Source organism: Brevibacterium antiquum (assembly GCF_016107655.1).
Classification (GTDB): Bacteria; Actinomycetota; Actinomycetes; order Actinomycetales; family Brevibacteriaceae; genus Brevibacterium; species Brevibacterium antiquum.
In genome coordinates this window covers 1-56,064 of the sequence record NZ_JABASX010000007.1, presented here as the reverse complement: position 1 = coordinate 56,064, position 56,064 = coordinate 1, and the positions used below count along the sequence as shown (strand labels likewise).

The 56,064-nt window shown below is 63.1% G+C and carries 56 protein-coding genes, 1 pseudogene and 1 riboswitch (1 of these 58 only partly in view); of the genes and pseudogenes, 39 read left to right on the top strand and 18 right to left on the bottom strand.

All coding sequences use genetic code 11. From position 1 onward, the window contains the following. The 3 genes from JFC13_RS12760 to JFC13_RS12755 all read right to left on the bottom strand — a co-directional run. Positions 1-185, bottom strand: the start of a protein-coding gene (locus JFC13_RS12760) for a hypothetical protein (RefSeq protein WP_332839417.1). 430 nt of this gene lie to the left of the window's left edge; only the first 185 of its 615 coding nucleotides appear in the window; it begins with the start codon at positions 183-185; its stop codon lies beyond the left edge, outside the window. After that, positions 143-394, bottom strand: coding sequence for a hypothetical protein (locus JFC13_RS19905; protein WP_332839418.1), 252 nt, complete (start codon positions 392-394; stop codon positions 143-145). Before JFC13_RS19905 ends, JFC13_RS12760 begins: the two co-directional genes overlap by 43 nt. 216 nt (positions 395-610) lie before the next feature. Continuing rightward, the gene (locus tag JFC13_RS12755; protein ID WP_198397465.1) at positions 611-1,216 is read right to left on the bottom strand and encodes an NADPH-dependent FMN reductase; all 606 of its coding nucleotides are present in this window, start codon (positions 1,214-1,216) and stop codon (positions 611-613) included. Between the two features lie 325 nt (positions 1,217-1,541). Between JFC13_RS12755 and JFC13_RS12750 the strand changes: the two genes are divergently transcribed. The 6 genes from JFC13_RS12750 to JFC13_RS12725 all read left to right on the top strand — a co-directional run bounded on the left by JFC13_RS12750 (position 1,542) and on the right by JFC13_RS12725 (position 7,218). After that, positions 1,542-1,784, top strand: a complete 243-nt coding sequence (locus tag JFC13_RS12750; protein ID WP_198397464.1) for a hypothetical protein — start codon at positions 1,542-1,544, stop codon at positions 1,782-1,784. Positions 1,785-1,793: 9 nt separating this feature from the next. Beyond that, positions 1,794-2,258 (top strand): GNAT family N-acetyltransferase, encoded by a 465-nt coding sequence (locus JFC13_RS12745; RefSeq protein ID WP_198397463.1) that lies wholly within the window; start codon positions 1,794-1,796, stop codon positions 2,256-2,258. 257 nt (positions 2,259-2,515) lie between these two features. After that, entirely contained in the window at positions 2,516-3,952 is a 1,437-nt protein-coding gene (locus tag JFC13_RS12740; protein WP_198397462.1) for an MFS transporter, read from the top strand. A 1,268-nt stretch (positions 3,953-5,220) separates the two neighbouring features. Further along, on the top strand, positions 5,221-6,009 hold the full coding sequence (locus tag JFC13_RS12735) for an N-acetyltransferase (protein ID WP_198397461.1): 789 nt from the start codon (positions 5,221-5,223) through the stop codon (positions 6,007-6,009). Next, positions 6,006-6,632 (top strand): SGNH/GDSL hydrolase family protein, encoded by a 627-nt coding sequence (locus JFC13_RS12730; RefSeq protein WP_198397460.1) that lies wholly within the window; start codon positions 6,006-6,008, stop codon positions 6,630-6,632. The genes JFC13_RS12735 and JFC13_RS12730 overlap by 4 nt, the downstream gene beginning before the upstream one ends. Positions 6,633-6,717: 85 nt before the next feature. Further along, positions 6,718-7,218 (top strand): DUF6653 family protein, encoded by a 501-nt coding sequence (locus JFC13_RS12725; RefSeq protein ID WP_198397459.1) that lies wholly within the window; start codon positions 6,718-6,720, stop codon positions 7,216-7,218. A gap of 2 nt (positions 7,219-7,220) precedes the next feature. On the opposite strand, the gene JFC13_RS12720 is transcribed toward JFC13_RS12725, so the two are convergent. The 3 genes from JFC13_RS12720 to wrbA are packed head-to-tail and all read right to left on the bottom strand — an operon-like array spanning position 7,221 to position 10,314. Continuing rightward, a complete protein-coding gene (locus JFC13_RS12720) occupies positions 7,221-8,240 on the bottom strand; it encodes a GNAT family N-acetyltransferase (RefSeq protein ID WP_198397458.1) in 1,020 nt (339 codons plus the stop codon). Positions 8,241-8,257: 17 nt separating this feature from the next. After that, on the bottom strand, positions 8,258-9,703 hold the full coding sequence (locus tag JFC13_RS12715) for an MFS transporter (RefSeq protein WP_269770047.1): 1,446 nt from the start codon (positions 9,701-9,703) through the stop codon (positions 8,258-8,260). Then, positions 9,700-10,314: an NAD(P)H:quinone oxidoreductase gene (wrbA, locus tag JFC13_RS12710; RefSeq protein WP_198397456.1), complete on the bottom strand. Its 615-nt coding sequence runs from the start codon at positions 10,312-10,314 to the stop codon at positions 9,700-9,702. The genes JFC13_RS12715 and wrbA overlap by 4 nt, the downstream gene beginning before the upstream one ends. Positions 10,315-10,472: 158 nt before the next feature. Between wrbA and JFC13_RS12705 the strand changes: the two genes are divergently transcribed. Beyond that, positions 10,473-11,243: an alpha/beta fold hydrolase gene (locus JFC13_RS12705; protein WP_198397455.1), complete on the top strand. Its 771-nt coding sequence runs from the start codon at positions 10,473-10,475 to the stop codon at positions 11,241-11,243. Beyond that, positions 11,240-11,851, top strand: coding sequence for a TetR/AcrR family transcriptional regulator (locus JFC13_RS12700; protein ID WP_198397454.1), 612 nt, complete (start codon positions 11,240-11,242; stop codon positions 11,849-11,851). The genes JFC13_RS12705 and JFC13_RS12700 overlap by 4 nt, the downstream gene beginning before the upstream one ends. Positions 11,852-11,854: 3 nt before the next feature. Here the strand turns inward: JFC13_RS12700 and JFC13_RS12695 are convergent, their stop codons facing one another. Continuing rightward, positions 11,855-12,301 (bottom strand): MarR family winged helix-turn-helix transcriptional regulator, encoded by a 447-nt coding sequence (locus JFC13_RS12695; protein WP_198397453.1) that lies wholly within the window; start codon positions 12,299-12,301, stop codon positions 11,855-11,857. Between the two features lie 731 nt (positions 12,302-13,032). Continuing rightward, the gene (locus JFC13_RS12690) at positions 13,033-14,253 is read right to left on the bottom strand and encodes a glycine cleavage T C-terminal barrel domain-containing protein (protein ID WP_198397452.1); all 1,221 of its coding nucleotides are present in this window, start codon (positions 14,251-14,253) and stop codon (positions 13,033-13,035) included. A gap of 240 nt (positions 14,254-14,493) precedes the next feature. On the opposite strand from JFC13_RS12690, the gene JFC13_RS12685 reads away from it, so the two are divergent. The 3 genes from JFC13_RS12685 to JFC13_RS12675 all read left to right on the top strand — a co-directional run bounded on the left by JFC13_RS12685 (position 14,494) and on the right by JFC13_RS12675 (position 16,920). Then, positions 14,494-15,354 carry a methylenetetrahydrofolate reductase gene (locus JFC13_RS12685; RefSeq protein ID WP_198397451.1) on the top strand — a complete coding sequence of 287 codons (861 nt, stop codon included), beginning with the start codon at positions 14,494-14,496 and terminating at the stop codon, positions 15,352-15,354. Between the two features lie 145 nt (positions 15,355-15,499). After that, on the top strand, positions 15,500-16,000 hold the full coding sequence (locus JFC13_RS12680; protein WP_198397450.1) for a carboxymuconolactone decarboxylase family protein: 501 nt from the start codon (positions 15,500-15,502) through the stop codon (positions 15,998-16,000). A 14-nt stretch (positions 16,001-16,014) separates the two neighbouring features. Then, complete coding sequence (locus JFC13_RS12675) at positions 16,015-16,920, top strand: sigma-70 family RNA polymerase sigma factor (protein WP_332839407.1); 906 nt, start codon at positions 16,015-16,017, stop codon at positions 16,918-16,920. Between the two features lie 106 nt (positions 16,921-17,026). On the opposite strand, the gene JFC13_RS12670 is transcribed toward JFC13_RS12675, so the two are convergent. Beyond that, positions 17,027-17,776, bottom strand: coding sequence for an IclR family transcriptional regulator (locus JFC13_RS12670; RefSeq protein ID WP_198397449.1), 750 nt, complete (start codon positions 17,774-17,776; stop codon positions 17,027-17,029). A gap of 121 nt (positions 17,777-17,897) precedes the next feature. Between JFC13_RS12670 and JFC13_RS12665 the strand changes: the two genes are divergently transcribed. The 4 genes from JFC13_RS12665 (at position 17,898) to JFC13_RS12650 (ending at position 23,164) form a co-directional block, all read left to right on the top strand. Next, positions 17,898-18,674: an IclR family transcriptional regulator gene (locus tag JFC13_RS12665; protein WP_198397448.1), complete on the top strand. Its 777-nt coding sequence runs from the start codon at positions 17,898-17,900 to the stop codon at positions 18,672-18,674. A gap of 165 nt (positions 18,675-18,839) precedes the next feature. Beyond that, positions 18,840-21,353 carry a GcvT family protein gene (locus JFC13_RS12660; RefSeq protein ID WP_198397447.1) on the top strand — a complete coding sequence of 838 codons (2,514 nt, stop codon included), beginning with the start codon at positions 18,840-18,842 and terminating at the stop codon, positions 21,351-21,353. Positions 21,354-21,356: 3 nt separating this feature from the next. Beyond that, positions 21,357-22,145: an electron transfer flavoprotein subunit beta/FixA family protein gene (locus JFC13_RS12655; protein WP_198397446.1), complete on the top strand. Its 789-nt coding sequence runs from the start codon at positions 21,357-21,359 to the stop codon at positions 22,143-22,145. Continuing rightward, on the top strand, positions 22,142-23,164 hold the full coding sequence (locus tag JFC13_RS12650; RefSeq protein WP_198397445.1) for an electron transfer flavoprotein subunit alpha/FixB family protein: 1,023 nt from the start codon (positions 22,142-22,144) through the stop codon (positions 23,162-23,164). Before JFC13_RS12655 ends, JFC13_RS12650 begins: the two co-directional genes overlap by 4 nt. A gap of 19 nt (positions 23,165-23,183) precedes the next feature. Here the strand turns inward: JFC13_RS12650 and JFC13_RS12645 are convergent, their stop codons facing one another. Beyond that, entirely contained in the window at positions 23,184-24,350 is a 1,167-nt protein-coding gene (locus JFC13_RS12645; RefSeq protein WP_198397444.1) for a CaiB/BaiF CoA transferase family protein, read from the bottom strand. Positions 24,351-24,528: 178 nt separating this feature from the next. Here JFC13_RS12645 and JFC13_RS12640 point away from each other — a divergent pair, with 178 nt between their 5' ends. Then, entirely contained in the window at positions 24,529-24,930 is a 402-nt protein-coding gene (locus JFC13_RS12640) for an acyl-CoA thioesterase (protein WP_198397443.1), read from the top strand. A 4-nt stretch (positions 24,931-24,934) separates the two neighbouring features. Here the strand turns inward: JFC13_RS12640 and JFC13_RS12635 are convergent, their stop codons facing one another. Then, a complete protein-coding gene (locus JFC13_RS12635) occupies positions 24,935-25,714 on the bottom strand; it encodes a 4a-hydroxytetrahydrobiopterin dehydratase (RefSeq protein WP_198397442.1) in 780 nt (259 codons plus the stop codon). Between the two features lie 34 nt (positions 25,715-25,748). On the opposite strand from JFC13_RS12635, the gene JFC13_RS12630 reads away from it, so the two are divergent. Next, positions 25,749-26,165 (top strand): VOC family protein, encoded by a 417-nt coding sequence (locus JFC13_RS12630; RefSeq protein WP_198397441.1) that lies wholly within the window; start codon positions 25,749-25,751, stop codon positions 26,163-26,165. Here the strand turns inward: JFC13_RS12630 and JFC13_RS12625 are convergent. After that, complete coding sequence (locus JFC13_RS12625) at positions 26,148-26,870, bottom strand: helix-turn-helix domain-containing protein (RefSeq protein WP_198397440.1); 723 nt, start codon at positions 26,868-26,870, stop codon at positions 26,148-26,150. The two genes, JFC13_RS12630 and JFC13_RS12625, sit on opposite strands and share 18 nt — an antisense overlap. A 115-nt stretch (positions 26,871-26,985) precedes the next feature. On the opposite strand from JFC13_RS12625, the gene JFC13_RS12620 reads away from it, so the two are divergent. The 4 genes from JFC13_RS12620 to JFC13_RS12605 all read left to right on the top strand — a co-directional run bounded on the left by JFC13_RS12620 (position 26,986) and on the right by JFC13_RS12605 (position 30,084). Further along, entirely contained in the window at positions 26,986-27,558 is a 573-nt protein-coding gene (locus JFC13_RS12620; protein WP_198397439.1) for an HAD domain-containing protein, read from the top strand. Next, a complete protein-coding gene (locus JFC13_RS12615; protein WP_198397438.1) occupies positions 27,555-28,355 on the top strand; it encodes a glutamate racemase in 801 nt (266 codons plus the stop codon). The genes JFC13_RS12620 and JFC13_RS12615 overlap by 4 nt, the downstream gene beginning before the upstream one ends. A 120-nt stretch (positions 28,356-28,475) precedes the next feature. Next, the gene (locus JFC13_RS12610) at positions 28,476-29,474 is read left to right on the top strand and encodes a slipin family protein (RefSeq protein WP_198397437.1); all 999 of its coding nucleotides are present in this window, start codon (positions 28,476-28,478) and stop codon (positions 29,472-29,474) included. Positions 29,475-29,487: 13 nt separating this feature from the next. Then, positions 29,488-30,084, top strand: a complete 597-nt coding sequence (locus JFC13_RS12605) for an HdeD family acid-resistance protein (RefSeq protein ID WP_198397436.1) — start codon at positions 29,488-29,490, stop codon at positions 30,082-30,084. A gap of 202 nt (positions 30,085-30,286) precedes the next feature. Here the strand turns inward: JFC13_RS12605 and JFC13_RS19380 are convergent, their stop codons facing one another. After that, the gene (locus tag JFC13_RS19380; RefSeq protein WP_193078630.1) at positions 30,287-30,433 is read right to left on the bottom strand and encodes a hypothetical protein; all 147 of its coding nucleotides are present in this window, start codon (positions 30,431-30,433) and stop codon (positions 30,287-30,289) included. A 44-nt stretch (positions 30,434-30,477) separates the two neighbouring features. Between JFC13_RS19380 and erm the strand changes: the two are divergent. The 3 genes and pseudogenes from erm to JFC13_RS12590 all read left to right on the top strand — a co-directional run. Further along, positions 30,478-31,236, top strand: a pseudogene (gene erm / locus JFC13_RS12600) (23S ribosomal RNA methyltransferase Erm); the annotation flags it as partial. Positions 31,237-31,910: 674 nt separating this feature from the next. Continuing rightward, a complete protein-coding gene (locus JFC13_RS12595) occupies positions 31,911-33,419 on the top strand; it encodes an inorganic phosphate transporter (RefSeq protein ID WP_198397434.1) in 1,509 nt (502 codons plus the stop codon). Between the two features lie 140 nt (positions 33,420-33,559). Then, positions 33,560-33,671, top strand: a riboswitch (SAM riboswitch). Positions 33,672-33,704: 33 nt separating this feature from the next. After that, a complete protein-coding gene (locus tag JFC13_RS12590; RefSeq protein ID WP_198397433.1) occupies positions 33,705-34,127 on the top strand; it encodes a hypothetical protein in 423 nt (140 codons plus the stop codon). On the opposite strand, the gene JFC13_RS12585 is transcribed toward JFC13_RS12590, so the two are convergent. Beyond that, positions 34,119-34,832 (bottom strand): metal-dependent transcriptional regulator, encoded by a 714-nt coding sequence (locus JFC13_RS12585; protein ID WP_198397432.1) that lies wholly within the window; start codon positions 34,830-34,832, stop codon positions 34,119-34,121. The two genes, JFC13_RS12590 and JFC13_RS12585, sit on opposite strands and share 9 nt — an antisense overlap. 86 nt (positions 34,833-34,918) lie before the next feature. On the opposite strand from JFC13_RS12585, the gene JFC13_RS12580 reads away from it, so the two are divergent. The 7 genes from JFC13_RS12580 (at position 34,919) to JFC13_RS12550 (ending at position 43,789) form a co-directional block, all read left to right on the top strand. Next, on the top strand, positions 34,919-35,599 hold the full coding sequence (locus JFC13_RS12580) for a hypothetical protein (protein ID WP_198397431.1): 681 nt from the start codon (positions 34,919-34,921) through the stop codon (positions 35,597-35,599). Between the two features lie 121 nt (positions 35,600-35,720). After that, positions 35,721-36,818 (top strand): hypothetical protein, encoded by a 1,098-nt coding sequence (locus JFC13_RS12575; protein WP_198397430.1) that lies wholly within the window; start codon positions 35,721-35,723, stop codon positions 36,816-36,818. 219 nt (positions 36,819-37,037) lie between these two features. Then, positions 37,038-39,284 carry a choline BCCT transporter BetT gene (gene betT, locus JFC13_RS12570; protein WP_198397429.1) on the top strand — a complete coding sequence of 749 codons (2,247 nt, stop codon included), beginning with the start codon at positions 37,038-37,040 and terminating at the stop codon, positions 39,282-39,284. Positions 39,285-39,493: 209 nt separating this feature from the next. After that, positions 39,494-41,038, top strand: a complete 1,545-nt coding sequence (locus tag JFC13_RS12565; RefSeq protein WP_198397631.1) for a lipase maturation factor family protein — start codon at positions 39,494-39,496, stop codon at positions 41,036-41,038. A 173-nt stretch (positions 41,039-41,211) separates the two neighbouring features. Then, positions 41,212-42,162 carry a metal ABC transporter substrate-binding protein gene (locus JFC13_RS12560; RefSeq protein WP_232488578.1) on the top strand — a complete coding sequence of 317 codons (951 nt, stop codon included), beginning with the start codon at positions 41,212-41,214 and terminating at the stop codon, positions 42,160-42,162. Next, on the top strand, positions 42,159-42,902 hold the full coding sequence (locus JFC13_RS12555) for a metal ABC transporter ATP-binding protein (protein ID WP_198397427.1): 744 nt from the start codon (positions 42,159-42,161) through the stop codon (positions 42,900-42,902). Before JFC13_RS12560 ends, JFC13_RS12555 begins: the two co-directional genes overlap by 4 nt. Further along, on the top strand, positions 42,899-43,789 hold the full coding sequence (locus tag JFC13_RS12550; RefSeq protein WP_198397426.1) for a metal ABC transporter permease: 891 nt from the start codon (positions 42,899-42,901) through the stop codon (positions 43,787-43,789). Before JFC13_RS12555 ends, JFC13_RS12550 begins: the two co-directional genes overlap by 4 nt. A 63-nt stretch (positions 43,790-43,852) precedes the next feature. On the opposite strand, the gene JFC13_RS12545 is transcribed toward JFC13_RS12550, so the two are convergent. Further along, the gene (locus tag JFC13_RS12545) at positions 43,853-45,112 is read right to left on the bottom strand and encodes an Nramp family divalent metal transporter (protein WP_198397425.1); all 1,260 of its coding nucleotides are present in this window, start codon (positions 45,110-45,112) and stop codon (positions 43,853-43,855) included. A gap of 128 nt (positions 45,113-45,240) precedes the next feature. Between JFC13_RS12545 and JFC13_RS12540 the strand changes: the two genes are divergently transcribed. The 5 genes from JFC13_RS12540 to JFC13_RS12520 all read left to right on the top strand — a co-directional run bounded on the left by JFC13_RS12540 (position 45,241) and on the right by JFC13_RS12520 (position 49,506). Beyond that, the gene (locus JFC13_RS12540; RefSeq protein WP_198397424.1) at positions 45,241-45,891 is read left to right on the top strand and encodes a TetR/AcrR family transcriptional regulator; all 651 of its coding nucleotides are present in this window, start codon (positions 45,241-45,243) and stop codon (positions 45,889-45,891) included. A gap of 28 nt (positions 45,892-45,919) precedes the next feature. Then, positions 45,920-46,279 carry a DoxX family protein gene (locus JFC13_RS12535; RefSeq protein ID WP_198397423.1) on the top strand — a complete coding sequence of 120 codons (360 nt, stop codon included), beginning with the start codon at positions 45,920-45,922 and terminating at the stop codon, positions 46,277-46,279. A 251-nt stretch (positions 46,280-46,530) separates the two neighbouring features. After that, positions 46,531-47,313 carry a methyltransferase type 11 gene (locus JFC13_RS12530; protein WP_198397422.1) on the top strand — a complete coding sequence of 261 codons (783 nt, stop codon included), beginning with the start codon at positions 46,531-46,533 and terminating at the stop codon, positions 47,311-47,313. 93 nt (positions 47,314-47,406) lie between these two features. Further along, positions 47,407-47,973, top strand: a complete 567-nt coding sequence (locus JFC13_RS12525) for a hypothetical protein (RefSeq protein ID WP_198397421.1) — start codon at positions 47,407-47,409, stop codon at positions 47,971-47,973. Positions 47,974-48,117: 144 nt separating this feature from the next. After that, complete coding sequence (locus JFC13_RS12520; RefSeq protein WP_198397420.1) at positions 48,118-49,506, top strand: uracil-xanthine permease family protein; 1,389 nt, start codon at positions 48,118-48,120, stop codon at positions 49,504-49,506. Positions 49,507-49,618: 112 nt separating this feature from the next. Here JFC13_RS12520 and JFC13_RS12515 read toward each other — a convergent pair whose 3' ends face one another. The 3 genes from JFC13_RS12515 to JFC13_RS12505 are packed head-to-tail and all read right to left on the bottom strand — an operon-like array spanning position 49,619 to position 52,806. Next, on the bottom strand, positions 49,619-50,635 hold the full coding sequence (locus JFC13_RS12515; protein WP_198397419.1) for a LacI family DNA-binding transcriptional regulator: 1,017 nt from the start codon (positions 50,633-50,635) through the stop codon (positions 49,619-49,621). A 24-nt stretch (positions 50,636-50,659) separates the two neighbouring features. Continuing rightward, the gene (locus JFC13_RS12510) at positions 50,660-51,385 is read right to left on the bottom strand and encodes a sulfite exporter TauE/SafE family protein (RefSeq protein ID WP_198397418.1); all 726 of its coding nucleotides are present in this window, start codon (positions 51,383-51,385) and stop codon (positions 50,660-50,662) included. Next, positions 51,382-52,806: an amidohydrolase family protein gene (locus JFC13_RS12505; protein ID WP_332839406.1), complete on the bottom strand. Its 1,425-nt coding sequence runs from the start codon at positions 52,804-52,806 to the stop codon at positions 51,382-51,384. Before JFC13_RS12505 ends, JFC13_RS12510 begins: the two co-directional genes overlap by 4 nt. 218 nt (positions 52,807-53,024) lie before the next feature. Here JFC13_RS12505 and JFC13_RS12500 point away from each other — a divergent pair, with 218 nt between their 5' ends. From JFC13_RS12500 to JFC13_RS12490, 3 genes are all read left to right on the top strand, one after another. Further along, positions 53,025-54,230: a methyltransferase domain-containing protein gene (locus JFC13_RS12500; protein ID WP_198397417.1), complete on the top strand. Its 1,206-nt coding sequence runs from the start codon at positions 53,025-53,027 to the stop codon at positions 54,228-54,230. Between the two features lie 361 nt (positions 54,231-54,591). Further along, positions 54,592-54,972 (top strand): VOC family protein, encoded by a 381-nt coding sequence (locus JFC13_RS12495; protein ID WP_198397416.1) that lies wholly within the window; start codon positions 54,592-54,594, stop codon positions 54,970-54,972. A 136-nt stretch (positions 54,973-55,108) separates the two neighbouring features. Next, positions 55,109-55,921 (top strand): endo alpha-1,4 polygalactosaminidase, encoded by an 813-nt coding sequence (locus JFC13_RS12490; protein ID WP_198397415.1) that lies wholly within the window; start codon positions 55,109-55,111, stop codon positions 55,919-55,921. Positions 55,922-56,064 lie beyond the last annotated feature (143 nt).

The window sequence follows — 56,064 nt, the reverse complement described above, 5'->3', positions numbered from 1 at the left end:
TGAAGAATCCCGGGGCCTGCGCCGATCCAGTCGATGGGAACCGGCTCATCTGTGCGCGACTCGGGTAGTACCGTGGAACCGATGAACAACACCAGGCCGCCTGCGGCGAAGACCGCAAAGGCTCCTCGCCACCCGAGAGCTTCTACGAGGCCGCCCGATGAGACAGGGCAGGCTGCGAGCCCAATGGCCGCAGCAGTTCCGAACGCTGCCGGACTGCGCCGTGGAATGCTGTAGTAGCAGTTGCGACACCCGGGGCAAGGATCGCGGCCGCACCAGCTCCGGCGACTACTCTTCCCACGAGGAGCAGCGCCACGGTCGGCGCCAAAGCCGCAGCGACTACTCCGCCCCGAGTAGACAGCCGCCCCGATGCGGTACATACAACGGCGTCCGACATTGTCTCTCCGCGCTCCACTGACCAACATGAGCGACGACGACGCCAGAAAGCACCCCGTCACCACCCATGAAGCGGCATGCCCGTTGACTTGAAGATCAGCACCGATGGCGGGTACGGCCACGCTGGTGCCGGACATCGCAAGGGGCAGCAGGACACCATCGAACAGAATGACCGGCGCCGTCAGGACACTGCACCGTTCGCTGCTCATGGTGATGCTCACGCTGGGACCGAGACACGAACCGCAGCCAGGGCTTCGGCCCATACGACGACCGAATGCAGGGTTGCCGAGAGGTCGTCCGCATGCCGAGCCGCTGGGGCGAATGCGCCCGTCGCTGCAGGATGAGTCACATCTGACTCTGCGTAATCGAAGTCCGTGAAGGTTGAAAGGACAACCTGCTCGCGAACATCTGCCAGACCAAGCTCAGCAGCGATCGTGCGCATCTGCTCGACGGCTCGGACGCCCCCGTCTGCGCCGTAGCTAACGAATCCTGCGGACTTGTTGCTCCATTCGTCGTACAGGTAGTCGATCGCATTCTTGAGCGGCCCAGGCACGCCGTGGTTGTACTCGGCGATGACGAAGACGTAGCCGTCGTATGCGTCAATCGCCTCCGCCCAGCGCTGACTGTGGTCATGCTGATAGATCCCCCATCCAGCTGGGTAGGGCTCATCGAGAACCGGCAGCGAGAAATCCGATAGGTCGATCAGATCGAAGTCGACACCCGCCGGCGAGTGAGTTCGACCGTGTTCGTAGACCCAGTCGGCGACGAGGCGCCCCCGACGATGCTTGCGGGTACTGCCAACGATGATAGCAATGCGTGCCACGATAAACCTCCAATTATCGGTAAAGTAACTTTATTACTTTACACAGTAAGTGCTGTCATTCCCGTGCGCAAGAGCTCAGCAGAATTCACACGCTGGCCCCACGCTGTTTTCACTCGCAGGTCAATTACGCACGGCAGGGAGTACTCCGACCATTACAGTGCGATTGAAGTTACGCCGTAACTATGACACCTTAGTTGTCATGTATATTGCAAATTCTTCCCCTAGCCACCATCAGCCCAACGCATCCAAGATGCGCACGCCTGCGACGACGGCGTCCCATGCAATAGCTGCCGGGACCGCCCGCAGTTGGATACAGTGACGCCGAATGGATGACCACTGCAGCGACCGCCGTCGTCGGCGCCCCGCTCCCCTGAAACCCACACCCTGGCTGCACCTCGTTCTCGCCGGACTCGCAGGAGGAACGATTCTCGGCTGGGCCCTCGAGGACATGAGCCTGGGAACGGCGTACGGCCTCATGGGAGCACTCACAGGCGGTGCGCTCTGGTGCTACCTGTGGCCATTCATCCAGAACGCGCTCACCGGACGCCGAGATCGCAGAAAGCGGTGAGCCTCATACATGAATAGCGCTCGCGCCGAGGTGGAGATCATCCGCCTGCGACCCCGAGAAGTCCTCCAGGCCTCCGGTCGCCTGGTCAAGGTACAGCGACGGGCTTACCGCGTTGAAGCCGCATTCATCGATGACCACCGAATTCCACAGCTGACCGAGTCCGCAGAGAAGCTCTCGGCAGCGGAACTCAACTGGCACGTCGCGCTGACGGGCTCCGCGATCATTGCAGCGATCGCCTACACCGATACTGGACCCTCACTCGAAGTCGACCGTCTATTTGTCGAACCCTCCTGGCACCGTCTTGGATTGGCCCGCCGGCTCATCCTCTCCTTGGACTCAAAGCCAATTGACGTGTCGACTGGTCGCGAAAATCAACCAGCGCGCCGGCTGTATGAATCACTCGGCTTCTCACACCTCGGCAACGCCGAAGCACTGCCCGGATTGTGGCTGAGTCAATACAGGCGGCCGAGATGACCGCCACCGCTAGCTCTCACGGCGAGCTGGGAGCGCGCCCGCCACTCGCAACCTGCGCTTCATCGAGCCCCACACGAAACCGGCCGCACAGCGTGAGACGAATGGCGGTAGAAAGCCAAGTTGAGCAATGAGCACCAGAACGGTAAGAGCGGATCAATAGCTTCCGGTTGGCAGCCGTCTTTCTATGATGTAAAGTACTACTCGTACTTTACACCGCGCTTCGCTACTGCGCAGCGCCCGTGATCAGAGGATCCGCAATGAAACGGTTCGCCGGAGTGCTGCTCAACACCCTCGTTGCCAACGTCACGACAACCTTCGTGTGGTTCGCCTTCACGTTTTGGGTTTATCTCGGCACTCGCTCGATGCTGGCGACCGCGCTCGTCGGCGGCTCCTTCATGCTGCTCGTTGCAATAAGCGGAATTCCGATTGGAACGTTCGTCGACCACACTCGGAAGAAGAGGGTCATGGTCGCAGCCACCACCGTGCCTCTGATCACGTTCACTGCCGGAGGGCTGATCTACGCATCCGTCGGCCCGGCGCAGGTACTTGATCTCGGCGGGCTATGGTTCTGGCTGTTCGCGGTTCTGATGCTCGTTGGCGCCACCGTTGCGAACGCGCGCAATATCGCTCTCTCGACAACGGTCACGCTCATGGTTGCTGTCAGCGATCGCTCCCGGGCCAATGGCCTGGTCGGGGCGGTACAGGGAGTCAGTGCTCTCGTCACCAGCGTATTCGCCGGACTGTCGATCGGATTTCTCGGGATGGGCTGGACTATTGCGATCGCCATCGTCGGATTGGCCTTGACTTCAGTCCACCTGATCTTCGTCAGGATTGAAGAGGAACGCATCGTCATAGTTTCTCGCCGTGTGGGATTCGGCCTCGCCGGCAGCATTTCTGCAGTCCGTTCAGTTCCGGGCCTCGCGGCACTCGTAGCCTTCACGGCTTTCAACAACCTGCTCGGCGGTGCGTACATGACGCTGATGGATCCTTACGGTCTGGAGCTGTTCTCCGTCCAAGTCTGGGGCCTCCTAGGCGGAGCGTGCGCAACCGGTTTCATTGTCGGCGGTCTCACGGTCGCTCGAGCGGGATTGGGCACCAACCCTCTGCGCACCATGCTCTGGCTCCTCATGGCTATGGGCCTGATCGCCTCTCTGTTCACCATCCGTGAACTCGCCTGGTTGTATGTTCTTGGAATCTGGGCCTATATGGCTCTCGTTCCCGCCGTCGAGGCGGCCGAGCAGACGGTGATCCAGCAAGCCATCCCGTTGCGCCGCCAGGGGAGGGTATTCGGGCTGGCCCAGGCTGTGGAGTCGGCTGCGGCCCCGATCAGCGCATTCACACTGGGCCCATTGGTTGAGTTGCTCGTCGTCCCGTGGAGCCGTTCGGCAGACGGTCGCGCAACCCTAGAACCAGCGCTCGGAAGCGGCGAGATGCGCGGCGCCGCCCTCCTCTTTCTTATCTGCGGACTGATGCTGATCATTGCAGCGGCCGCAGCATTCAAGACACGCGCCTACGCGAGTCTGTCCCGGCTGCTCGGGGCCACAAGCCGCCGCGACAGTGGGCCCGGCAGCGTCGACCCTACAGAAGTCGAACAGTCGAGTTCTCCAGAAGCTGCCTCCCCGCTTCCTCCTGCCACAAAGGACGGAAGATCACGCGCAACCGGTAGTAGTCCAGCAAGAGGAGATGTCCGATGACGCAATACGGTCATCGCTACCGCCTCGGTGTCACGCCGCGTGAGCGATAAGCGCCAATCGCGATGGCCCGCCCTTCTCTGCACCTCGACTGACTCCACGTTGACGCACCCCTGCACCGCGGGCGCACTCTTGCGCGTGGCTGCGGACGTGGTGTGTGCACTCGGCAACATGCGCACCGCAGCTGGGAAGCAGTGGGAATTGACATGGTTCCAACCGAAAGCGGCAATGCTTGAGACCGCCGTAGGAATCCCCCGTTGCCGCTCACATTTGCTGGACGGCGCGTGGCAAGGCGTCTCGCTGCGAAGGGATGTGCAGACAAAGATATCAGCTTCCTCCGCAGCCGCCGCACCATCTGTCAGATGGCAGTTTCGCCTGCTGGACCAGCGTGACCGCGCTTCAGGAATCGTATGATCCGCCCCAGGATCGTTGTCTCATATGTGCCCCGGTCCGATAGAGCTCGATGAGCAGTGGACGCAGGTTCCAGCCGCTCGCCGTCAGTCCACGGAGCGTTCGGTTCAGAAAACTCCGAATTGCGAACTGGCAGACCAGACCCCGCGTGCAAAGCCGAGCCAGGACATCGGCGACGACTTTGTCGCTCAGCTTCGTCAATCCCTACACCATTGCGCCATACAACCTGTCTCCAGGCACCAGATCTCGCAGCACGAGCGTGGTCCATCGTCCGCTGGCGGCTTCAAGTGCCACCTCAACCGGGCAGTCGCGATAGGATTCGACGCTGCGCCAGTCCGCCCCGCGACGAACAACCCCGAGGATACCAACACGAAGAGCATCAGCGTCCCACCCATGTACGAACACACAAACCGGTTGACCGTTCATGGCCACAACTTGGATGCCCGCCCCAGAACGACGAGACCGACTGCCTGGACTGAGCCGTCCACCACACGTGACCAATCGTCGACAAAGAAGGCGAGTCCCAGCGATGATCGCTCCGAGCACGGAGCCTAGACCTCCACCGCCAAGCCGGAGGGGGATCCCCCTGGCCCCACCAACACCAGACAAAGGTCATCCGACTAGACCACGCGATCGCAAAGGAGTGGTCACGAGTGAAGCCCGTCAGCACCGCCAGTCTCGCTGTCCTGCATCGATCAGCGGCAAGCGCCGATCTTCGACCGTGACGACGCCCGGTCCTGCGCCTCCTCGTGCCGATTGCTTCGCCAGGGGGTTCATCTGAAATCTCATCGTTAAGAATTTTTCAGCTTGTTTTCTAGAATTATAATGCGCGAATTAGATTCTCGAACTATCCTGGAGCCATGGAACTGAGATTCAGCACGCTCAAGGAACGCCCGGAGCTGCTTCATGAGCTCCTGGAAATGGAGAACACCTGGCCGGAGTTCATCCGCCAGGATCCGATCGGCGGGCTGTACTACAACGCCGACGTTCTCCTTCAGCTCGCCGAGTACACCCTGCTGGCGTTGGATGACCACGACGGGATTATCGCCAAGGCTCACTCCATCCCCTTCCAACTACCACCGAGTGCAGAGCTTCCTGCAGACGGCTGGGACGGAGTGATTCGTCGCGGACTGCACAGCCTGCTGACCGGAAGCACACCCAACGCCGTCTCTGCGCTGGAGATCGCCGTACGATCAGACGCGCAGGGCACAGGGATCTCTGCTCAAGCTCTGGCGGCTACGCGCGCCAATGCACGGCGCCTCGGATTCCCGCAGCTCCTCGCCCCGGTGCGGCCCAACGGAAAGAAGGATCCGCACGAGGACATGCAGACGTATGCCTTGCGCACCCGCAAGGATGGCTTGCCTATCGACCCATGGCTACGCGTACACGTGCGCGCCGGCGGAACCATTGAAGCCATAGCCCAGCGATCCATGGTCGTCATCGGGACACTCGCCGAATGGCGAGCATGGACAAACCTGCCATTCGACACTTCGGGTCCTGTCCACGTGCCGCGTGCACTTGCCCCAGTACAGTGCGACGCCGAGCACGGCATCGTGACGTACGTCGAACCCAACATCTGGATCAGCCACGACACAGAGGATCAAGCTGCACCCACCAGCGATCATCCAACTGAGATTCCCGCGGCATGAAAAGGCTCGACTTCGACCTCCCATCCCGAGCCACCTGGGTCTTCACCGGTGACAGCATCACCCAGGGGGTCCACCACACACATGGCTCTCGCTCCTGGGTCGAGCTGGTCAGCGAGCGGGTTCGCTGGGAACTCGGTCGAGTGGAGGACATAGTGGTCAACTCCGGCGTCTCCGCTTGGACAGCCCACGAGATTAGCGCTGATTTTGAGTATCTTGTCGGCCGCTTTGCACCGCAGGTTCTCAGCGTATCGCTCGGGACTAACGATGCACTGGACGGCGAGCCCGGGCTGGTCAGCTTCCATCGTCGCCTCACCGAGATCGTGCGACGGGCAAGCAGTATTCGCTCCACTGTCATCCTCCATACCCCGCTCCTCGTCATGCCGGACGCTCCGGCCCCACGACGCGAGTGGCTTACTGCATATGCCGAGGTGATCCGCACCATTGCCACGAACGAAGGCGCTATCCTCGTCGATCACGAGCAGCATTGGCACCAGCACTTCCGCACTGAGTACCCAACAGCTTGGATGGACGACAGCACCCACCCCAACGCTGTCGGGCATCGCCACATTGCCGAGACCACCCTGCAGACCCTCCGGCTGGGATCTCTTCGAGAACAATTCTGAGGCTCATGATGACTGGCAGGCTGCACCAGCATCCTATTCTCATTGCCGGCCGAGAATGCACGTCCGCACGAGTGAAGGGAAACTTATGAATACCCCAACCACTGGCCTGCTCGCACCCGTGAGCACCCGCTCGGCCCGGCTCAAACGCTGGGTGTTCACACGGCACTCGAATCCACTGAGCGCGTGGTCACGCTGGGCGTCGATCCCGCTCGTCGTCCTGCCATTCTGGAACCGCAGCACGCGGGCGGGCGCAGCAGTCGCCGCGTGGATGCTACTCAACCCGATCGTGTTCCCGAAACCGCGCGATGAGCAGGCGTGGGCGACAAGAGCCATGTTGGGTGAAGAGCTTTGGAGTGAGCGTCTCCGTTTTGACACTGCTTCCGCTGTCAACGCCGCATCCACTGCGGCGATGACTGTGTCGATCGCAGGCGCCTGGCGACAATCGGCTCGCCAGACTTTTCCCGCTGCTGCCGCTCAGATGACATTGACCCTCGTGTTCTGGAAACTCATGACCGACTTCTACGCCACGGCCGCGAACCCGGTCGATCGGCACCATAACACTCCACTGGCAGCGGCCTGCCGCTGAGATCACGATTCAGCGCGCTCGCTCGCTCTTTCTCGATTGCTGAAGCTCAGATCGATTCCGTCTTCACCGTCCTCGTCAAGGGCTGGATCGCGCACAAGTCCCGCTTTGAGCGCAACATTGCGAGAGGCACTGTTCTTCGGGCGAATACGGGCGAGAATCGTCTCGTCGGGTTGGCTTCGCCGCACCCAGTCGAGCACAGTTCGCGTCGCCTCGGTCCCGTACCCGCGTCCCCACGACTCAGGGCGAAGGCGGCAGATGAGGTTCAATACTCTGTGCCCTTGAACGGTCATACTCTTGACGCCGCAGTATCCCACGACGCGTGATCGACCACTCTCTCGCACACACCAATAGCCGTAACCGTTTACCTCCCAATGCCGGATCCAGCGGTCAACGAGCTCCTTGGCCTCAGGCAAACCAAACAGACGATCCGAGGGGTTATGCTCCACGGTGCGCGGATCGCCTGCGATCTCCAGGATCTGTGCGGCGTCCTCCGTTTGCGGCGGGTCGAGACACAGTCGCGCAGTACGCAGAACAGGGAGACCATTCTCCCTTCGCCCGCTTTCACAGGCGGCTCTCATTCCCTCCAAAGTCTGGTGCATGCCCTCGAACATTGTCTGGGCGAAAGCGGCGGTCCCGCCCATGTACTTCTCGGTCAGTCCCTGTGCGTAATCGGAGATCCCATCGGGAGCTTCTCGGCGCTGGATGACACGCGTTCTCCCGGCACCTGCTGCTTCGAGCGTGAAGGACCAGATGAGCCAGTTCTCATCAACGCGGAAAGCGAGCTCGGTACCGGGAGAATACCGTACAACCTCGCTATGTGTCGTCCACGTGAGTTCACCGTGGGCATTGTCGTTCACAAATCTGACACCGACTGCGATTGCTGCGGCACCGTCGAGCAGGGTGGTCGAGCGCACCTGGGGGCTCCACTCCGGTAGCCGCCGGGGGTCGCTCACCACTTCCCAAACCCGTGACAAGGGTGCATGGATGAGTACATCTGCTTCAAGATCGTGAATATCAGGCATGAATGGTTCCTCTCTGCTCACGGTGACCATTTCAGTCTCGGAGTTCGAATGGCAAGGACTGCGATCGCAGCAACGGTCACAATGACGGCGCCGACGAGGCCCCCGCGGGCGTAGCCAGCAACTGTAGCAACGATTGGTTCGGATTCCCCGGCACCTGCCCCCTTTGTGACCGACAGGACCAAAACTCCGAGCCCCGCTGTCCCGAGAGCTGCGCCTATCTGCTGAGCAGAATTGACGAGCGCGCCCGCGACGCCGGAATCGCCTGCCGCCCCTGCAGTTGCAACATCACCAGCAGTGATCATAACGACGGTCCCACCGGAGCCCAACAGCAACATGGCGGGCAGGACTCCCCCGATGTAGCCCGATGTAGGAGCGAGGAACCCCAGACTAGCCAAGCCACAGGCGGCGAGCATCAGTCCTACCGCCAGCACCGGCCCGGGTGCGATGTACGAACGGATGCGCGGCAGAACCGCCGTGACGATGATGGCACCAACTGCAAAGGGCAGAAAAGCAAGACCGATTCGCGTAGGCGGAACGTCCCAGGCACTCTGCATAAATGACGTCAGGACGAACATCCCCGCGAACATGGCGACTCCTGCGAAGAAGGCAGCCAGGTAGCCAGCAACTCGCGCCCGATTGCACATGAGGCGAGGGGGAATGAGCGGCTGCTGCGCGCTGCGCAGTGAGACGACGAAGAGACCCGCGCCGACGACGCCACCGGCCAGCAGTGCATGGGTACCGGGGTGGTGCCAGCCCAACGCACTCGCTCGATCCAAGCCGAAGATCAGCAACCCTAACGATATGCTGGCGAGAAGGGCTCCACGGGTATCTAAACGCACGCTCGCGCTGCTCCTGCGTCCCGGAATCGTCATGCAAATGCCGGTTGCGGTGACGAGCGCCAGCGGCACATTGATGAGAAGGCTCCACCGCCAAGACAGCAGGTCGGCCATTGCGCCGCCAAGCAGGAATGACCCTGCTGTACCAACGCCCATGACGATGCCCAGTGCACCGAAGGCGATGCTGCGCTGCCGACCACCGGGGTAGAGCACTGACATCAGTGGAATCGCTGTGGCAGCGACGAAGGCAGCTGCTCCACCCTGCAGAGCGCGTGCCACCAGAAGGGTTGCCGGTTCGTATGCGAGTCCGCCAAGCAGCGAGGCCAACGCGAACGCAACGAGCCCGCCGGTGAGGCAGCGGCGCAGGCCCATCGCGTCAGCGAGGCGTCCGCCGACCAGAATTAGCGTGCCGAAGGTCAAAGAGTAAACGGTCATAACCCCCTGAGCAGAGCCGTCAGTCATCCTCAGCTGAGTTTGGGCTTGCGGCAGTGCCACATTCATGATGGTGACAGATGCGAACGCCAGCAGATTCGCACCGGTGAGAAGTCCAAGAGCCCACCACCGACGCTTGCTGGCTGGCGTGTTCGGTTCAACTCCCGGTGGCGAAGAGCCCACCACAGGCCTCATGCCGCCTCGGCCCTGGCAGCCTGAACCGTGCGGGCCAGCACCGCAAGACGGTGCCCCTGACACCGAGCGTGGTCGAGCACAGGCTGCCCCGGAGCTCCGTCACCGCCGACGCTGCTGACTCCGTAGGGATTGCCACCGGCCGCGTGCGCGACATCATAGTTCTCGTAACCGGTCGGCACGATAAGGGAACCCCAATGGCAGAACGTGTGATAAAGGGCCAGCAGTGTCGATTCGTGCCCGCCGTGGCGTTCGTGGGCGCTGGTGAAACCCGAGGCCGGTTTCCCTGCTAGATGACCAGCGCTCCACGCAGAGCTGGAGGAATCAAGGAACTGCTTGAGCTGTGCCGCAGGCTGACCGAACCGAGTCGGAGTGCCGAGAGCGAATCCATCTGCCCAGATGAGGTCCTCCACCTCAGCAGTCGGTATGTGTACTGTCGCCTCAAGGTGCTCCTTCCACGCTTCGTTGGCCTCGATGATCTCACGCGGAACGAGCTCGGCTGCGCGGCGCAATCGGACTTCGGCCCCAGCCTCCTCGGCACCAGCGGCATATGCCTCCGCCAGAGCGTGAACTGAACCTGTCGACGAGTAGTAAACGACTGCAAACCTTGTCATGATTAATCAAATCCCTTTCTAGAATTCTCTTACATTAATTTATCCTGGCTGCTTGGCGGCGTCAACAGCCGATGCGAGATCGCCTCGCCGCGAGCAAAGTATTTAGATATAATGATTCTAGAAACTCACTTCGGGACTTTGAGAGGGGTGTAGTCGACATGGAGTCGCGCACCATCAGCACCAACGGCGTCCAATTGCATGCGCTCTGGCGCCCCGGCGACGGACCTGCGATCGTCATCGTCGCCGGGGCGATGGCCGACGCGGCCGACTTCGTGGCTGTCGCAGAGGCGATCGACCACGACGGCCCGATGTTCATCGTCGACCGCCGCGGCCGAGGAGGCAGCGGACCTCTGGGCACGGACTACGACCTGCTCACTGAGGTCGCCGACCTGCGCGCTTGGATTGACGAGATCGGGGGACCGGTCGTTCTGGTGGGGTGGAGCCTTGGTGGCACGATCGTCTTAGAAACCGCCGCCCGCGATGACCGCGCAGTATCCGTGATCGCCTACGATCCGCCCCTGCCGCCCTTCGCCGCAGAGGTGCTTCCCGCGCTAGCCAATGCCGACCTCGACGAACGGGTGACCATCATCAACCGGGATATCTCCGGCTTACCGGCAGAAGAGGTTGCTGCGATGCAGAAAACCCCTGCCTGGGCTCATCTTCGCGAGTTGGCCGCACCCCTGGCCGCAGAGCTCGAAGCACTCAACAGCTTCGTACCCGCACCTGGCTGGGCAGCGATCGACGCCTCCTTCCTCGTAGGAGAGCTATGTCAAGGCGTCCCGCCGTATGGCCCTGCCTTCGAACGCGTCTCCGCAGTCATACCTTCCGCGAACGTCACCGTGCTCGAAGGGCACGGGCACCTCGCTCACGTCGAAGATCCTGCGTTTCTCGGAGCCGAGATCGGCCGACTACTGAGGTCGAAGCAGTGAGAGGCCGGGGACGACCTCGCGACGAACAGGCCCGGCGACGCATCGCCGCGGCTGCGTGTGCGCTGTTCGTCCGTGATGGTTACGTCGCAACGACAATCGCAGGTATCGCCACTCAGGCGAACGTCAGCGTGCAAACTATCTACTCCGCGCATGCGTCGAAAGTCGGTGTGCTCAAAGCAGCGCACGATTTTGCCATTGGCAGCGGTGATGTGCGCCCTCTCCTCGACCGGGAATGGGCGCAGAGCATTGAGGAGATGCCCACCGTCGAAGAGGCCTGGCGAACGGCCGTCGATCACATCGCGGAGGCGACCGAAAAGGTTGCATCCATCTATTTCGTCATCCAATCAGCGGCGGCAGATCCCGATGTCGCCCTGTTGCTGGATGAGCTGCACGAGCAGCGCCATCGATTCAGCCAGGTTCTAGTTGACCGACTGTTGACCCTGCCCGGGGTTCGACCCGAGGCTAAAAGGCAGCGTATCGCCGAACTGCTCTATGCCTGCGCAAGCATCGCCTCCTATGGCCCCCTCGTCGTCGAGTGCGGCTGGACGCTCGAAGAATGGCGGAACTGGCTCTTCGAACTCGGCTCACGTGAGTTCATCGCCGGATAGTCATCAGCGCTCATCAGCGGGAGACCAGTCCGCCTGTTCCCGAATCGTGTGGAGTACGTGCAGGCAGGTGGATATCTCGTCCTCCGTCAGCTGTTCTCTGGCGACAACAAGGAGTTCCTGCTCACGCTGCAGCACGCGCTCAATTGTGCTCCGTCCCTCAGCGGTGACGGACACCAAGCGCGATCGGCGGTGCGCCGGATTATTCTGCAGCTCGAAGATTCCGAGCTCGATACCGTGGTCGACGCTGCGCTGCACAAACTGACGACTCAGCAACAACGTCTCTGCGATGCGAGGAACCGGCTGGGCAGTTGTGAGCGACAGGAGCTCGAGCACCGCACGGACACCGACAGGCAAACCAATTCGATCCTGTTCGAACGTGCGCGTTGCTCGACGGTAGAGCAGACCGACTGCGCGCATGACATCGGAAAGGTTCTCTCCGGAAGTGTTCATAACGCCATTATCCCCGCTCCACCTCGACACCTTGGGCGTCGGATATCGTGAGGTGCGCCACCGTTAAGAGCATGACAACTGAGCCACAACCGCAGAACACCGATACACTTCATGACTTCCATGTAGTGCCTCAAGGATATCCGAGGCAGGCAGATTGGAAGAAGGAGGTTCTCTCGTGCCAGTGAAATGCACCGACGAACTCAAGGCTCGTGCCGTCGAACTCGCCATTCATGCTCAAGCCGGTCCCGAGACCGCGAACGGGTTGTCGGCTGGCAAGTGACAAACCACATGCGCGAGTCTCCTGCCAGGGGTGCGCTAACAATGGCCCTGCCCGCGAAATATCGTGCCGGCGAAGACGTATCGGGGCTTGTCCACCACCCTGGTCAGGGCGTGCAATTTCAGTCGATCCGCTCCACCACTTTACGGGGACCTACACCTAGCCAGCTACCACTCACCGCGAACAGCAAATCATCCCGGCGCACATGTATGAATTGGCACTACGGGCACCTCGTGCCAAACCAGCGGGTGCCATTGGAGCTGCTGGCAGGCAGTAGCCGCGCGGGAAGTCTTTGGCTCTGTGGTGAGTAAGATGCCCAACTATGGTGAGCGAGATACCCAGGTGCGGGCACAAGCGAGCGCGGCCACCGGCATAGTGCACGGTGACCGCGCTCGGATCAGGGGAGCGAAACTCAGAGGCAGAGACCTCCCACTATCCAGTCACTCGTCGCAGATCAGACGGCGGCGTCGAGGCCGTTCATCTTCAGTCGTTCACGCTGGTTGGGGTTGACGCTTGGTCGGAACGGCATCTCCACCACCTCGGCGCGGACGGGCTCTCCCGGGGTGTCGGCGAAGGGCTCAGGCAGATGCACCCAATATTCGGTACCCAGCTCGCTGGCGTCGACCGGCACATGGGCCATTGCGATATTGGCTTCGAGCTCCGGCGAATACCACGGCGAGGTCACGTAGCCGACGGCCTCACCGTCAGCGGTCGCGCTGACCAGCCAGAAGTCCGGGGCGTAGTCCGTGATCGGTTTGCCGCCGACCAACAGCCCCACGAGCTGAGTCCGAAACGGTGGAGTTCCGGCTGCGATCTGCTCACGAACAGCTTCGAGCTTGGCCTTGCCGATGTAGTCGGCTTCCTTCTTCCGCGGCACCTGGTAGGCGAGGTTGACCTGGAACGGGTAGGTCTCGAAGTCCATGTCCTGACCCCACGAGAGGATGCCTGCGGCGATCCTGCGGTGATGGCTGGGCGCTACGACCTTGAGGTTGTAGGGCACACCGGCTGCGAGTACCGCGTTCCACATGTCCTCGGCATACTTCGTCGAGTCCTTGAGGTAAATCTCGTAGCCCTTCTCCCCCGTGAACCCGGTCTGGGAGATGATGACATCGTGCCCGCCGACCTGGGCCTCCATGAGTCCGTAGCTGGGCAGGGTACGTCCCTCCTCACCGACGAGGTCGGCGATGACATCGACGGACTTCGGTCCTTGGACCTGCACCGGCGAAACGTCGATCTCCTGGATGGTGACGTCGAACCTGCTGCCGACATTGACACCTTGCAGCCAGAGCATGAGATCGGTATCGGAGAGGCTGAACCAGAATTCGTCGATCGCCACCCGCAGCAGGATCGGGTCGTTGAGGATGCCTCCGGCCTCATTGCACAGGATCACGTAGCGAGCGCGCATGACTGGGATCTTGGTCGCGTCACGGGTGATGACGAAGTTCACGAACGCCTCGGCGTCGGGACCCTTGACCTGGATCTGACGTTCGACGGCGACGTTCCACAAGGTCACGTCGTTGACGAGGGACTGGTACTCGACCATCATCCCGCCGTCTTCGCGGGGCACATAGCCGCGCGGGTGGTACATCCGGTTGTAGATCGACGCCCGCCAGCAGCCTTCCTGCATGGACAGCTCCCAGTACGGGGACTTCCGCACTCGGGTGTCGATGAGCATCTCGACCGGTGTGGGGCCTGATTGGCGTAGGTTGATTGGGACTTGTCTGTCGCTTTGGTCCACTGATGGAACGTTGTTGTCCATGATGTTCCCTGCCTCAAACAGTTCTATAATATGGAACTGGATTCCCATATTATGGGTACAATTAGTGTAGGATCGAAGTATCGGCGGACGCAAGGGTTTCCGAAGAGAATCATCATTCGTCGACCACTTCCCAGGAGTCTCTCAAGGGAGCCGAGGATGTCACAGGAAGTTCTGGCCTCACTGCTGAAATCCGCGCGGTACGAAATCCTCCCCACCGCGGGCGTGGTCGACCGCGTCCACGAATATGTCGTGCCCGGCCGCGTGATCACCGTGACCGCCTCGACCGGCCTGACTCTTGAGGCGACTCTGTCCACGGCAGTGCAGCTGCAGGCGCTCGGATTCCATGCGGTGCCTCACATCGCGGCACGAATGGTCCAAGGCAGAACCGAACTCGAGGAGATCGTCGACCGCCTCACGCAGGCCGGCATCGATCGGATCTTCGTCCCGGCCGGCGACGCCACCCCTCCTGCGGGGGGCTATGCGGGAGCACTCGACCTCATCATCGACCTCGCAAGCATGGCGGCACCGATCCAACACCTCGGCGTCAGCGCGTATCCGGAGACCCATCCGCTCATCTCCGACGATGTCACCGTCCAAGCGATGTGGGACAAACGCGACTACGCCACCCACCTTGTGTCGAACCTGTGCTTCGACCCTGGAACCATATCCACCTGGCTGCCCAGGGTACGAGCGCGCGGCATCGACCTGCCACTCATCCTCGGCATCGCGGGCAAGGTGGAATTGGCGAAGCTGGCCCGGGTCGCATCGAAGATCGGGGTCGGCGAATCGACGCGGTTCCTGCGCAAGAACACCGTCACGTTCACCAAGATGGCCAAACCCGGCGGCTACAACCCCCGGAAGTTCCTCGACAAGCTCGCACCCGTCCTGGACAACCCGACCATGGGCGTGGCCGGTCTCCACATCTATACCTTCAACCAGATCAGGGACACGGAGATCTGGCGGCGCAGGCAGCTTGCGGCTCTCGGTCACAACGACGAGGTCCCAAGCACATCCTGAGGCAGCAGACATGCCTGACCGGCGACAGATTCGCGTCACCATGTCACACTTCGAGCCCGCCATCCGACGACGTTGGTGACAGGCGAAATACGTCTGTCGCAGCGTTCCCACCGGAACGTGCCGTTCCTGTCAGGAAAGGACACTCATGGCTCGCATCAGCCTCGACCAGGTCAGCAAGAAGGGCTACTCCCATGTCGCTCGGCTCGACACCTACTGCCGCAGTGCACTCGGCGACGAACTCTACGATCTCATCAAGCTCCGCGCCTCAATCGTCAACGGCTGCGGCTTCTGCGTCGACATGCACTCCACAGACCTGGAGCGGCTCGGCGTCTCGTCCCGAAAGCTCTTCGCTGTTTCCGCCTGGCAGCACGCCGGTGCCCTGTTCGATGAGAAGGAACGCAGCGTCTTCGCCCTCACGGATGCGGTGACGAAGCTCGGCCCGGAGACCGTGACGGACGATATCTGGGATGAGGCGGCCAAGCACTTCAACGCCGAGCAGCTCGGCGACCTGCTCCTGTCCATCTCCACGATCAACATCTGGAATCGCCTGGCGATCGCCACCGAGACCACTCCGCCGGTCGGCGACGAATCTGCAGCACCCGCCGAGGTGACCGTCGCCTCGGGCGCGAAATCAACGGCCGACTGATCTACATTGGGAAGGTGGACGAGATCGAGCTCGGCATCGCTGAGGACACAGACACCATCACCGAGGCGACCCGCGCCTGGGACGCAGAGAAGGGTCGCCTGTTCGGAATCGCCTACCGCATCCTCGGCGATGCCGGCCATGCTGAAGACGTGGTCTCAGAAGTCGGCATTGCCGCAGTCGTCCACGAACGCAAGACCGACGAGGCCATCACTTCCTGGCCGGCCTGGCTGACAACGGTGAGCGTCCGACGTGCGATCGACCGCTCCCGGCACCTCGCAAGCATCAAGGAGGACTATCCCGGTCCCTGGCTGCCTGAGCCGGTCGCGACCGATCAGCTGCCTGAGGACGCGGTCGCGAACCGGGAGCTGCTGTCACTGACGCTTCTCCATCTTGCCGAGCAGCTGAGCCCAGAGGCTCGAGCGGCCTTCGTCCTGACTCGGGCATTCGATATGAGCACCGAGGAGGTCGCCCGGATTCTCGAGAAGAAGCCGGCCGCTGTGCGCCAGATGGTCTCACGGGCGGCACGCCGTCTCGACGTTGACCAGCCGGTGACTCGTGCAGCGGACAGGACGGTGCTGACTCGCCTCATCGATGCCATCCACAGTGGGGATCTGTCCACCGCACTTTCGCTGCTGCTGGCCGAGGACGCTGTGTTCTGGGCCGATGGAGGAGGAAAGGTCTCCTCCGCGCTCAATCCGATCTTCGGAGCCGTTCGGATCACCCGGTTCTTCGGCTCCGTCATCACACCCGGTGACCCGAACGGTCTGGACTTCAAGGGGATCGTCGACGTCAACGGCGGAGTGGTCGTCGCTGTGGTTCGTGCCGGTCACGACCATGTCCTTGAGGCGCAGGTCGATGCCGCCGACCGCATCTGCAGCCTGCGCCTGGTGAGCAATCCGGACAAACTGGCTCGGATCTGAACTCGCAGGAAAACTTCTCACTCCTCACCGGGTTGAGGCCGATCAAGACGCGAGCGAGATGCTGCCACCACCGCGAGAATATCGGCGACATGAGTCGGGAGCAGGACTACCGGTGGGTGACCTTGCGTTTGAGGCTGCGGGAGAGCAGGCCCGCCTCGTCGACGAGAAGTTTGCCGACGGTCTCGTGATGGTCAGCGATGCGCATGGTCGGACCCGAGATGCCAACGGCTGCAACGACTCTGCCGTCAACGCCGTACACGGGAGCGGCCAGGGCATCGAGTCCCTCTTCGAATTCCTCGTGCACGATCGCATACCCACGTTCGCGCACCTCGGCGAGGTTGTCCATGAGGTCCTTCCGGGACCCCAGCGTGTACGGAGTGCGCCGTTCCAGACGGCCAGAGGGGACGGGGATGATGTCGAAGGCGTACATGATCTTGCCCAGCGCCGAGCAGTGCGCCGGCACCTCCACGTCGACCCAGTTGGTGGCGCCGAGGACGAAGGTCGAATCGACCTGCGCGACCTGCACGACACCCGTGGAGCTGGGGACAGCGAGGTTGACCGTCTCCCCGGTCTCCTCACTCAGCCGCTGCAGCGTGGGATCGGCCGCGGTGACCAGCGTTTCGACCCGATCGAAGCGCGAAGCGTAGGTCGCGAACAGAGAACCTCCGCGATAGAGCCCCTCGCCGTCACGTTCGACCAGACCGTTGCGCTCGAGGGCGGAGAGCAGGCGTGAGGCCGTCGAGCGAGCCAGCTCCGTCGACTCCACCACCTCGGTGTAGGAGATCGGGTCATCCGACTTCACCACCAGCGACAATATCTCTGCCGCGCGATCGATCGACTGGGTCCCATTGGTCATAGCGCTCAACTCCGTCGGGGAAAGATATGCCGCGGCACCATCGGCACTCCGGCGGCATTCACCCTACATCACACGTGGTTCGCCTCTGTCCGTGTTGTGTCATGTGAGCTACAGTTTCGAAATGAGCAACAGCGAGACGAACTCCGGCTCCGTGCAGTCGGTTGACCGCGCGGTCACGATCCTCGAGGTCATCGCCCGCACCGGGCTCGCCGGCGTCACCGACATCGCCGCCGAACTCGGCGTGCACAAATCGACTGCCTCGCGCATCGTCTCCACGCTCGAGGCCCGCGGCCTCGTCGAACAGGACCAGCATCGCGGCAAGTACCACCTGGGTCTTGGCATCCTCCGTCTCGCCGGGGCCACCACCGCACGTCTCGACATCGTCCAGGAAGCCCGCCCCATCGCCAAGCTCTTAGCCGAACAGACCGGTGAGACGATCAACGTCGCCGTCCTCTCCGACGGCGCGGCCCTCTACCTCGACCAGGTATCGGGCAACGCCTCTGTCCAGAGCCACAACTGGGTCGGCCAGCGCATCCCCCTGCATGCCACTTCGAACGGCAAGGTCCTCCTGTCGGGCCTGAGCGAGGCCGGCATCCGCACCGCGCTCGAACCGAAGCTGCCGACCTATACCCCGCACACGGTGACCTCGATCCCCCGCCTCCTCACTGAGATCGCCGAGGTGGTCGCCGCCGGGCACTCGATCGTCATCGATGAGCTCGAGGTCGGTCTCACGGCCGTGTCTGCACCCATCCGCAACGCCCACGGCGATGTCATCGCCTCGATCTCGACCTCGGGCCCGGGCTTCCGCTTCACCGACGCAAAGGTCGATGCCGCCAAGGGCCTGCTGGTGGCTGCGGCCGCCGACATCTCGTCACGGTTCGGCTGGCGCGAGCGCTGAGCCTTCCACGGTCTCCAGCGCTGACGAACGCTCGCTGAACAAACCCTTGACACACCTCGGCGGGCGGAGGACGATCGAAGCACCCAGTTTCACATAGTGCGTCACGTTGCATAGTACGCAACATGTGCCGTTGAAGGCGAAGATGCCTTCGGAGAGGAGCCTCCCATGGCTTCCATTCCCACCCAGGCCAGTGTCGTTGTCGTCGGTGCAGGCATCGTCGGCAACAGCCTCGTCCACCACCTGGCCGAACTCGGCTGGAGAGACATCGTCCACGTCGACAAAGGCCCGCTGCCCAACCCGGGCGGCTCGACCGGTCACGCCTCGAACTTCATCTTCCCAGTCGACCACTCCCGCGAGATCACGGACCTCACCCTCGACAGCGTGCGCCAGTACAAGGAACTCGGCGTCTTCACACAGTCCGGCGGCTTCGAAGTCGCCCGCACCCAGGAGCGCATGCAGGAACTGAGACGCAGGATGGCCTCGGCGAAGGCCTGGGGCATCGAATCCCACCTGGTCACCCCCGAAGAAGTCGTCGAGAAAGTCCCCTTCCTCGACCCCAGTGTCATCGTCGGTGCGTTCTGGACACCGACTGTCGGCGTCGTCGACTCCGTGGGAGCGGGCACGATCATGCGCGAATCCGCACAGAACAAGGGCGCGCTCACGGTGTCACCGAACACCGAGGTGACCGGCATCGACGTCGAGAACGGGGCGATCGCACGCGTCCACACGACCAAGGGGCCGATCGAGACGGATACGATCCTCATCGCCTGCGGAGTCTGGAGTCCGCGCATCGCGGCCATGGCCGGTGCCGCGATCCCGCTGACTCCGGCGGTGCACCAGATGATCAGCGTCGGCCCGGTTCCCCAATTGGCCGAGCAGACCGGTGAAATCTCCTTCCCGATCGTGCGCGACATGGACACCTTCTGCTACGAACGCCAGCACGGCTCGGACATGGAGATCGGCTCCTACGCTCACCGGGCGATTCTTCACGAACCCGACGAGATCCCATCGATCGAGGCCGCGAAGCTCTCCCCCACGGAGATGCCCTTCACCGACGACGATTTCGACCCGCAGCTCGAACAGGCCCTCGAACTCATGCCCGATGTCCTGTCCAACCCCGACGTCGAGATTCGCTACGCGATCAACGGCCTCCTGTCCCTGACTCCCGACGGCGCTCCCATCCTCGGCGAATCACCCGAGGTCCAGGGCCTGTGGTCGGCGGCAGCGGTGTGGGTCAAGGAAGGCCCGGGCGTGGGACGAGCCGTGGCCGAGTGGATGACGAACGGATGTCCGGAGGTCGACGTCCAGGGCGCCGACATCGCCCGCTTCCACCCACACCAACGCACGCGCGAACACGTGCGGGCCCGCACCTCGGAAGCCTTCATCAAGACCTACGGCATCGTCCACCCGGGCGAGCAGTGGAACTCCGACCGCAATGTCCGCCTCTCCCCCATGCACGCACGCGAGAAGGAACTCGGCGCCGTATTCTTCGAAGTCGCCGGCTGGGAGCGTCCCCAGTGGTACGAATCGAATGCGCCGCTGCTCGAGGAATTCGGCGAGCGCGTCATGGACCGCACAGCCGAATGGGACTCCCGCTGGTGGTCACCGATCATCAATGCCGAACACCTCGCACTGCGCGAGCGCGCCGGACTCGTCGACCTCTCAAGCTTCGTCATCTTCGACGTCTTCGGACCTGCGGCCCTCGATGCCGTCCAGTCCATCGTGCTGGCCCAGATGGACGTGAGCATCGGTCGAGTCGTCTACACTCCGGTCCTCGACGAGACCGGCGGGTTCCGCTCGGACCTGACCATCATGCGACTGGCCCACGACCGATTCCGGGTCGTCACGGGCGCTGCCCACGGCATGGTCGACGTGAAATGGTTCGCCGATCGGCTCCCGGAGACGGGCACCCAGATCACCGAGCTCACCTCCTCGTGGACGACGATCGGCCTCTGGGGACCACGAGCACGCGACATCCTCTCCCAGGTCACGAACGCAGACGTCTCCCACGAAGGCTTCAAGTTCGGCACAGCCCGGACCATCGAAGTCGGTTCGCTGCAGGTCCTGGCCTCCCGCATCTCCTACGTCGGCGATCTGGGTTGGGAGCTCTACATCCCCATGGAATCCGGACTCAGACTCTGGGACGTCCTCACCGAGGCCGGGACAGAACACGGCCTCGTGCCGGTGGGACTCGGCGTCTACGGCACGACCGGTCGCATCGAGAAGGGCTATCGCGCCTTCGGTGCCGAACTCGACTCCGAGCGCAGTGTCATCGAGGTCGGCATGGCCCGGCCGAAGGTGAAGTCGCAGAACTTCGTCGGCCGCGACGCCCACCTGCGCCACCGCGAGGCGGACCCGAAGGCGATCCTGTGCTCGCTCACGGTCGACGATCACAGGAGCGCCAACGGCGAGAAGCGCTACATGCTCGGTGGGGAACCCATCCGATCACAAGACGGGCAGCCGCTCATCGACGGGCACGGGCACCACGCCTTCGTCACCTCGGCGGGGTCAGCCCCGAGCCTCGGCAAACATGTGCTCATGGCCTTCCTTCCTCCCGCCGAGGCGGTCCTGGGCAACCAGCTCACCGTCGTCTACATGGAGGAGGCCTACCCGGTGACGGTAGCCTCGATCGACGCCACCCCTCTGTTCGATCCCAGCAACGAGAGCATCAGGAGGTAGACGATGGACATCCTCGTCTGCATCAAACGCATCCCCGACATCTCTGGCCAGATCACGCTCGACGCCTCAGGCACGGACATCGACGACTCCGGCCTGGGCCACACCACCTCGGCGCATGAGGAATGCGCGGTGGAGCTGGCCATCCAGACGGCCGCAGCCACCGGCGGCAAGGTCACGGTACTGACCTTGGGCCCCGCCGAGGCGGTCGAACAGCTGCGCGCGGCCGTGGGCGTGGGCGCCAACGACGGAATCCTCATCGAAACCGAGGATCCGGGTGCGTTCGGGCCCGAGGACATCGCCCAGGTCATCGGCGACGTCATCCGCGACCGCGCCGAAGGGGGCCAGAGTTTCGATCTTGTGCTGCTGGGCAATGATGCCGCCGACACCGGCGACTTCCAGGTTCCCATCCGCCTGGCCTACGACCTCGAATACCCGGTGCTGACGGGGATCCAGACGCTGAGCGCGACCAGCGGCTCTGGCGGACCGGGAGCGATCGAAGCCCACGGGATCGGGCCGGCCGGAACGGAGATCTTCTCGCTCGAGCTGCCGGCCGTCATCGCAGTCCAAGAGGGCGGCGTCGACCCGCGCTATCCCTCGATCACCGGACGGATGAAGGCGAAGAAGGCTCGCATCGCCGAATATGCGGCACCCGAACCGGGTGCCGGAAATCCGCGCATCGGCCTCGAGCTGCCACCGGACACAGCGAATGAAGTCACCATCCTCGGCGAGGGCCCGGAAGCAGCTGGGGCCCTGGTCGACGTTCTGGAAGAGATCGGAGTGATCAGGTCATGACTCTCGTATTCGTCGAAACCGATGAGAGCGGTCAGGTGGCGCTGACCTCCGCCGAGGCGCTCACCTTCGCCCGCACGAACGCCTCAGCCCTCCTCCAACAACTACCCGACGGCGCCCCTGATACCTCGCGCGAGGTGGCTGCGCCGCCGTCGGGTAGTACGGAGGCTGTCGTGGTGGGGCCGCTGAGCGAGGAGGCCGTCGGAGAGTTAAGCCGCCTCGGCGTGAGTCGGATCCACCACCTCGAGTCTGCTGATCTCGAGGCGTATTCGGCCACAGCTTGGGCGCAGGCCCTGGTCGACATCGCGCCGGAGACCGGGGCGGTTCTGGCCTCGGGAACGCCGCGGGGCATGGAGCTCATGACCCATGTGGCTGTGAGAACCGGGGAGAGGATGGCGGCCAATGTCGTGGCCGCCGATGAGGAGGGACTGCTGCGGCAGGTGCTCGGCGGGGCCGCGTTCGAACGTCTTCAGCTCGGCGGTGACCTGCAGGTTCTCACCCTGGCCGGTCACGCCTGCAATCCCGAAGAGACAACACCGACGACACCGGAGATCCTCACCCACTCCCCCGAATCGGCGGCCGAGGATCTGCGCACCCGCGTTGTTCGCACCGAGGTCGAGACCGACGCTGACAATGACACCTCGGGCCTGACCCAGGCCCGCGCCGTCGTCGGTGCTGGTCGCGGGGTCGGCTCGGAGAACGGATTCGGCGAGGTCCTCGAGCTCGTCGACCACCTCGGCGGGGCACTGGGTGTCTCTCGTGTGGTCACGGGTCTGGGCTGGCGACCGCATTCAGAGCAGGTCGGTCAGACCGGCAGTCGGATCACACCCGATGTCTACATTGCCTGTGGGATCTCAGGCGCAATCCAGCACATGGCCGGCATCGAGGGTGCGAAGACGCTCATCGCGATCAACACCGATGAGGAGTCGACGATGGTCCAGCGTGCCGACTACGCGATCATCGGAGACCTCCACGAGGTCATCGGCGCGGTCAACGAGGAGATCAGGAACCGGCGCGGCTGACCTCAGCCCCTGAGCTCGTTCACAGTCCCAATTCGGCGATCACCGCGTCGGTGTCGGCGCCGATGACCGGCGCCTGCCGAGGTTGGCCTGCACCGGCCATGCCGTCTGAAGTTGCCGCGCCATCTGCACTGGCCGCACCAGTTGAGGTGGGGGCAGCTGCCGGGCCGAACCTCGGTGCCGGTCTGGGCTGCTCGATTCCGGCCTCATCGGTGTAGAAGAGTCCGCGGTGCTGGTTATGAGGATCGGTCTTCGCCTCGGCCATGGTGCGGACCGGTTCGACGCAGGCATCGCGACCGGTGAAGAGCTCTTCGAGTTCGGCCAAGGTGTGTGAGGCGAGCGCCTCGGCGAAGACTGGCCGCATGAGGGGCCAGTGCTTCGGCTGCCAATGGTTGATCTCGCTCAGCGGTTCGGGCAGGCGGTCCTCGATGTCGAGAGTGCGCACGAATTCGGCGAAGAAGGCCGGTTCGATGCAGGCAACGGACACGTACCTGTCATCGGCGGTGGGATAGACATCGTAGAACGGTGCTCCGGAATCCAGGAGGTTGCGCCCGCGTGCGTCGTGACGCCACATGCCGATCTCGGAGAAGCCGTGCATCATCGAATACAGGAGATTCGCGCCGTCGATCATGGCCGTGTCGACGACGGTGCCGATGCCGGTGGTGCGGGCACTGGTGAGTGCGCCGAGAACGCCGACGACGAGGAGCATGCCGCCCCCACCGAAATCGCCGATGAGGTTTGCGGGGAACTGCGGCGGCCCATCGGCGCGACCGAGCTGGTTGAGCAGTCCGGACGAAGCGATGTAGCCCAGGTCGTGGCCTGCCTTCTGCGACTTCGGCCCGTCCTGTCCGTAGCCGGTGATGCGGCCGTAGACGAGGGCAGGATTGAACGCGTGGAGATCGTCAGGGCCCAGGCCCAAGCGTTCCGCTGCGCCTGGGCGGAAGCCTTCGATGACGATGTCGGACTTCGCAGCCAGGGACCGGGCGAGGTCGATGCCGGCTTCGGACTTGAAGTCTGCGGTCATCGACCTCTTGCCACGGTCGAGAACAGGGTTCATGGGCTGGCCGGCTGTCTTCGGCGGATCAAGGCGAATCACCTCGGCGCCCATATCTGCCAACATCATTGAGGCGAAGGGGCCGGGGCCGATTCCGCCGAGGTCGAGAACACGCACGCCTTTGAGCACTGCCATGATTTCCTTTCGTTGATCAAACCTGCTTCACTATAGAACGATCGATCAGGACCGAAGAAACAGCAGGGCCGCACCCGACGATAAGAGATCCCGGTGATCAGGACCGTCTGGTCACCCTGGTAACGTCCCATAGTCGGAGGTGGAGAGCCTCCGACGCAGATGAGTCGAAAGGTTGTCCGTGAAGACATTCGAGTATTCCCCAGAGGTACGCTGGTCCGATCAGGACATGCTCGGCCACGTGAACAACGCGCGCATGATCACCCTCATCGAGGAAGGCCGCATCAGGTGGCTCCACGAGGCCAAGGCTGGGAGTTTGACCGGCGGTGGCATGCTCGTCGCCAACCAGTCGATCGACTACCTGCTCCCCGTCATGTACGGCCCCGAACTCACAATGACGGTGACCATCAAGAGGATCGGCAACTCCTCCTTCACCGTCCACACCCGCGGTGACCAGAGCGGCCAGAAGGTGTTCAACTCCGACGTCGTCCTCGTCCACATCGACCGGGAGACCGGCAAGCCCTCGCCGATCCCCGAGGGCATCCGCAGCATCCTCGGAGAATACCTCGCCGAAACCGACTGATTACTCAGTGGACCATCGGCGCGCAGATGCAGGCTCGGTTGCCGTCGGGATCCTCGAGAACCCAATAGGACGGAGCAGCTGTGTCGCTGACGAGGTGGCCGCCCGCAGCGAGAGCTGCAGCAATCCGCTCTTCGGCCTCGTCATGGCTCACCCAGACATCGAGATGCCAACTCTGCGGGACGGCTGACTCCGGCAGAGGGAACTGGCTATCGTCTCGTGGCTTCTGCCACCACAGCAGCGTATTCATCTGACCAGTTGGATCGACGAGATCACCACCCGCATGCACTCCCGCAGGTTCACCGCCGAGGAGTGCCGCGTAGAAATCAGACACTCGATCACTTGAATTCGTGTCGAGAGCGAATTCGGCCTGCATCAGGCTTGCGGTGTCAGCAGTCAGACCCGCTTCAGCGGCGATCGTGCTGATCTTTCGAGCGAGAGTGATATCCCGGTCGGTCACGCCGCCGACCTCGTGACTGCCCACAGTCACGGTGACACCGGTCTTCGTGAGAGTGATGTCGGGGGCATGGCTCGACAGTTCTGCTGCCTTCCCGATCGCGTTGACGAAGGCAAGACCTCGGCCGAATTCGTCGGTTCTGAACCTGGACCTGATCGGCCCTGCCAACTGCCGCCAGTCCTCGACGTCAGCGTCGAAGATCTGCGAACTGGTGAGAACGCCATCGTGTCCCACAACTCGCTCCTCCCGTGATGCGTGATTGCGTTTGGTCGCAGGAGTCACGTTATCGGAGGAATGGTGCCTCTGCGGGAAGATGGCCGTTCTGTTCATGCCCGATCGGACCTCGTGCCCATAGCCTGGGAACATGAAACTCGACGCGATCTCAATCATCACCGCAGACATGTCCGCAGCAGTGCAGTTCTACTCCTCGCTCGGCCTCGACTTAGTCGACGGCGGCGCGGATGCTCCGCACACGGAGTTCTCCTCGGGCAGCCTCCGCCTGCTCCTCGACACCGAGGCGGTCATGCTCAGCATCGATCCCGAATGGACCTGGCCGACCGGTGGCCACACGATGTCCCTGGCCTTCGACTGCACCACCGCCGAGGCGGTTGATGCGACATTTACCCAGCTCACTGTCGGTGGTGCCGGTTCAGATTCCGTGGCGGGAGTCGTCCACGAACCGTGGGATGCGTTCTGGGGTCAGCGGTACGCCGTGATCTCCGATCCCGACGACAACTATGTCGACCTCTTCGCAGCGCTGGACTCATCGGCCCAGCAGTGACTTCTCGTCTCTCCACAGATGGGCCGCATCGGCGTAGCCGGCTGCCGTTGCGGCCGCTGTGCGGGTGGAACCTGCGTCGATGAGTGCCCGCGCGGCCTGCCAGCGCAGGACCTTCGACAGGTGTTTGGGTCCGTAGCCGAACCATGCAGCGGACAGCCTCCGCAGCTGCCTGGGTGAGTATGCGAACTGTGCGGCCACCTCGGCGATGTCCGGCGCCGGTGATTCCTCACGCACACCGAGCAGACCCGCCAACTCAAGCGGCGTCGAATCGATGTCGGCCCGAGCCGTCAGCATCTCGGCGATGTTCACCAGCTGCCTCTGCCCGACACCAGGTCCGAGTTCGGGGACGGTCGTGCGACTGCCTGCAGTCACCACAGCATCGAGAGGGGTCACCCTGTCGGCGAGCTCGGCCGCCGAGGTGGCCAGCAGCTGCGGGAGAACTCCGGGGTCGAAGCGCAGCCCCACGACCGGCTGGGCCGCACCACTCGTCGACGCAGAACGGAAGGTTCGTGCGGTGGAGTCTGCTCCGGCGACGACGACGCGGGAATCGATGACGATGAGATCCATGCAGCCGTCGGGCACGATGAGGGAAGGCTCGGACGGGACGCTCACAGCTACCTCGGCGAGGGCCGATGGCGGGTGGGCATCGGGGGTCGACGTCCACAGCGAAGCGCGGAGCGTGGGGATGCGCATCTCCGTGTACATAGGATGCTCGGCCTTCTTCAGTTTCGAGCGGTATTCTAAGAACTCATCGGCCCGTCCCAGGCCGACGCCGTCTGTTCTCAGACTAGCCGGTACGAGACTCCCCCAGGAAGGAACAATGGCAGCTGCATCCCCTTCGCCGACATCAGCACGTCGGCAGGCACGGCATGTCACTGTCTTCCTCGACGTCGACGGAGTGCTCAACTCGTACCCGGTGCCCAAACTGCGCATCATGACCGAGGGGCGCAAGAAGATGCAGGCCTGGCACTACGAACTGCACTACAAGCCTGCGGTGCTCGCGTTCTTCGACCGTCTCGTCGAAACCCACGATGTCGACGTCGTGTGGCTCTCCACCTGGTCTCAGCGGTGCAAAACGGAGCTGGAGCCGAAGTTCGGTCTGCGCAACTCCTTCGAGGTCATTGAGATGCCCGATGAGTCCCACAACCGCTACGCCAACGATCCGCACTTGTGGTGGAAGGCCCGCGCGATGGAAGACTGGCTCGCGGAGCATGAACACGGTCGCGCCGTCTGGATCGATGACGACCTCGCAGCACCGGCCACTCACGACTACTTCGTCGAACACTATCCGGCGAACCGGCTCAAGCTCATTGCTCCTGAATTCGCGCAGGGCCTGACGAAGGCGCATCTGAAGGAGATCAAGGAATTCGCCTACCCGAAAGAGGATTCATGACGCGTATCGGTCTGCTCGATTCCGGACTCGGTCTGCTCGGCACCGCCGATGCACTGTTCCACCTGGCTCCGCACGCGGATCTGATCCTGGCCATGGACCCGGACTTCACCCCCTACGGCAGCCTCAGCCCCGAAGCCCTTGAAGCCAGGGCCCTGAACTCGGCAGCAGTGATCGCCGAGTGGGAGCCAGATGCGATCGTCATCGCCTGCAACACCGCCTCCGTCCAAGCCCTCGAGGCCGTCCGCGCCCGCTACGAACCCGACATTCCCGTCATCGGCACCGTGCCGGCTGTGAAGATGGCCGCCGGAACCGGGCAGGACTTCGCCATCTGGGCGACCCCGGCCACGACGGGCAGCGCCTATCAGCAGAACCTCATCGACACCTTCGCCGCCGAGGTGACCGTCTCCAAGGTGGCATGCCCGGGCCTCGCCGAGGCGATCAATGAGGCTGACATCGCCACGATCGATGCAGCGATCGATGCAGCCCTGAACCAGATGGATCCCGGCATGGAGACCATCGTGCTCGGGTGCACCCACTACGGCCTGGTCGCCGACCGGATCATGGCCGCCCGGGCCGGTGCGATCACACTCTTCGACTCCCCCATTCCGGTGGCGAAGCAGACCCTGCGCCGGATCGGAGTCGAGGCCCACGGCGTCAGCCCGAATCAGCCCGACACCGGCGAGGTCATCGCCACCTATGCCTCCGGTCGACTCGTGCGCCTGCCCCAGTCACTTGATGCCTATCCCGCCGGAAAACGACTGTTGGCGCGAGAGCGAATCGCGGCAGCAACGTCCTGATGGTCCGCGACTCTTTGAACCATGGCCGGGAGTCGGCTCGGCATTGTCGCCGCGCCGGGTCTTTTTTGCGGCAACGGGGTTAATCTGAAAGGACAGGCAATCGTCTGAGGAGGCGGTTCGATGTTCTTCTTAATTCTCATCTTCGGTCTGATCGCGCTCGGTGCCATCGGCCTCGGAAACAGCCTGAAGATCGTCAAACAGTACGAGCGCGGTGTCGTGTTCCGCCTGGGTCGAGTCACCGAGGAAGCCAAGCGGCCCGGGATGACGGCCATCATCCCATTCGTGGACAAGCTGGAAAAGGTCAACCTGCAGATCATCACCATGCCGATCCCGGCTCAGGAAGGCATCACCCGTGACAATGTCACCGTCCGGGTCGATGCGGTCATCTACTTCAAGGTCGTCGATCCCAGGCGTGCCATCGTCGATGTCGAGAACTACCAGCTCGCCGTCGGACAGGTGGCGCAGACGTCTCTGCGCTCGATCATCGGCCAGAGCGAACTCGATGATCTGCTCACGAACCGGGAACGGCTCAATCAGGGTCTGGCCATCATGATCGACAGCCCAGCCGTCGACTGGGGTGTCCACATCGACCGGGTCGAGATCAAGGACGTGGCCCTGCCGGAGTCGATGAAGCGATCGATGTCACGCCAGGCAGAGGCCGAACGTGAGCGTCGTTCACGCGTGATCATCGCCGACGGTGAGTTCCAGGCCTCGAACAAGCTCGCTCAAGCCGCAAGTGCGATGGCGGATACGCCCGCAGCTCTGCAGCTGCGTCTGCTCCAGACGATCGTCGAAGTCGCCTCCGAGAAGAATTCGACTCTGGTTCTGCCCTTCCCGGTCGAGCTTCTGCGTTTCCTCGAGGGGAACACACCGAAGGCGGCTACGGCCTCAGCCGAGGACGTCCCCGCGGGGATGTCGAGCAGCGAGAGCACCTCCTCGGTGGCGAACGCCTCGTTGAGCGCCACCTTCGGGGCCAAGGACGCCAAGGACACAGAACATTCGTTGGACGATCTCAGCGGGATGGTCCGTGCCCTCTCCGATTCGATGAGGCTGAACGAGACGATGCACCTGCCCGCAGCGATCAAACTGCCGCGCTCAGCGAGCTTCCATACCAAGTGACTACGCTTGAGACATGGACCTGAAGCGCACCGGCAGAACAGTCATCGTCAACGGCGTCATCGCCTTTCTCGTGGGTGTCCTCATGATGGTGTGGCCCGGCACCAGCGCCGAGGTGGTTGTCCAGATCTTCGCTGTCTGGCTGGCCGTCATCGCCGTCTCCTCCTTCGTCCTCGCCCCGAAGGGCGAACGCTCGGGGAGCTTGGTTGCCCGCTCAGTCCTGCTGGTCCTCCTCGGCGCGCTCATCTTCCTCTCACCCATGTTCTTCGCGTCCTTCGTCGCCATCGTGACCGGGTTCGCCATCATCTTCTTCAGCTTCCTCGCCGTCACCGTCTCCCTGTTCATTCGCCGGATCGGTGTGCGGATGTGGTGGTTGCTGACAATCATCGGAATCGTCGGCATCATCCTCGGCGGCTTCTTCCTCTTCGCCCCAGAGTCCGGGGTCACCGCACTGATCTTCACGCTCGCGATCTTCATCGTCATCGTCGGCATCGCCTTGGTCTCCCTCGGCTGGCGTCTGCGCAAGACCGCTGAGGCCATTCGCCAGGATCCACACCGCAGGCCACCTGAGGATGGTGGCGGCGAGATCATCAGCGGCGAGATCATCGAATAGGTTTCGACCACCTCGGCGAGTTCAGCCACTCGTCCCGGTTTCGGTCGAATTCGACTCGAACTCTGGATCTATGGCACGGCTCCGTGCTAGCTTACTCAGCATGGGAACATTCAATCGCAGCGCAACGACAGCGCTGAGCTTCTACATTCGTGATCGCCGCGCCTGACAGCGCGCTCGATTCACCTCCTGTGATCCACTGACCTCATCGAAGTCTCGGCACCACCGGTCCATTGATGGACTGGTCGCCGCCGAACCGATCGAGCAGGATCTGTAGCAGCGCGTTGTCGACCCGGACAGTCATCAGCATCCGGGGCGAAGCCGCAATTCTCTGACACATGTCTTTGCGCATTGCGCTGCCTTGGGTGCTCCCTTCTTCACTTCCGGAGCGCGCCCATGCGACCTCATTCATCATTCGGCGGCCGACACGAACTCGGCCAGAACTTCCTGCATTCACCCTCAGCCCTCAACACGATCGCGAACCTCACTCGCGCCACCACCGGTTCCATTCTGGAGATCGGGCCCGGCACCGGTGCAGTGACTGCTCAGCTGTATCCGCTGGGCAGACCGCTCACGCTCGTGGAACTCGACGAAACGAGGATCAGTCACCTTGAACACTCATTCCCGCGCGCCCAGGTCAGACACGCAGATGTCCTGAGGTCCAGGCTCGATCAGCCCGTGATCGTCGGCAGCCTGCCCTTCCACCTGACCACACCCATTCTGCGCAGACTCCTGCGCGCCAGCAGATGGCAGAACGCCATTCTGCTCACCCAATGGGAAGTGGCCCGCAAACGCGCCGGTGTCGGCGGATCGACCATGATGACCGCCCAATGGGCACCGTGGTTCGACTTCCGGCTCATCGAACGCGTACCTGCCCACGCCTTCACACCGAAGCCCAGCGTCGACGGCGGCATCCTCACCATCGATCGCCTGACAAACAGCCTCGTGCCAGACCGGCACAGGTCGGACTACCAACAATTCGTCCGCACGGCCTTCACCGGACGCGGACGTGGGATGAAAGGAATCCTCACGACAATGAACCTCACTGACCGCACCACGCTGCAATCGACCATGGACCGCAACGACGTCAGAGGAGACACCTTGCCACGAGATCTCAAACCCGAACAGTGGGTCGGACTGTATTCGGCCCTCGGCACGACCGAGACAAGCACCGTGAAGAACCCATCGGCTGCACAGAAGCAGAGCAGAAAATCACAGAAGAAGGGAAACACCATGCGAAACGACAAAGGACACAAGAACCCCAGCGTCGCGGCCGGAACGGGAGAGATCCCCGTGATTGCCGAGAAGCCGGTGATCACAGGCGAGATTCCCATCGTCGGCGCCGACCAGGCGGCAAAGAAGCTCGAGGCCCAGATTCCGGGAGTCGACCCTGAGGCCAAGACGAAGAGCCACGACAAGGGACACCTGCAGGCCGAGCGCGGTTTCATGCCGCAGCACGGCAAGCCGTCCCAGCCTCAGCCGCGGTGGAATCTGCCACGGCGCCAAGGCTGACGGCTGAGGACTGACAGCTGACGGCCACACCACACGCGGGCACGAGCCAATCGTGCCCGCGTGTCCATCATCACAACCAGAATTCCGCTCGGCAGACATACTCACTGAGCTCGGATCAGATGGCGGCTGTATACCATCTGACCAGGAACTTCACGTAAACACACGATAAACTACGGCTATTGTGCATCTCCTGTTCGCCGGAGGAGCTGAGTGTGTTCATCTTCCATTCATCCACCCCTTAACCTTGCGGACATCCAGAGTGCGAATCATGGGAGACAGCTGGAAATACATCTCATGATCTTCGCTAGGAGACGCGCATGACCCAGGCTCTGGCACCAGAGACCTTCACACCGACGCAGACCGTCGGCCGCAGCAATGATCGTCGCTGGCACCTGGCCTTCGGCCTGCTGCTCGCGATCACTCTCATCGCCTTCACCTTGTGGTCATTCGGCTATGTCAGCCAGGGCGCACCGCGCATGGTGCTAATCACGACGGTCATCTTCGGTGCGTTCATGGCCTTCAACATCGGAGGCAACGATGTGGCGAACGCCTTCGGCACCTCGGTTGGTGCAGGCACCCTGACGATGAAGCAGGCGCTCCTTGTTGCGGCTGTCTTCGAGGTCAGCGGTGCGCTGCTGGCCGGCGGCGATGTCACTGACACCATCAAGAGCGGAATCGTCGACCTCGGCGCCGTCTCCCTCGACCCGATGGAGTTCGTCTACATCATGATGGCTGCCCTCCTCGGTGCGGCAGTGTGGCTGCTGATCGCCACTCGCATGGGCTGGCCGGTCTCGACCACGCACTCGATCATCGGCGGCATCATCGGCGCCTCCCTGACCATCGGCTTCGTCACCGGCACCGGAGGCTTCGCCATGGTGCAGTGGTCAGAAGTCGGCATGATCGCGATCTCCTGGGTCCTCTCCCCCGCGCTCGGCGCACTCGTCGCCTTCCTCATCTACGGGGCGATCAAGAAGTACGTCCTCGGCGATGCCCTGTCAAAGACCCTGAAACCCCACATGCTGGCTCCCACCGGCGAGAGCAGCCACGCTGCGGACCCCGGAATGGACCTTGAACGCGATCCCGATACCACGGCTTCGGACGATCAGTCGGTCGGTTCGCACTCCACACTTCAACGTTGGGTTCCGCTCATCGCCGCAGGCGGTGCCGTCATCCTCACCGCAATGCTCCTGTTCAAGGGCCTGAAGAATCTCGATGTTGCAGTCGGCGCCGTCGGAGGCACCCTCGTCATGGCGATGATCGGCCTCGCCGTGTGGATGGCCGTCTTCGTCTTCGCCAAGACCCTGCGCAAGCAGACTGTTCCCCGTGCGACCTACGTCCTCTTCTCCTGGATGCAGGTGTTCACCGCCTCGGCGTTCGCCTTCAGCCATGGCTCCAACGACATTGCGAACGCGATCGGGCCTTTCGCCGCAGTCCTCGACGTACTCAAGACCGGCAACATCAGCTCCGAGGCGACCGTCCCCTTCGCTGCCATGCTCACCTGCGGGATCGCCCTCGTCGCCGGCCTCTGGTTCATCGGCCGCAAGGTCATCGCCACGGTCGGGACCAAACTCACGGAGATCCACCCTGCATCCGGCTTCGCCGCCGAGCTCGCTGCCGCGACCGTCGTGATGGCGGCTTCAGTCAGCGGCCTGCCCGTCTCTTCCACCCACATCCTCATCGGTGCGATCATCGGCGTAGGTCTGGTCAACCGATCGGCGAACTGGAAGCTGATGAAGCCGATCGCCATGGCCTGGGTCATCACCCTGCCGGCCGCCGCGAGCATCGGTGCCATCAGCGTCCTCAGTCTGCGCACGTTCTTCGGCTGACCCTCCGATAGTCGCCTCGGCGGCCTACACAGCGGGCCGCCGAGGCGACTTCCTCATTCACCGACACCGGTGGGGATATCGACACCGACGGTTCCGCTTCTGACATCCATGTCAGCCTCTGCCGCTAGAATCATTAACACGTTCACGAGTCGTGGCCATCGGTACCTGGCCGGCCACGCGGCAACCCGTCATCGACCGGGTGCCCCAGGGATAGAACGGGTCAGCGCCACATGGTGTTGGCAAGATTCGATCCGGGCGCATGGTGCCCGAGAAACGAGTGTCACTGTGTCTCACGAGGCAACCGAGCGCTGGCCGGGATTCTCCGAAACAGAAGCCCTCGAATGGAGCCGTGTAATCCTCCACCATTCTCCTGGCCCCCTGCCAGCCAGCATCAAGGCTCAGATGTCGGCGGCGATCAGGAGAGGAACTCCGGTCGCGGCACCTGGTTGGGCTCGGACGGCCGAACAGGCACGCGACTGTGGATTCACACCGATCCTCTACCACTCACTATTCGCAGTGCTCCATGTGATCGATCCGAGTTCCTTCAGGTCACATCCGCTCCATCGCCAGGTCACCCACCGCAACCAGGTTCCGGGCGTCCCGTTCGAAGCCGAGCTCTGGCAAGAGTGGCCACGGCTGGTGCTCAAAGATGGTCTCTCACCGGGGACAGCGGCCGAACTGGTGCTCCTGTTCGCGACATCAACCTGATGCCTTCAGATACACCGCCGAGGCGACCGGACGATCCACGTCTATGCGTTTCACGTCGCTCTGTCCTGCTCCGGGCTGCTTCGATGCGAGAGGTTCGCTGAACACCGAAATCGAGACAGCTCCGCCGCCTTCTCTCTCGGTGACGTCGAGGCGTGCACCCGGTCGCACCCCCACCTCGGCGAGGTGGGAAAGGACTGAGGGGTCCGCGTCCGAGACCCGGATGACCGTGTAGGACCCGGGACCAGCCTCAGCGAGGAGGAGCGAGGACTCATGGGACTCGATCTTCCCGTCGGGGCCGGGGATCGGGTCCCCGTGAGGATCGGCCTGGGGACGGCCGAGGAACGCGTCGATGCGATCGACAAGCCGGTCCGAGGCCGCATGTTCGAGGATCTCCGCCTCATCGTGGACCTCGTCCCAGCCATAGCCCAAGGATTCGACGAGGAACGTTTCGAGCAGGCGATGCCTACGCACCATCGATAGCGCTATCGTCTCCCCCTTCGAGGTCAGCACCGGAGGGCGATAGGGCACGCGGACGATGAGCCCGAGTTCGTCGAGACGTTTGAGCACCTCGGTGACGTTGGCCTTCGTGGTGCCGAACCGGTTCGCCAACTCGGTGGCAGTCATCGGTGTCCCGCCCCATTCCTGGGCCGACCAGATCGCCTTGAGATAGTCCTGGCTGACCTCGGACACTTCGCCTGCACGCATGCGCCCAGCGTAGCCGATGGGATCATCATCGGTCCTCGTCTACAGTCGAGGGCGAGACCTGAGCAGACCCAGCGGAGCAGACGACGATGACCATGCACCTCGGCCGCACCATCACCACCGGTGTGATCACCGCTGTCCTCTTCATCGGCATCTTCGCTGCGATGAATGCCGGACAGCCGTTGAGATCTGACGACACTGCCGACCCGTCGAATGCGCCCGGTCTGGGGTTCGGTCTTCTTGGACTGTTCTCGGTGATCTCTGTCGTGGTCTCGTTCGGGCGCCGGTCCTCGATGTACGAGCGGCAGCGACGTGAAGGGGCGGGACCGACATTCCTCATCGTGCTCAACGAGTATTCCTTGGGCGGAATCCTGATGATGGGACTGATCCAGGCCGCCTGCCTGTCCCTGACGATGCTGATCTGTCGCGGTTTCGCCGTCGACACCGGTGCCCCGGGCACGTTATGGGCAGAATTCTTCTCCACCCCACTGCCCTTTCTCGCGGTCTTCGCAGCAGCCTGGGCGAGTACGAACATCGGGCTCGCATACCTATCTGTGGCGATGCTCGTGCGCACAATCGTTGTTCTCTCGATTCTCGCGCTCTTCCTCTTCATCGGTCTCGGCGCCGCGGTCATGATGGCGTTCGGAAGGCTCGAGTTCGCAGACCCCGTCGCAGGCTTCCTCGCCTCCGGTCTCGCTCTGCTGGTCACGATTCCACTGCTCATCGGTGCACGGAAGCTGGCACTGGCCAAAGCTCCGGCCCGAGTCTGACCTCAGCCCGGGTTCAGTCTGTTCCGCCCCGACACGAGGGGTCGCGGATCTGGAACAACTTTCGCCTGCGGGAGAAGGTGCAGCCTGGAAGAATCACAGCATGAGGATGAGGACGCATAAGTTGAGCACGACTCTGGTCTATGCAGTGGCTCTCGCACTATTCATGGTGGTCATCTTCGCCCTTGCGAACGCCGGCATCGACCCCCGTGCCAGCCGCATCGGGGATTTCGACCCCAAAGGCGCCGCGACGGCGTGCTTCGGCCTGCTTGGCCTCTATCACTCGATTGCGATCGTCTTCTTCGACGAGGATGACTCTTCGAAGCCAGCCGCTGCGGCCGCCGATTCCCACCTTCCCAAGGCACCCGATTCGTACACCGGTTTCATCCGACAGCCCTGGTACAAGGTGCTGTCGGTGGGACCCATCTTCGCGGTCTTCTGCACAGCCTCGGTGTTCATCTGGCATTCGTTCGCCGAATTCCCGGGACGTCCGGGAACGGTGTGGGGCGACTACGCTACATCGCCAGTTCCCGCCCTGACCCTCTTCCTCCTGTGCTGGGCCAGCACCAATATCGGGTTCATGTTCGCCTCCATCGCCGAGGCGTTCAACCGGGATCGGTTCGGTCTCTTCATCACGGCGATGGTCATCATGTTCATCGTCGCCCTCGGCATCACTGTCGGTTTCATATTCCTCCCAGAGCAGTCGACCGGCGCGGCGCTGACGATGGCCGCACTCGCTGTGCCCTTGACCCTGATCACCGTCATCGGCGCCCGCGCCTGGGCCATCGCCCGAGTGGATCGCTACGATGCGAACCACCCCCGACTGAGTGCTCGGGAGCGACGGCGTTCGGAGCAGTTCGGTCCCGATCATCAACGCCGGCCCGCTCCAGGTCCGCCGCCGTTCGACATGCTCCGAGATGGGGAGCAGCTGCTCATGCACTTCAAGAGCGAGCGGACCCCGGAACCGCAGATGCTCATCGCCACGAATCAGAGGTTCGTCCGTGCCTCGATCCTCGGATCCGATCGGACCTTCATTCTCGAACAGGCCAGTCCCGGGCAGCTCCTCGGCGCCAGTTCTGAGCGAGTGGGCCACGATCTGATGACGACTGCGCACTTCCGCGACCGCCAGGACATGCGCGTCGTCGGTGGAGATCCCGAACAGTCCCGGGCCTTCGCCGAGGCGGTCAGTCGTCTCGCACGAACCGGACAACTCCGCGGCTGAGCTCCGACCTGGTCCACGGCTGAGAGCCAGACCGTCACGGTCCCTCCTCGCAGCCTCTGCCGGGCCACGCGAGCTACCTGAACGTAACGAACTTGCCCTGAAAATAGGGGGCGGAGTCCCTGGCAAAACACCGAGAGTCTACGATAGATCGGTGCCCTTTTGGGCGAGTCCAGAGTTTCCGACCGGAGGTTATGCGTGCAGGATCCCAACGGAGAGAAGATGAAACGGCCCATCGTCGAACGTGAGCGCTTCGGCGGTACCGACAGATCTGCCCGAGACGTCGACCCCGAGAAGCGCCCTCCGATCTCCAGCACGGAGATGAGCCGCGGTCCCGCCGAGCTCACGGACGAGCGGGGATCCCGGGTCAACTGGAAGGTCTTCATCATCTCCTCGGCGGTGATCCTCGGCTTCTCGATCTGGGCGATGCTCATGCCCGACTTCGCGCAGTCGACGATGAAGTCGATCGTCGACTGGATCGCGACGAACCTCGGCTGGTACTACGTCCTCACGGTCACCGTCGTCATCACCTTCGTCCTCTGGGTCGCCCTGTCCAAAGAAGGTTCGGTGCGTCTGGGCCCGGACCATTCCCGGCCGCAGTACAACCTCTTCACCTGGGTCGCGATGCTCTTCGCCGCGGGTGTGGGCATCGACATGCTCTTCTATTCGGTGACTGGGCCGATCACCCAGTTCCTGCAGCCGGTCAACGCCGATCCCGAGTCGGCGGCCGCCGCGCAGGACGCCGTGGTGTGGACGATGTTCCACTACGGCATCGCCGGCTGGTCGATGTACTCGCTGCTGGGCATGGCCATGGGCTACTTCGCCTACCGCTGGGGCATGCCCCTGTCGATCCGCGCAGTCCTCTACCCCTTGCTGGGCAAACGGGTGCGCGGAGCCACCGGTGACGTCATCGACATCTTCGCGCTCGTCGGCACCGTCTTCGGCGTAGCCACCTCGATGGGCATCGGCGTCGTCCTGCTCAACGTCGGCTTCTCCGAACTCTTCGGTCTGCAGCAGGGCCTCGCACTCCAGATCGCCCTCGTCATCGTTGCGGTCATCATGACGATCGCGGCCTGCACCTCCGGTGTGGACAAGGGCATCCGCTTGGTCTCTGAGCTCAACCTCTGGTCCTGTGCCGCGATGATGCTCTACATCCTCGTCACCGGCAAGACGGCCTTCCTACTCAATGCATTGGTCGAGAACATCGGCCGCTTCATCTTCACTCTGCCAGAGCGCACCCTGTCCACGTTCGCCTATGTCGATGACGGCTCTGCCTGGATGGGCGCCTGGACGCTGTTCTTCTGGGCATTCTGGCTGGCCTGGGGTCCCTTCGTCGGATTGTTCCTGGCCCGCATCTCCCGTGGACGCACACTGCGCGAGTTCGTCATCGCTGCGATCACCGCGCCCGTGATCTGCGACTTCATCATCGTCTCGATCTTCGGCAACTCCGCCCTCTCAGAGGTCTTCAGCGGCAACAGGGACTTCGCTCAGCAGGCCATCGACTCACCCGAACAGGGCTGGTATGCCCTCCTCGACATGTTCCCGGGCTCGACGTTCCTCATCGGCCTGGCCACGCTCTCCGGTCTGCTCTTCTACCTCACGAGTGCGAACTCGGGTGCGATGGTGATGTCGAACTTCAGCTCCACCATCCCCAACCCTGAGGAAGACGGAGCGAAATGGCTGCGGATCTTCTGGGCCGTCGTCACCGCTGTGCTGACCATCGCCATGCTCGTCGCGGGAGGGGTGACGACGATGGAGTACGCGACCCTGATCTTCGCCCTGCCGGTGACGGTCATCGCCTACCTCGTCATGGCCTCCTTCTCAAAGGTGCTGCGCATGGAGCGAGCAGAGAGGGAGGGCCGGACCCGCAAGCGTCGGACCACGGCCGTCCACGGTGGCCGCACCCCGGAGAAGACGTGGCGTCAGCGCCTGGCCACTCTGCGCTCCTACCCATCGAAGAAGTCCGTGGACAGGTTCGTCAACGAGGTGGTCGAACCGGCTCTGGAAGCTGTGGCCGCCGAGTTCCGCGAACTCGAATACACTGTCGAGCTGACTCAGGAGATCGGCCCGGAATCGGGGATCACGGAGTTCACGCTCATCGTCGACATGGACGAACAGCGCAACTTCCACTACCAGGTCGCCGCTGTCGAACACAATGTTCCCTCATTCGGTGCACGCAATGCCCCGCGCGGCGATGACGTGTACTACCGGATCGAGGTCTTCACCCAGACCGGTTCCGAGGGCTATGACCTCATGGGTCTGAGTGGGCAGCAGATCATCGACGACGTCCTCGATCGGTACGAGAACCACCTGTCGTTCCTCGCCTATTCGCATGAGCACTCGTACCAGTCGGTCGTCACGCCTCCGAGTCCCCCGGCCACGGATTCGATTCCGGCGGTGCCCACCTCGGCCGAGGAAGTCGAACAGGTCGAGGAAGTCGAATCGGAACCTGCCGGCAAAGGCCGCTGATGCACCAGACCGTGCAGGCCCGCTGAACCAGCCAGCTGGAGAACCGAGCCGAACGTGAACCGAGGCTGTCCCCGACACCGGGGGCAGCCTCGGCGCATTCATCGGGGTGTTGCACGATCGCGTCCTTGGCACCATAGTCGAGTCAGGGATGTCGTGGGCTCGGCGAGACCCACACGGATGCGAGAACCGGGAGGTGGTTCGCCGTGGACATGAACGCGGTGCTGTCATTCTTGTCAGCCGAGGACTATACGATCGCCCGCGAGGTCCTCCAGCGCGGATTCGGTCTCCTCTTCTTCATCGCCTTCCTCAGCGCCTGGAACCAGTTCCCCGCCCTGCTGGGCGACCATGGGCTGACTCCAGCACCACGGTTCATCGCGGCCACCACCTCCGCTCAGGCACCGAGCCTGTTCCGGTGGAAGCGCTTCACCTACACCGACCGGCGGCTGCGCATCGTGTGCGGCATCGGCATGATCGCGGCGGTGACCGTCGTCGTCGGCCTCCCCCAGGCCGGGCCCGCGTGGACGACGATCCCGGTGTTCGGACTCATGTGGTGGCTCTACTTCTCCATCTCGAGCATCGGGCAGCGCTTCTACGGCTTCGGCTGGGAATCGCTCCTGCTCGAGGCCGGATTCCTCGTCGGATTCCTCGGCTCTCACGAGGTGGCTCCCTCGCTGCTGATGATCTTCTTCCTCCGCTGGTTCGTCGTCCGCGTCGAGTTCGGGGCGGGCATGATCAAGATGCGCGGGGACAGCTCCTGGCGGAATCTGACCGCCATGGACTATCACCATCAGACCCAGCCGATGCCGGGCCCCTTCAGTCGCCGAGCCCATCTGATGCCCGGATGGTGGCATCGCGGTGAGACTCTTGGCAGTCACGTCGTCCAACTCATCGCACCGTGGCTGCTGTTTCTGCCCCAACCCATCGCATCCTTCGCCGCCGTCGCCATCATCATCACACAGCTCGCACTCGTCACCACCGGCAACTATGCCTGGCTGAATTGGGCGACGATCCTGCTTGCCTTCGCCGGGATCAGCGACTCGTTCCTAGCCTGGATCGTCGGTGGGCCCTGGCCCGGGTGGGGCTGGCCGATCGGGTCCCTCGCCGAGGTGGCGGGATGGTCGACGTCGAACGCTGAGTTCGGGTCGGCCGGGTCGGCCGAAGTCCAACCGCTGTGGTGGGCGATCCTCATTGCGGCCTTCGTCGTGTGGCAATGCGTGCTCAACGTCCCCGCCCTGCGCAACCTCTTCTCGCCACGTCAGAAGATGAATGCCAGCTTCAATCGGTGGGGTTTGGGCAACGCCTATGGCGCCTTCGGGTCGATGACTGAGACCCGTGACGAGATCATCATCGAAGGCACCCTGGATGCCGATGCGACGATGGACTCGGGAGACTGGCGGCCCTATGTGTTCAAGGGCAAACCCGGGGACGTGCATCGTCGTTCCCCGATCGTTGCGCCCTATCACCTGCGCCTGGACTGGCTGATGTGGTTCGCGGCCCTCGGTGACTACCGGCAGTCCTGGTTCTATGCGCTGCTCGAACGCATCGGTGACGGGGACGCGCAGATCCGAACGCAGCTGGGCCCTGACCCCTTCGACGGTCAGGCACCGGCTCTCATCCGGGTCCGGATCTTCACCTACCGCTACGCCACCGGTGAGGAACGACGGCAGGCACGGGAGGACGGACAGCCTCGGCCGTGGTGGGTGAGGTCGAATCCTCGCACCATGGTCGAGCCCACGGACCTGCGGGAGGGATGAACGGCTCTGCAGAACCGGACGCCCCCGCTGAGCTAAGCGCCTCCACGGCCCGATTTGCGCAATTGCGCAGGTGAGAAACTTGCTCCGCTGCTCAGCCAGGCCTAAAGTTAATGTGCATTAACTTTCCGATCCTGACTCAGGCTCGGGCACCAGTTTCCGATTCAGGAGCCGCCTTGCCCCACCTCAGACACCACAATCCTGCCCGCACACTGACAGCCGTCACCGCGTGCGCCCTCACACTCGGTCTCACCGCCTGCACAGCCGGCAGCTCCGCGCCCGAATCGGACGTCGGCGAGGGAGGCAAGCCTGTCGTCCTCACCACATTCACCGTCCTCGCCGACATCGCAGAGAACGTCGCCGGAGAGCATCTCGACGTCGCGTCGATCACCAAGGTCGGTGCCGAGATCCACGGCTACGAGCCCACCCCCGGAGACATTCGCAGAGCCTCGCAGGCCGACCTCGTCCTCGACAACGGACTGAATCTCGAGCAGTGGTTCGAGCAGTTCGTCGGCGACCTCGATGTCCCCCATTCCGTCGTCAGCGAAGGAGTCCAGGAGCTCTCGATCACCGCGGACGCATACGCCGACAAACCCAACCCGCATGCCTGGATGAGCCCGCTCAATGTGCAGATCTATGCGCAGAACATGGCAGAGGCCTTCAGCGACCTCGATCCCGATCACACCGAGGACTATCACGACCAGGCCGAGGCCTACAGCACCCAATTGCAGGACGTCCAGGACGAACTCCTCGCGGACCTGTCAGTACTGCCGAAGAAGAAGCAGGCCCTCGTCACCTGCGAAGGCGCGTTCTCCTACCTCGCCAGGGATGCTGAACTGGCCGAGAAGTTCATCTGGCCGGTCAACGCCGAAGCGCAGGCAACACCCGGTCAGATCACCTCGGCGATCGAATTCGTCGAAGCCAACGACGTGCCCGCAGTCTTCTGCGAGTCCACGGTCTCTCCGGCCCCGATGGAACGGGTCGTCGAAGCCACCGATGCAGAATTCGGTGGCACCCTCTACGTCGATTCGCTTTCCGAGGCCGACGGCCCGGTCCCAACCTACCTTGATCTCATCCGTCACGACGCGTCTGTGATCACCGAAGCCCTGACAGGAGAGAACTCATGAGCACTCCCGCCATCGCCGTCAACGAAGTGACCGTCCACTACGGGCCCGTCGTGGCTCTCGACCGTGCTTCCTTCACCCTCGAGCCGGGCCGGATCTGCGGTCTGATCGGCATGAACGGGTCCGGAAAGTCGACGCTGTTCAAGGCGATCATGGGCATGGCGGCGCCCGATTTCGGTACCGTCGCCATCAACGGCGAATCCACTGCCTCGGCACGGCGGGCCGGTATCCTCGGCTACGTTCCGCAGAGCGAGGACGTCGATTGGGACTTCCCTCTCTCCGTGCGTGAGGTGGTCATGATGGGCCGGTACGGACACATGGGGCCGCTGCGCCTGCGGAAGAGAGCCGACCGCGAGGCGGTCGATGAGGCACTCGAACGCGTCGAACTCACCGAGTACGCCGACCGTCAGATCGGCCAGCTCTCGGGTGGACAGAAGAAGCGGGCCTTCGTTGCCCGGGGAATCGCACAGGGTGCCACGATCCTCCTGCTCGACGAGCCCTTCGCCGGTGTCGACAAACGCACCGAAGCCACGATCACCAGCCTACTGAGGGAACTCGCCGCCGCAGGTGCCACAGTGCTCGTGTCCACCCACGACCTGCACGCACTGCCCGACTTAGCCGACGAGGCGATTCTGCTCATGCGCAGGGTTCTGCTCCAAGGCGACCCCCAGGAGATCCTCCAGCCCGAGAACCTCGCCCTGGCCTTCGGCCTCGACGTACTGAACGCAGGTGCAGCAACATGACCGCCTTCAACCTCCTACTCGAACCAATGAGCTATGACTTCATGCTTCGCGCACTGGCAACTACCCTGATCGCGTCCATCGTCTGCGCCGTGCTCTCGTGCTGGCTGGTGCTCATCGGCTGGTCGCTCATGGGAGATGCGGTCTCGCATGCTGTGCTACCCGGAGTCGCCCTCGCCTATGTCCTCGGCGCACCGTTCGCGCTGGGGGCCGTGGTCTTCGGATTCCTCGCCGTCGCGCTCATCGGCGCCGTGCGTGATACGAGCCGGATCAAGGAGGACGCCGCGATCGGAATTGTGTTCACGACGCTGTTCGCTCTTGGGCTCGTACTCATCTCCGTCGTCCCCTCGCACACGGATCTCAACCACATCATCTTCGGCAACCTCCTCGGCGTCTCCTCCTCCGAGCTGCTTCAGGTGACCGTCCTCGGCGTCATCACCCTGACGGTGCTTGCGGCGAAGAATCGGGATTTCACCCTCTTCGCCTTCGATCCCACTCACGCTCATGCTCTGGGGCTCAATCCGAAGCTCCTCGGTGCGACTCTGCTCGGCCTGCTCGCGCTCACCTCCGTCGTCGCGCTGCAGGCCGTCGGGGTGGTCCTCGTCGTCGCCATGCTCATCATCCCCGGCGCCACCGCCTATCTGCTCACCGACCGGTTCCAACGCATGCTTCTCATCGCCCCGGCGATTTCGGTCGGCTGTGCGCTGGTCGGGCTCTATGCGAGCTACTACCTCGACACCGCTTCGGGAGGCATGGTCGTGCTCTCCCAAGGTGCCGCCTTCGCCCTCGTCTACCTCTTCAGCCCCCGGCACGGACTGATCGGTCGGCGCCTGTCTATGCGCAGGCGGCGGGAGATGGTCAACACGAGCTCCTCCGTTGCCCCGCATTGACCGCCGGGGCCGCGCAGTCGCGACTGACGACATCGACGTCACCCCCGGTCTGGCGGATCCGACTCAGTCGATGCCGAGTGCCAGAAGCACGATGAGCACGATATTGAGGGCGATAATGAGCGCCGAGGCGAGGATCGCGACGATCGTGATGATCCGTGAGTTCGCGTACTGACCCATCACCGTCCGGTTCATCGTGAGCCTGACCAGGGGAATCATCGCAAACGGGATGCCGAGGCTGAGCACGACTTGGCTGAGAACGAGCGACCAGGTCGGGTCCGCTCCGATTCCCAGGATGACGAGTGCCGGGATCATGGTCACCGCCCGCTGCCACACGATCGGGACGTTGACCCGCAGCAGGCCCTGCATGATCGAGGCCCCCGCATAGGACCCGACAGCGCTCGAGGCCAGGCCGGAGGCGAGCAGTCCGATTCCGAAGAACAGGCCCACAACCTCGCCGAGGTTGGCCGACACGACCGCGTGCGCACCCTCGATCGTGTCGGTCCCGTCCTGGCCGCGCAGCGAGGCAGCGGCGAGCAGAAGCATGGCGATATTGACTGAGCCTGCGATAACGAGGGAGAGCACGACATCCCACCGGCTGGCCCTGAGCAGCTGGGGAATCGACGCACGCGGTGCCGCGCCGTGCCGGTCGACGGACAGCGCCGAATGCAGGTAGATCGCGTGGGGCATCACGGTCGCACCCAACATGCTGGCAGCGAGGACCACCGAGTTCGTGCCCTCAAGTCTGGGCACGATTCCACCTGCCGCTTGTCCCCAATTCACATCGCCGACGAACAGCCCTGCTAAAAAGCCAATGGCGATGATTGCGAGCAGGGTGATGATCACCGTTTCGAAGGGGCGCTGACCACGGGTGGATTGGATCGAGAGCAGAAACAGAGACACGACGCCGACGATGACCCCACCCAGAAGCAGCGGCAGGTCGAAGAGGATCTTCAGGGCGATGGCACCACCGATCACCTCGGCGATGTCGGTGGCGATGGCCACGACCTCCGCCTGCCCCCAATACGCCAGTCGTGACCGGCGGCTCAGCCTGTTCCCGAGGAGGCTTGGCAGCGACTGCCCGGAGACAAGACCGAGCTTCGACGACAGGTACTGCACGAGAACGGCGATGAGGTTGGCCGCGACGAGGACCCACACGAGCAGATATCCATATTGGGCGCCTGCACTGAGGTTCGCGGCGACGTTGCCGGGATCGACGTATGCGATCGCCGCGACGAAGGCCGGCCCCAGGAGGAAGAACGTTGAGACCTTCTTCGGGCGCGCCGCAGTGAGGGAAGTGCCGGTGTTCGGTGGATCGACGTTCATAAAGTTAACGTACATTGACTTTCCCCTGCGGGCAACATCTCCTCACGGGACTGCGCTTCCGCACGGGACTGGGCTTCCGCATTCGATTGCCCCTGGTCACTGAACACAGAAAGGCCTACGATTCGACTATGCCCACTGAACATGTTCACTCACGTGCAGATCGTCGGCTGAGGACCGAGGAGAAGGTCATCTCTGCCGCCGCCGATCTGTTCCTCGAATTCGGCTACAAGACCACGACAGTCAGGAGCATCGCCAAACGCGCCGAGGTGTCCGTGGGCAGGGTGATGGCCGCCGGCGACAAGGACGTCCTCCTCGTTCGCTGCTACGACCGATGGATCGGCCAGCTCCAGTCCGGGACCTACACTCTCCCCGCTCGGGCACGTGCCCTCACGGAGGCGACGCAATCGACGCGAACCCGCGCCAGGCCAGCGGCCACCTCGGCGGTGCAGAACCACCTGGTGGGGATCTTCCTGCCGTTTCTCGAGTTCTTCGCCGCTCACGAGGACCTGTCCCGGGACTACGCGGCCGCGCTGATGCGCGTGGTCGGCAAGCCTCAGGTGTTCGAAACTCTGGCGGCGGACCTGCAGGACAAACTATCGTCGAGTCTGGTCTCGATCGGGATCAGCGAGGCGTATGCCCAGGCCAGTGCCGTCGCGCTCTATGACTCCTACCTCGGCATCCTGTTCCGGTGGGCGGCCAGCGATATGAGTCTTAACGAAGCGACCGAGGCCCTCTCGGACAGCATCGCGTTCCACACCCAGCTGAGGCGGCCCATATGACGCCGTCTCCCGATATAAGGAGTTCAACATGACCTTGCTCCCCGATCCCTGGTGGCCGGTGGCGGTGATGGCCTTCATCGTCCTCGTCGACGGCTTCCTGACATTCTGGCCGCCGAAGGCCATCGCCGCCTGCCTTGACGGAGTAGGACTCCCGCGCGATTGGTGGTGGGTGCTCGCGGTGGTGAAGTTCCTCGCGGCAGCCGGGCTGGTCGCCGGCTTCTGGATTCCGGGCGTCGGCCTGGCTGCGGTCGTCGGCCTCATCGTCTACTTCCTCACCGCTGCCGCAGCCCATCTGCGTGCCGGTTACGTCGGCCGCGACTTCTGGGTCAACTGCCTGGGACTGCTCGTACTCAATGTCCTCATCCTCGTCTTCTGCTTCCTCGTCTGAGCCACGGCGTCCGGCTCTGTGCCGCCGCCAGGACACCGCAGAATCGTCTCGGCGCCTGCGACTGAGAACTTGTCTTCACCTGTGGAAGCGCGTGACCCCTTGCGGTAGATTTCATTGTGGAGTTGCGTTCGATTGCCAGCGATTTCTCGCACGCAACTCCACAATGACCGGCACTGCGGCCGAACATTTGGCACTGCGGCCCAATGGCAGTCGCCAGGGTCGAGCGTTCGCGAGACGGAAGGATTGGCAGCGTGGCCGAATCTGCAGAGGATCGATACGCCCGTTGGACGTGGATCCACGAGACCGCAGTGATGACCGGGTGGGACTTCGCCGCACTCGGCTCCCGACTGAGAGCCGACGAACCGCCCTGGGATTTTGAACTGAGCTGTGCCAAGGCGATGGCGAAGTCAGCCGCCTGTCTCGACATGGGAACCGGTGGCGGCGAGCGCCTTCGCGACCTCGTCAGGCGCGTCAGTGCAGTCGGGGGCTTCCTCGGTCGCGAATCTGTGGTCCATGCCAGCGAGGGGTGGAAGTCGAATCTGGACGTGGCCACCTCGGCGCTGGCGGAATACGACATCGAGGTCCGCGAGTACGACAGCGAGAGCGGCGAGCCCATGCCGTGGCCCGACGATTTCTTCGACCTCGTGATGAGCCGGCATGAGAGCTACGATCCAGCCGAGCTCGCTCGAGTCGTGAAGCCCGACGGAGGCTTCCTCACTCAGCAGGTCGACGGCACGGAAGCCTCCGAGTTCAGGCTCTGGTTCGGAGGCCGGCCGGAGGCTCCACAGAACCGGCTCGGACCGCGCCTCAATGAGCTCGAGGAACAGGGGTTCACCATCACCGATGCCGACGAGTGGACCGGCACGATGGAGTTCGCCGACGTCGAGGCGGTCATCGAATACCTCGCCTATATCCCCTGGGATGTACCGGGGTTCACGGTGGCGGACAACCTCGTCGCCCTCGACCGGCTGGCGGCCCGCCGCTCTCCGATCGAGGTCACGCAGAAGCGCTTCCTCATCGTCGCCGAACGCTGACCATCTGCCTCGGCAGATGGTCAGGTTTTCCCGACCTCGGTCACAGGTAAGCCGCATGGGCGGGCAGGGGGCGGCGTCGATAGTGTCGAAGACATGACCTCGCCGGACTTCATGTACCCTCAGCCCACCGATGACGAGTTGGCTGCTCAGCAGCCCTATACCGCGGCGCTGGGACTGGGAAGTCACGCGCACGAGGCCAGTCATCGCAGCGCCGATCATCGCAGCGCCAATCACGCGCACAGCTCTGGTCAGTCACCCACTTCACCCGCTTCACCCAGCGCGGAGACCGATCACGACGGGGCATCACCGACAGGTGCTCACCGCCCGCTGCTGGGCAAGGTCGCCCTGGTCCTCACAATCGTCGCCGCGGGACTGTCACTGCTCGGCTCGATCGTCCTGGGCGTCACCATCGGACCCTCGGAGGCTGAATTCGGGTACTACTTCTCCGACGTTCCCAGCTGGTACCAGAACCTCGCAATCGCACTCGCCGGCCTTCAGGTCCTGTGTGCCGCGTTCGGCGTCACCGGTCTCATCATGGGCATCGTCTCAGTCGCCACTGGCCGCGCCAGGACTCAGGGCATCGTCGCAGTCGCCATCGCCGTCCTAGCCCCCTTCATCTCCTTCGGGTCCTTCATGATCCTCAGCTTCATCTTCGCCTGAGGCTCTCGCGCAGTCCAGCCTCGGTTTCGTCCGATATTCAGACTGACTCTTGACACGATCCGTCTCTCCAGGGACGATTAGACAAATCGATTTGGCCTCCAATGATGCTGGGCTTGATCATGATGCGTTTCCGAGGAGAGTCCTATGACCGCCGCACCCGAAGCAGCCGAGACCGTTCATCCCGTCGATCAGCTCCGGCCGATGCACAGGCTCATCCCGTTCGCCATTCAGCACGTCCTGGTCATGGTGGCCACACCGATCTCCTCGGTCTTCCTCATCGCCGGCGCATTGAACCTCGATGAGGCTGCCACCTCGGCGATCTTAGCGGCGGTCTTCATCTTCTCCGGCCTCGGGTCGATACTCCAATCCGTCGGCGTATGGAAGATCGGCGTCAAACTGCCCTTCGTCATGCTCCCCGGCGGCGCAGCCACGGTCCTGTTCATCACGATCGGCCAGGGCACCGACATCGAGACAGCCGTGGGCGCAGTCATCCTCACCGGCGTCTTCTACATCCTGGCAGTCACCCTGTTCGTGAAACTGCTCAAATTCTTCCCGCCGCTGGTCATCGGGATCATGGTCATCGTCATCGGCGTCAACCTCGTCCAAGTCACCGGCAAGCTCATCGTCGGTGAGGCCGACACCAAGGAGTTCGGCGATCCGCAGAACCTGCTGCTCGGCCTCATCACGGTTGCCATCACCGTGCTGTGCTTCCGCTTCCTGCGCGGAATGCTCGGCAAGCTCTCGGTCGCACTCGGACTCATCGGCGGCACCATCGTCGCCGCGTTCATGGGCGTGACCGACTTCGCCGCACAGACCGGCGGCCCGCTGCTGGCGGCCCCGACGCTCTTTCCCTTCGGCACCCCGAAGTTCGATGTCATCGCCGCGATTCCGATGCTGCTGTGGGCATTGGCCTCCATGGCCGAGGCGACCGGACAGACGATCATCAACGGCGAGATCGTCGAGAAGAAGGTCGATGCCAGTCGCGACGTTCCACGGCTGATCCGCGCAGACGGCATCATCACGATCTTCGGTGGAGTCTTCGGCACACCAGCGATGGTCACCAGCGGTGAGAACGTCGGCATTGTGCGTGCCTCGGGTGTGCGCAGCAGGTTCGTCACGGCCTTCGCCGGCGTCCTCCTCATCGTCATCGGCATCAGCCCCATCGCCAGGATCCTCAACGGCATTCCGGCGGCAGTCGTCGGCGGAACGGCGGTCGTGGTCTTCGCGATCATCGCCGTTCTGGGCATACAGATGCTCGCCAAGGTCGACTTCAACCAGACCGGCAACCTCATCACGGCCACCGTCGGATTGGCCGCCGGGCTTCTCCCGGTGCTCATTCCGGGTATGTACTCGCAGCTCTCTCCCAACGTCGCCTCGCTGTTGGGCAGCGGAGTCGCGATGGCCGCATTCGTCTCAGTTCTGCTCAACCTGCTCTTCCACCACACGGGCAAGCGCAACAGGCACCCGAAGTCTCGGACGGCAATCGACGATCCCAGCCACCTGGATCAGCGCCCCGGCGACTACCGGATCTGATGTGGCGGTACGGCTCTGCTGATCTGATCAGGCAGGCTGGAAAGTCGATCAGACAGGCTGGGAAGTCGATCAGGCAGGACCGCTGAGACGATCAGGCGAGCCCGACGGTCGATCAGGCGGGCCCGGAGGTCGATTCCCTGACCACGAGGGTCGGTGCGGATGAACTTGAGGCTTCCGGTTCGGATTCTCCGTCGAGAATACCGACGAGGCGTTCGACGGCCTCGCTCGAGATCTCATCGAGTCCCAGATCGACAGCGGTCAGCGGTGGTGTGCTCGTGCGGGCGCGCAGACCGTCATACCGTGTGGCGATGAGCAGATCGTCTCCGATGGTCCGTCCCGCTTCCTGACCTGCTCGCACGGCACCGGTCGCGAATGCATCGATGGGAACGATCAGTCCGTCAACCTCTGGATGCTCTTCCAGAAGCTGAGTCGATGCGCGGTACCCGCCGTCTTCACCATCACTTTCGTCCGCCTCGGCGATCACAGGGGTGAAGCCGATACGAGCGGCAGCAGCCTCATAGGCCTCCCGGGCGGCAGCCTGCGATCTGCGTCGATCCGAACCCACGACGAGCCCCGGGTGCTGTGCTCCGCGCTCGACGAGATGTGCGACGAGGAGCTCTGCGGTCTCTTCATGGTGCAGGTCCACTGTCCGTTGACTCGACGGACCATCGATCGCCACGAACGGAATTCCTCGTTCGTTCAGTGCTGCGGCGATGGGGTCATCGGTCGCGGGCTCGAGGAGGATCGCTCCGTCGATGTCGAGCCGGTCGACGGGATTCGCATCGCCGTCGGGCGGAGCGAGGACGAAAACATAGCCTTCGAGCAGTGCCGTGCGGGCGCAGCCCATCGCGAGCTCGGTGAAAAAGCCCAGCTGAGACGGCCCGGCGGAGATAGCCGAGGGCATCGATGACAGCAGCGCGAGCGTCTGGGAGCGGCCGGAGCGCAAGCTCTGAGCCCGGACGCTGGGTCGATAGTTGAGGCGGGCGGCGACCTCTTTGACCTTGTCCCGAGTCGCGGAATTGACCTTGCCCAGACCGTTGAGGGCATGGGAGACGGTCGTGCGCGAGACACCGGCCTCACGTGCCACATCGGCGATCGTGGCCCGGCTCGGACGCGAAGAATCTCCCATGACCTCAGACTACTGGACGAGGGGTCATGACTGGATGATGACGATGGCGCCCGAGACGATCGCGAAGCCGAGGACGATGTAGCGCAGCACCGGGCCGTCGAGGCGGTGGTGGACGTATCGGCTGAGGAACGAACCGATGGCCAAGAAGGGCAGCATGGCGAGTGTGAACAGCATCGTCGGCCCGTTCACCTGACCGCTGATGGCCAGGACGATCAGCGAGATGACCTCCCCGACGAGGAAGCACACGGCCACCGTGGAGCGCAGCTCCGGGCCAGGACTGTGCTGGTAGGCCAGGGCGTAGGGCGGTCCGCCGATACCCGTCGAGGTCTCTGTGACCCCGGTGATGAGGCCGACGATGGCCAGAACGGGTTTGTTCGGAGCGAACTTCGGGGCCAGGAGCGCGATGACGGCGGCCACCAGCGTCGACCAGCCGATGAGCAGAGCGAGTTGGTGGAGGTTGACGATGACGAGGATCCACAGCCCGAAGAACGTGCCGGCAAAGCGGCCCACACTGATCCATTTCACTCCGTGCCAGTGGATGTCGGATCGTTCCCGGGCAGCAACGTAGAAGTTCAGCGGGATCATCAGCACGAGCAGCATCACGGGGATGAGGCTCGGGTCGATGAAGCTGACGACGGGTGCCGTGATCATCGCGAAGCCCATGCCGGTCGAGCCCTGCACGAAGGCTGAGAGCAGCACCGTGATCGCGACGATACTGAAGGCGAGGATCGAGAGGCCGAGGACCGTCACCGGCGGTGCTCACTCATCCACGCGGCCCGATGCTCGCTCGCCGATGGGTCGATGCGGGTGATCGGAGAATCGGCGACGACTCGTTGGGAGACCTCGCGGGCACTCTCAAGGAAGGCGCGTCCGTCCCAGTCGACAGGCCACCCCTTCTCAAGTCGGAGTCTGCCATCGACGATCACTGCCTCGATCTGATCGCGGTTGGCGATGCGCACGAGTTCCCAGGGCACATCCCAGGACGGCACGAATTCGGGAACCTCGAGGTCGATCACGAGGAGGTCCGCAAGTGCTCCGGGTGCGATCTCTCCGACCTGTCCGGTTAGGCCGACTGCGTCGGCTCCCCCGCGCAGTCCCTGTTCGAGCCAGGTCCAGCCTCCGCCGCTCGAGGAGTCGCCGACGGTGGTCCCGCCGGTCAGTCTCTGTGCTGTTTCAGCGGCATCGAGGAGACGGAAGGCGTCCGAGCGCGTGCCGTCGGTACCCAGTCCCACACGCATTCCCAGTTCGTTCATGAGCAGAGCGGGTGCGACCGCGTTGCCCTTCCAGGAGCTCGCCACCGGATTGTAGGCCACGGCTCCTCCGCTCTCGGCCAGGAGTCGGATCTCGCGCGGAGTCAGGAGGGTGGCGTGCGCGGCCAGAAGTTCAGGACCCAGGGCGCCGAGGCGGGCCAACCGTTCCAGCGGACGTTCCCCGTTGGCGATGAGGGATCGTTCGACTGCGGCGAGATGTTCGTTGAGGTGGGTCTGGAAGGGGACTCCTGCTTCGCGTGCCAGCTGCGTGACGGCGATCAGGGCCTCGTCCGAGGCGACCTCGGGGATCGAGACCGCCAGCGAGGGGTGAACCAGAGGATCGGCGTCCCACCTGTTCAGGTGGCGTTCGGCGGCGGCGATCACCTCGGCGAGGTTCGCGGTTTTCGCCCCTCCACCCAAATCGTTGCAGATCACGCCGAGGACGCACCGCAGTCCGACATCGGCAGTGACGTCGGAGATGGCGGAGACATCGACGCTGGCCCGAGTGCCGGCATCGGCGACCGTGGTGAAGCCGCCGCGCAGCGATTCCCACGCGGCCAGACGAGCAGCGACGTCGATGGCCTCGGCGTCCATGTTCGCCTCCATCGGCACCCAGACGCGCTGGAAGATCTCGGAGGGTTCGCCGAAGACGAGTGACTTGCCGAAGGACTGCGTGAGGTGATGATGCGCGTCGATGAAGCCCGGCATGAGGAGGCGCCCCGGCAGGTCGATGCGGGAGACATCGGCGGGGACTTCAGCGGCAACCGATTCGAGCGAGCCGACGTCGGCGATGCGACCGTGGGCCACAAGGACGCCATAGTGAGACTGCGGACCCTCGGGAAGGAGGACCTGTTCGGGGATGAGCAGTGTCGGGGCCTGATGCAGATTGCGCAGCTGGGTCATGTCATCCTTCGTCGTCACAGGGGCCTCTTCGACCCTGCATTTTCCTCTGGTCAACGATATCGCGCGGAGGTCTCCACCCGAGAAAGCCAAATCGATTTGGTCAGCTCTAGTCTACGGGTCGGCGCTGGGGCGCGTCAACGGCCCGAAAGTCTGTGGCCAGCGCCGTGTGCTGCCCTGGTGAGGGCACGATGTTCGACCCTGGGGCGGGGCACTGGCCGAGACCGTAAAATTGGTGCATGACTTCATTGCCCCTCACCCTCACCTCGGCGGAAGACGGGCAACTGAACTGCCACTATTTCAATGACGGACTGTGCCGCTCCTGCACTTTCATCGAAACGCCTCACCGCGATCAGGTGGCGGACAAAGAGGCCTGGTGCCGTCAGGTGCTGGCCGATCACTCCCCCGATGCCTGGCTGCCTGCCGCTGTCGGTCCCGACCGCGATTTCCGCAATCGGGCGAAGCTCGCCGTGGGCGGTTCTGCCGGCGCAGTCACCTTGGGCATCTTGGATCAGGACTTCCACGGCGTCGATCTGCGCGAGTGCGGAATCCAAGCCCCGCAGATCCGCGCGATCATCCCGATCATCGGTCAGTTCCTCAACGATTCGCACCTCGACTCCTATGACGTACAAGCTCGCCGAGGTGAGCTGAAATTCGTCCACATCACCGCCGCCCCCTCAGGGGATCTGATGATCAGATTCGTCGTCCGCTCCCAGCACGGCCTCGACGTGCTGCGATCGCGGCGCAACCAGCTCATTGCGCTGATCCCGACGGCGACGGTCATCTCCGTCAACCTGCTGCCGGAGCACAAGGCCGTACTCGAAGGCAGTCAGGAAGAGATGCTGCTCGGTGGTTCTCTGCGCATGAACCTCGACCGGGTCGACCTGCACCTGCGTCCGCAGTCCTTCTTCCAGACCAACACTGACGTGGCGATCTGTCTCTACAACCAGGTAGCCGACTGGGTCGACGAGATTGCGCCGACCTCGCTATGGGATCTGTACTGCGGCGTGGGCGGGTTCGCGTTGTCCTGCGCGGGGGCGAGCGTTCAGCAGACTGCGCGCACGGTCACCGGTGTCGAACTGAGTGAGCAGGCCATCGAATCTGCGAAGATCAGCGCCGCCGAACTCGGCGTCGGCTCCCAGTCAGGTGCCGCGGTCGAGTTCATCGCTGGTGATGCCACGGAGTTCACCGAGGCGAACCTGGCGACCGGCGAACAACCGGATTGCGTGATCGTCAATCCACCTCGGCGAGGGATCGGGGCCAGGCTGTCGGCGGCCCTGGAAACCTCCGGGGTCGAGCACATCGTCTACTCGAGCTGCAATCCGCTCACCCTCGCCAAGGATCTCGACCGGATGCCGAGCTACGCGGTCGTCCAGGCCCGGGTCTTCGACATGTTCCCGCATACAAAGCATCTCGAGGTCGCCGTGGTGCTGCGACGTCAGTGAACCGACGTCTGCGCACAGAGCACCTGCATTTAGCGTCAAAGACTTCTCACACTCGGCTGGCGGCAAGCAACGGTTGGTAAGTCCTGGTCGATCCCGGTGCCTGGATCGACCAGGACTTACCAACCGTTTCGAGCTTCCATGGCCTTAGAGCGGCTGATTCCAACGATCCTGATGTTCCTTGCGTACGGGCGGCTGACCTCAAATCGGTTAAGCTGTCGATCATGACCGGACAGGCTTTCAGCCGCTCACGGATCGGTAACCCGGTCGACCGTTGAGCCGACGTGGACGCGAATACGATATTCGCGGTCCACCCCCTTTCGAAGGTATATCTCACGCAGAATCCACCTTTCGAAAGGACACCATGTCAGCAATCTTCAACCACACGATCATCGCCGCCGCCGATCCGGCGGAATCGGCTCAGTTCTACGTCGACGTCCTCGAGGCCGAGCACACTCGGTCGTGGGGAGTCTTCTCCAACATCATGTTCGACGAGGGTGTGATGCTGCAGTTCGCGACTCCCCCGCCGACCTTCGATATCCAGCCCGTGCATATGGCCTTCATCTGCACGGATGATCATTTCGATCGCGCGGTGGCACTGTTGGACGAACGGGGCCTCGACTACTGGGCGGACCCGCAGCGGACTCGCCTGCACGAGACGAACACCGAACACGACGGCAGTGGCGTGTACTTCCTGGACCCGTCCGGCATGTATCTGGAGCTCATCACGAAGCCGTACCTGTGAGGCTGTACCCGTGAGGCTCGGGCTTGGGTGAGCCGGCCGGGCTCGGATCCGCTGCACGGCCTGGTTTGCTGGTCGGTCAGGATCGCTCACCAGGCTGTGTAGGATCTGTTGCATGCGGCGAGAAGGATCAATCCTGATGATCGGAGCATTGATCGCAGCCTCGCTCGCCGCTTGCGCATCGAATCCGACCCGAACCTCTCCCCCTGACGCCACGACAGCAGCGCATGCGGTGGAGGTTCCGCCCGTCGGGGGCCTCCCCGACTACCAACTCGGCGGCGCGTACGAGCCAGTTGAGGGTGTCAGCATCGTTGCGCGTGACAGGTCGGTCGAACCAGCCCCTGGTCGCTACTCGATCTGCTACGTCAATGGCTTTCAGACACAGCCGGATGAACTCGAGGCCTGGGACTCGGATCTGCTGTTGTCCAGAGATGGCAAGGCGCTTGTCGATCCCGAGTGGCCTGATGAGGTTCTGATCGACACGTCGACCGATGACAAGCGCGAGAGAGTCTTCGACACGGTCAGTCCGTGGATACGCGGGTGTGTCGAAGCGGGCTTCGATGCCGTTGAGTTCGACAATTTCGACTCGTTCACCCGCTCCCAGAAGGTGCTCGCCCTGGAAGGCAACGCAGCTCTGGCAAGCTCCTACGTCGAATTCTCTCATCACCTCGGCCTCGCAGTCGGACAGAAGAACGCCGCAGAATTCTCACGTACTCTGCACGAAGAAGTCGGCTTCGATTTTGCCGTCGCCGAAGAGTGCTCCGCCTTCCGAGAGTGCGATGAATACAGTCGCGTCTACGGCCAGGCGGTCATCGACATCGAATACACCGACAACCTCCCTCGCAACTGGGACGACATCTGCGGAGATCCCGAGACCCCGAGCTCAGTCGTTCTGCGCGACCGCGACCTCACTGTCGCCGACAACCCGCGCCACACAGCTCGCCACTGCTGATCCCATTCCGACCATCGAAGGCCCGACCACAGGGTCGCCCTCACATTCGTCCGTTACTCAGATCCCAGGAAAGGCGAGCAACGAGCAACGGTCGGTAAGTCCTGGTCGATCCAGGCGCCTGGATCGACCAGGACTTACCGACC

Bases quoted from the DNA above. Each gene is read 5' to 3' on its own strand.
- JFC13_RS19905 (WP_332839418.1), bottom strand. From the start codon at position 394: ATGTCGGACGCCGTTGTATGTACCGCATCGGGGCGGCTGTCTACTCGG.
- JFC13_RS12750 (WP_198397464.1), top strand. From the start codon at position 1,542: ATGGATGACCACTGCAGCGACCGCCGTCGTCGGCGCCCCGCTCCCCTG.
- JFC13_RS12745 (WP_198397463.1), top strand. From the start codon at position 1,794: ATGAATAGCGCTCGCGCCGAGGTGGAGATCATCCGCCTGCGACCCCGA.
- JFC13_RS12740 (WP_198397462.1), top strand. From the start codon at position 2,516: ATGAAACGGTTCGCCGGAGTGCTGCTCAACACCCTCGTTGCCAACGTC.
- JFC13_RS12735 (WP_198397461.1), top strand. From the start codon at position 5,221: ATGGAACTGAGATTCAGCACGCTCAAGGAACGCCCGGAGCTGCTTCAT.
- JFC13_RS12730 (WP_198397460.1), top strand. From the start codon at position 6,006: ATGAAAAGGCTCGACTTCGACCTCCCATCCCGAGCCACCTGGGTCTTC.
- JFC13_RS12725 (WP_198397459.1), top strand. From the start codon at position 6,718: ATGAATACCCCAACCACTGGCCTGCTCGCACCCGTGAGCACCCGCTCG.
- JFC13_RS12720 (WP_198397458.1), bottom strand. From the start codon at position 8,240: ATGCCTGATATTCACGATCTTGAAGCAGATGTACTCATCCATGCACCC.
- JFC13_RS12715 (WP_269770047.1), bottom strand. From the start codon at position 9,703: ATGAGGCCTGTGGTGGGCTCTTCGCCACCGGGAGTTGAACCGAACACG.
- wrbA (WP_198397456.1), bottom strand. From the start codon at position 10,314: ATGACAAGGTTTGCAGTCGTTTACTACTCGTCGACAGGTTCAGTTCAC.
- JFC13_RS12705 (WP_198397455.1), top strand. From the start codon at position 10,473: ATGGAGTCGCGCACCATCAGCACCAACGGCGTCCAATTGCATGCGCTC.
- JFC13_RS12695 (WP_198397453.1), bottom strand. From the start codon at position 12,301: ATGAACACTTCCGGAGAGAACCTTTCCGATGTCATGCGCGCAGTCGGT.
- JFC13_RS12690 (WP_198397452.1), bottom strand. From the start codon at position 14,253: ATGCTCATCGACACCCGAGTGCGGAAGTCCCCGTACTGGGAGCTGTCC.
- JFC13_RS12685 (WP_198397451.1), top strand. From the start codon at position 14,494: ATGTCACAGGAAGTTCTGGCCTCACTGCTGAAATCCGCGCGGTACGAA.
- JFC13_RS12680 (WP_198397450.1), top strand. From the start codon at position 15,500: ATGGCTCGCATCAGCCTCGACCAGGTCAGCAAGAAGGGCTACTCCCAT.
- JFC13_RS12670 (WP_198397449.1), bottom strand. From the start codon at position 17,776: ATGACCAATGGGACCCAGTCGATCGATCGCGCGGCAGAGATATTGTCG.
- JFC13_RS12665 (WP_198397448.1), top strand. From the start codon at position 17,898: ATGAGCAACAGCGAGACGAACTCCGGCTCCGTGCAGTCGGTTGACCGC.
- JFC13_RS12660 (WP_198397447.1), top strand. From the start codon at position 18,840: ATGGCTTCCATTCCCACCCAGGCCAGTGTCGTTGTCGTCGGTGCAGGC.
- JFC13_RS12655 (WP_198397446.1), top strand. From the start codon at position 21,357: ATGGACATCCTCGTCTGCATCAAACGCATCCCCGACATCTCTGGCCAG.
- JFC13_RS12650 (WP_198397445.1), top strand. From the start codon at position 22,142: ATGACTCTCGTATTCGTCGAAACCGATGAGAGCGGTCAGGTGGCGCTG.
- JFC13_RS12645 (WP_198397444.1), bottom strand. From the start codon at position 24,350: ATGGCAGTGCTCAAAGGCGTGCGTGTTCTCGACCTCGGCGGAATCGGC.
- JFC13_RS12635 (WP_198397442.1), bottom strand. From the start codon at position 25,714: ATGAACAGAACGGCCATCTTCCCGCAGAGGCACCATTCCTCCGATAAC.
- JFC13_RS12630 (WP_198397441.1), top strand. From the start codon at position 25,749: ATGAAACTCGACGCGATCTCAATCATCACCGCAGACATGTCCGCAGCA.
- JFC13_RS12625 (WP_198397440.1), bottom strand. From the start codon at position 26,870: ATGTACACGGAGATGCGCATCCCCACGCTCCGCGCTTCGCTGTGGACG.
- JFC13_RS12620 (WP_198397439.1), top strand. From the start codon at position 26,986: ATGGCAGCTGCATCCCCTTCGCCGACATCAGCACGTCGGCAGGCACGG.
- JFC13_RS12615 (WP_198397438.1), top strand. From the start codon at position 27,555: ATGACGCGTATCGGTCTGCTCGATTCCGGACTCGGTCTGCTCGGCACC.
- JFC13_RS12610 (WP_198397437.1), top strand. From the start codon at position 28,476: ATGTTCTTCTTAATTCTCATCTTCGGTCTGATCGCGCTCGGTGCCATC.
- JFC13_RS12605 (WP_198397436.1), top strand. From the start codon at position 29,488: ATGGACCTGAAGCGCACCGGCAGAACAGTCATCGTCAACGGCGTCATC.
- JFC13_RS19380 (WP_193078630.1), bottom strand. From the start codon at position 30,433: ATGCGCAAAGACATGTGTCAGAGAATTGCGGCTTCGCCCCGGATGCTG.
- JFC13_RS12595 (WP_198397434.1), top strand. From the start codon at position 31,911: ATGACCCAGGCTCTGGCACCAGAGACCTTCACACCGACGCAGACCGTC.
- JFC13_RS12585 (WP_198397432.1), bottom strand. From the start codon at position 34,832: ATGCGTGCAGGCGAAGTGTCCGAGGTCAGCCAGGACTATCTCAAGGCG.
- JFC13_RS12580 (WP_198397431.1), top strand. From the start codon at position 34,919: ATGACCATGCACCTCGGCCGCACCATCACCACCGGTGTGATCACCGCT.
- betT (WP_198397429.1), top strand. From the start codon at position 37,038: ATGAAACGGCCCATCGTCGAACGTGAGCGCTTCGGCGGTACCGACAGA.
- JFC13_RS12565 (WP_198397631.1), top strand. From the start codon at position 39,494: ATGAACGCGGTGCTGTCATTCTTGTCAGCCGAGGACTATACGATCGCC.
- JFC13_RS12555 (WP_198397427.1), top strand. From the start codon at position 42,159: ATGAGCACTCCCGCCATCGCCGTCAACGAAGTGACCGTCCACTACGGG.
- JFC13_RS12550 (WP_198397426.1), top strand. From the start codon at position 42,899: ATGACCGCCTTCAACCTCCTACTCGAACCAATGAGCTATGACTTCATG.
- JFC13_RS12545 (WP_198397425.1), bottom strand. From the start codon at position 45,112: ATGAACGTCGATCCACCGAACACCGGCACTTCCCTCACTGCGGCGCGC.
- JFC13_RS12540 (WP_198397424.1), top strand. From the start codon at position 45,241: ATGCCCACTGAACATGTTCACTCACGTGCAGATCGTCGGCTGAGGACC.
- JFC13_RS12535 (WP_198397423.1), top strand. From the start codon at position 45,920: ATGACCTTGCTCCCCGATCCCTGGTGGCCGGTGGCGGTGATGGCCTTC.
- JFC13_RS12525 (WP_198397421.1), top strand. From the start codon at position 47,407: ATGACCTCGCCGGACTTCATGTACCCTCAGCCCACCGATGACGAGTTG.
- JFC13_RS12520 (WP_198397420.1), top strand. From the start codon at position 48,118: ATGACCGCCGCACCCGAAGCAGCCGAGACCGTTCATCCCGTCGATCAG.
- JFC13_RS12515 (WP_198397419.1), bottom strand. From the start codon at position 50,635: ATGGGAGATTCTTCGCGTCCGAGCCGGGCCACGATCGCCGATGTGGCA.
- JFC13_RS12500 (WP_198397417.1), top strand. From the start codon at position 53,025: ATGACTTCATTGCCCCTCACCCTCACCTCGGCGGAAGACGGGCAACTG.
- JFC13_RS12495 (WP_198397416.1), top strand. From the start codon at position 54,592: ATGTCAGCAATCTTCAACCACACGATCATCGCCGCCGCCGATCCGGCG.
- JFC13_RS12490 (WP_198397415.1), top strand. From the start codon at position 55,109: ATGATCGGAGCATTGATCGCAGCCTCGCTCGCCGCTTGCGCATCGAAT.